Origin of the sequence: Micromonospora sp. NPDC093243 (assembly GCF_044753725.1) — a bacterium.
In the GTDB taxonomy this organism is placed as follows: domain Bacteria; phylum Actinomycetota; class Actinomycetes; order Mycobacteriales; family Micromonosporaceae; genus Micromonospora.
This window is the reverse complement of the sequence record NZ_JBIVNT010000001.1, coordinates 557856-614635: the sequence shown is the minus strand read 5'-3', so window position 1 is coordinate 614635 and position 56780 is coordinate 557856. Positions and strand designations below refer to the sequence as shown.

Here is a 56780-nt window from a genome sequence, read left to right as displayed (position 1 = left end):
CGCGCCAGTGACCTCGGCGAGCTGGCCCGCCTCGGCGCCGAGGCCGGCGACCTGGCCCATCGGTTGCAGCGGGAACGCAGCGCCGCCGCCGACCTGCTCAGCCGCGGCGGACCGCCGCAGCAGGACGCCTTCGCCGACGCCACCGCGGCCACCGACGCGGTGACCGCCGGCTACCGCGCCCAGCGCGCCCGGGTGCCGTCCGGGCCCGCCGCGAGCCGGGCGATCCTGACCCGGATCGACGCGACGCTGGACTCCCTCCCTCCGCTGCGCGCCCAGGTCCGCACGGCGGCGCACGCCTCGGTCTCGGCGATGACCTTCAGCTACCGGATCGCCATCGCCGACCTGCTCAACCTCCGGGAGAGCGTCACCCTCGGCGTGGTCAACGCCCGCATCGCCGACGGCATCCGTGCCTCGGCCGCATTGTCGAAGACCGCCGAGGCGGTGGGCCAGCAGCAGGTGGCCGTGCTGCGGGCGGTCGCCGCCGGCGAGCTGACGCCCGCGCTTCAGCAGGACATCACCGCCGCCCGCACCAGCTTCACCGAGTCCAGCCTGTCGTTCCTGGCGCTCGCCCGGCCCGACTGGGGTGTCTGGTGGGAGCAGGCCGGCAGCGGGGAGGCGGCGCTGCTGCTGCAGCGGATGCAGGACGAGGTCTCCCGCACCCGGGCGGGCAGCCGACTCAGCCTCAACGTCGACGCCTGGATCACCGCCACCCAGCAGTGGTCCGGTCGCCTCTCCGACCTGCGTCAACGGGTCGACGCGGCGGTGCTCGACGACGTCCGGTCCGCGCACGCCGACCAGCGGCGCCGGGCGGCGGCGGAGGCCGCCGCCGTGGTGGTGGCCCTGCTGCTGACCGCCGTGGTGACCTGGGCGGTGGCCCGTCAGATCACCCGCCGGCTGCGCCGACTGCGCGACGCCGCGAACGCGGTCGCCTTCCAGCGGCTGCCGGAGGTGGTGGCCCGGCTGCAACAGCCCGGCAGCAGCGCCGTGGACCCGGACGAGCTGGCCCGGCGACAGTCCACCGAGGAGCTGGAGCCCTCCAGCGACGACGAGATCGGCGAGCTCGGTCAGGCGTTCAGCGCCGTACACCGGGCGGCCGTGCGCACCGCGGCCGAACAGGCGGTCATGCGGGCCAACACCGCGGACATCTTCATCCACCTCAGCCGACGCGAACAGCGCCTGGTCGACGCGGTGCTGGCCCAGGTCGACCGGGTCGAGCGGGACGAGACCGACCCCGAGCGGCTGGACCAGCTCTACACCCTCGACAACCTGGCCACCCGGATGGGCCGGATCAACGCCAGCCTGCTGGTGCTCGGCGGCGTCGGCGTCGGCCGGGTACGCCAGGAGGACGTCCCGCTGCAGAAGGTGCTCCAGGCGGCGCAGTCGCAGATCGAGCACTACGCGCGAATCCGGCTCGGCATGGTCGACGGTGACGTGGCCGTCGCCGCCGAAGCGGTCGACGAGGTGGTGCACCTGCTCGCCGAGCTGATGGACAACGCCACCGTCTACTCGCCGCCCGGCAGTGAGGCCTGGGTGACCGGCCGCAGCCTCGGTGACCGGGTGATCATCCAGATCAGCGACGAGGGCGTGGGGCTCTCTCCGCAGCGGCTGCACCAGCTCAACGAGCTGCTCTCCCGCCCACCCGCCATCGACGTGGCCGCCGTGCGGGCGATGGGGTTGGTCGTGGTGGGGCAGCTCGCGGTCCGGCTGGGGGTGAACGTCCAGCTGCGCCCCGGTCCCCGGCTCGGCACCATCGCCGAAGCTGCGCTGCCGGCGGCGATGATCCGGCCACTGCCTCCGGAGGAGTACGTGCTCAGCGCGGCGCGGCCCTCCCGGCGGGCGGCGCGGGCCGCCGCCCCGCCACCGCCGTACGCGCCGCCAACCGTGCCGCAGCCGCGGGCCGGGCGGCCGGCGTTCGACCGCGCGTTGCCCGGGGCCCCGGTGTTCCGACCGGCCGCCGCACCGCCCGACCGGGGCGACGCGGCGACCGAGGAACTGCTCATCTTCCAGCAGGTGAACCACTGGTTCGGCACCGAGCAGCCGGAGGCTCAGCCGGGCAACGGGTGGGCCAGCCCGGCCGACGACGCGTGGCGTGCCGCCGCGCAGGTCGCCGCGCCGGAGGTCGTCGCCACCACCACCACCGGGCTGCCCAAGCGGCAGCCGCAGCGGCACCTCGTTCCCGGCGCGGTCACCGTGCCGGCCCCGCCGCCGCGCCCCGAGTACCGCGACCCGGCCCAGGTGGCCAGCGCGATGGCCGCGTACGCCCGCGGCGTGGCCGCCCGCCGCCCCACCCTGACCAACCTCGGCAACCAATGACGCCACAGGGAGTGCACGTGACCGACCACCAGGACCTCGGTTGGCTGCTGGACAGCTTCGCCGAACGCGCGAGCGAGGTCAGCCATGCGATCGCCATCTCCAGCGACGGCCTCATGGTGGCCGCCACCCGCGATCTGCCGGCCGACCGCGCCGACCAGCTCGCCGCGACCGGCAGCGGCCTGGTGAGCCTGCTCCGCGGCGCCGCCGCGTTCTTCGACGCCGGCACGGTGATCTCCAACGTCACCCAGCTCGAGGGCGGGTTCATGTTCTCGATGGCCTTCAACGACGGCGCCTCCCTGCTCGTGCTCGCCTCGCCGCAGTGCGACGTCGGTCAGGTGTCCTACGAGATGACCGAGCTGGCGAACCGCATCGGCGACGCGCTCACCCCGGCCGCCCGAGCCGCCCTCGCCCGCAGCCGCTGACACCCCGGCGACACCCCTCGACGCCGGTCTGCCATCCCCTCTGGAGAGAGAAGACATGTCTGTGACCACCCCTCGGCGCAGCCGCGCCCGCACCGCCGGGCTGCTCGCCCTCGTCCTGTTCGCCGCGACCGCCTGCAACCAGGACGGGTCGGGCGCGAGCGAAACCGGGTCGATCAAGATCGGCCTGCTCGCATCGCTCTCCGGCACCTACCAGGCGGTCGGCACCGAGATCCGGGACGGCTTCGAGCTCTACCTGTCCACCCACGACGGCAAGCTCGGCGGGCGCACGGTCGAACTCGTCGTCGCCGACGAGGGCAACGGCGCGCCGACCGCGGTGCCCGCCGCGACCAAGCTGCTCAAGCAGGACCGGGTGGTCGCGCTCACCGGCATCGTCGGCGGCGGCTCGGTCGCCGCGGTCTACCCGCTGCTCAACGAGACCAAGGTGCCGCTCGTCGGGTCGAACGGTCGCCCGGAGCTCAAGGAGGTCTCCCGGATCTGGCACACCTCCTACCTCTCCGACGAGCCGGGCGCGGCCATCGCCCAGCACGTACGGGACAACGTGAAGGGCTCGGTGTACGCGATCGGCCCGGACTACCAGGGCGGCTGGGACGAGCTGCGCGGCTTCACCGAGGCCTTCGCCAAGGCCGGCGGGACGCTGGCCAACGCGGACGGCAAGACCACCTTCACCCCGTTCCCGGCCACCACCAACTTCACCCCGTACTTCGCCCGGATCAAGGCCTCCGGCGCGAAGGCAGTCTTCACCTTCTACGCCGGCAGCGCGGCCGTCGACTTCGTCAAGCAGTACGCCCAGTCGGAGATCAAGGACCTTCCGCTCTACGCCGCCGGCTTCCTGACCGAGGGCGGGGTGCTCGACGCGCAGGGCGAGGCCGCCCGGGACATCTACTCGGTGCTCAACTACTCGCCCGACCTCGACAACGCCGAGAACCGGGCCTTCGTCGCCGCCTGGAAGGCCAAGCACGACGGCTCACCGACGACCTACGCCATGGCCTCGTACGACGCCGCAGCGGTGCTCGACCGGGCGATCGGCGCCGCCGGGGACAACCCCACTCCGGAGAGCATCAACCAGGCCATCGGCCAGCTCGGCCAGATCTCGAGTCCGCGCGGCACCTGGCAGTTCTCCACCAGCACGCACTCCCCGGTGCAGAAGTGGTACCTGCGCCAGGTACGCCAGGACGGCCGGGCGCTCTCCAACACCGTCGTCGGTGATCTCGCGACCGTCGGCCAATGAGCGCGGTCGCGGCCGGCGCGTACCGGATCGACCCGTACCTCATCCCGGCACTGGACGGGGTCGCCTACGGCCTGCTGGTCTTCGTCGCCGCGTCCGGGCTGGTCTTCTGCTTCGGCGTCGCCGGCATCCTCAACCTCGCGCACGGCACGCTCTACGCGATCGGCGGTTACACGGCCGCGGCCGTGCTGGACGGCGGCTGGCCGAGCCTGGCGCTGGCGTTGGGTGTCGGGGTGGCCGCCGCCAGCGCCGCCGGGGTGGCGCTCGCCGGGCTGCTCACCCGGGCCGCCGCGGGCAACCACCTGACCCAGGCGCTGCTCACCTTCGGGGTGGCGCTGGCCGGCGGCAGCCTGCTCGTCTCGGCGTTCGGGCCGGACGACCGGCCGGTCAACGTCCCCGCCGCGCTCGACGGGTCGGTGGCGGTCGCGGGCCACCGCTACGCGGCGTACCGGCTGGTGTTCATCGTCGTCGCCGGGCTGCTCGCCGGCCTGCTCTACCTGACCGTGCGCCGCACCCGGGCCGGCATGCTGGTCCGCGCCGCCGTCGACGACCCGGAGATGGTGGCGTGTCTCGGGGTGAGCCCGACCCGGATCCGGATCGGCGTGCTCGCCGCCGCCGGGGCGCTGGCCGGCGCCGCCGGGGTGCTCGGCGCGCCGATCATCGGCCCCGGGCCGGACACCGCCGACACGGTGCTGCTGCTCTCCCTCGTGGTCGTGGTGCTCGGCGGGCTCGGGTCGCTGACCGGCACCCTGCTCGCCGCGCTCGTGGTCGGGGAGATCCAGACCCTGGGGGTCGCGCTCGCCCCGTCGGCCGCGCCCTTCCTGCTCTTCGCCGCCATGGCCGCGGTGCTCGCGGTACGCGCGCGCGGCCTGGCCGCCGCACGGAGGTCGACGTGAGGGACGAGCTGATCCGTCCGCTGCGCGGCGTCGTGGCGGCCGTCGTGCTGGCCGGGCTCGTCGTGGCGCCCTGGACGGTGGACGACTACACCGCGGCGATCCTCGCCCGCACGCTGGCGCTCGGCCTGGTCGGGGTGAGCGTGGCCCTGCTCACCGGGGTCGCCGGCATGCCCACCCTCGGGCAGACCGCACCGTACGCCGCCGGCGCGTACGCCTGCGCGGTGGTCGGCGGGAGCGTCTCCGATGTCGGGGTCGTGCAGCTCGCCGTCGCCGCGGCGGCCGGCGCGGCACTGGCCGCGTTGACCGTCCCGCTCGTGGTGTCGGCGCGCGGCGTGGTCGTCCTGATGATCACTCTGGCGATCGGCGAACTCGTCGTCACCGTGCTCGGCCGGTGGCGATCGTTCACCGGGGGCACCGACGGGCTCGCCGGCATCGCGCCGGTCCGTCCGTTCTGGGGGCTGCCGGTCCTCGCCGGCGACCGGGCCCGCTACGTGTACACCCTCGTCGTCGTCGCGGTCGTGGTCGGCGCTCTGCTGTTGGTGCTGCGCACCCGGGTCGGCCTGGTGCTGCGGGCCGGCCGGGACGACGAGGCCCGGCTGCGGGCCAGCGGCCACCGGGTCGCCGGGCAGCTCGCCGGTGTGCACATCGCCGCCGGCGCGATCGCCGGTGCCGCCGGCTCGCTGCTCGTGGTCGCCCAGCAGTACATCTCGCCGGCCGACTTCAGCTTCGACACCTCCGCCCTGCTGCTGCTCGGGGTGGTGATCGGCGGCACCGCCTCGGTCGGCGGCGCGCTGGTCGGCGCGACGCTCGTCATCGCGTCCCGGGACTGGCTGTTCGGCATCCTTCCGGGCCAGGCGCCCCTGGTGCTCGGCGCGCTCTTCGTCGCCACCGTCTACCTGCTGCCCGGCGGCGGGCGGCGACGGCCACGGCTGCGCGGCCGGCCGCAACCCGGTCGCCCCGGGCCCGGCCCGGCGCTGCGGACGGGCCCCGACCCCGCCGCACGGACGGAGGTGCGGACATGACCCCGCTGCTCGCCGCCCGGGCGATCACCGTGCGGTACGGCTCGCTGGCCGCGCTCGACGGCGTCGACCTGCGGATCGACCACGGCCAGCGGCACGCGCTCATCGGCCCCAACGGCGCCGGCAAGACGACCCTGCTCAATGTGATCGCCGGAGCGACCCGGCCGGGCGGCGGTCGGGTCTGGCTCGCCGGCCGGGAGGTGACCCGACGCGGACCGGCCGCCCGGGCACGCCGTGGCATCGGCCGGATCCACCAGCGCCCCGCCGTCTGGTCCACGCTCAGTGTGACCGAGAACGTGCAGGTCGCCGCGCTGCCACAGGCGCTGCGTCCCGGCCGGTGGCGGCCCGGCGCGGCCCGGAGCGCCGCCCGCCGTACCGCGGACACGCTGCTCGACCGGGTGGGCCTGACCGACCTGGCCGGCCGGCCCGCCGGCGAGCTCGCGCACGGCCAGCGGCGGCAGCTGGAGATCGCCATGGCGCTGGCCGGCCGGCCCCGCCTGCTGCTGCTCGACGAGCCGGCCGCCGGGCTCTCCGCCACCGAGGTCGGCCGGCTGGTCGACTTCCTCCGCGAGCTGCCCCGCGCGGTCGCCGTCCTGCTGGTCGAGCACCGGCTCGACCTGGTCTACGCGCTCTGCGACACGGTCACCGTGCTGCGCGACGGTCGCACCCTCGCCGCCGGTACGCCGGACGAGATCCGCGGCTCGGAGCTGGTGCGACGGGCCTACGCCGAGGGGGTGACCTGATGCTGCGGGTGGACGGGCTCTGCGCCGGCTACCACGGTGGGACCGTGCTGCACGAGGTGACGCTGCGGGTGGCGCCCGGCAGCATCCTGGCGGTGGTGGGCCGCAACGGTGCCGGCAAGAGCACCCTGGTGCACACGATCGCCGGGCTGGTCCGCCCGTCCCGGGGTCTCATCGAGATCGGTGGGGTGCAGGTTGCCGGCCGCCAGCCGCACCGGATCGCCCGCTCCGGCGTCGGGCTGGTCCCGCAGGGCCGGCGGGTCTTCTCCCGGCTGACCGTCGCCGAACACCTCGTCCTGGCCGCCGCGCCGTGGCGGGCCGCGACCCCGGGCGGCGAGGGTTGGACGGTCGCCCGGATCCTGGAGCTGCTGCCCCGGCTGGCGGTGCGGCTGCGCCACCGCGGCGACCAGCTCTCCGGCGGTGAGCAGCAGATGCTGGCGATCGCCCGGGCGCTGCTGGGCCAACCGCGGGTGCTGCTGCTCGACGAGCCGTGCGAGGGGCTCGCGCCGGATCTCGCCGCCCGGGTCCGGGAACTCGTCGGCAGCCTGGCCGGCACCGGGCTGACCGTGCTCCTGGTCGAGCAGCAGCTCCAGCACGCCATCGAGGTCGCCGACCGCGTCGCGGTGCTGGAGTACGGCCGGCTCGTCTACGACCGCCCGGCCGCCGAGGCGCGCGCCGATCCGGGCACCCTGGCGGCGATGCTCAGCATCGCCGCCGTCGCCGCGCCCCCGGAGCCCCGAGCGGTGCCCGGGCTCTGGGCCGACACCCCGCAGGTCCCACGACCACGTTCGGAAGGGTGAACACGATGCCGACGGAGACCATCGACAGCGACTACGCGTTCGACAACGCCGCCGCGGAGGCGGTGCCCCAGCTGCGCGCGCTGGAGGCGTTCCTGGATCCGATCACCATGCGCCGGCTCGCGCCGCCGGTGCTCACCCCGTCCGCCCGCTGCTGGGAGGTCGGCGCCGGCGGGGGTTCGGTGGCCCGCGGCATGTCCTGGGCGGTCGGCGCCGACGGCCGGGTGCTGGCCACCGACATCGACACCTCGCGCCTGTTCGCCTCGGCCAACCTCGACGTCCGTCGACACGACGTGCGCACCGAGCCGCCGCCGGGGGACGGCTTCGATCTGATCCACGCCCGGCTTGTGCTGCTGCACCTGCCCGAACGCCGGCACATCCTGCGGGCGCTGGCCGGCGCGCTGGCGCCCTGCGGATGGCTGGTGGTCGAGGAGTTCGACTGCACGGCGCCGCTGCGGGTGCTGACCGCCCCGAACGACGACGCGGCAAAGCTCTTCGGCCAGGTCACCGACGCGATGCTGGGCATCCTGCAGGGACACGGCGCCGACCTGGCCTGGGCCCAGGACGTGCACGCCGAGATGACGCTGGCCGGGCTGACCGACGTCGACACCGTCACCCACGCGGAGAGCTGGGCCGGCGGATCGAGCGGGGCGTCGCTGTACGAGACGAACTCGCGGCAACTGGAGTCGGAGCTGCTGGCCGCGGGATTCTCCGCGGGCCAACTGGACGCGTTCCGCAAGCTGCTGCGTGATCCGGCGTTCGCGGTGATGTCCTACCAGTTCGTCTCGACCCGTGGCCAGCACCTGCCCGGCTAGCCGCGCCGCCCGGGTGTCCGGGCCGGCCGGGGCGGCGATTACCGCGTTCCGGCCGGCCCCGACGTGCCAGACTCGCAGGTGGTGACGGGTCTGCGGAAGGGGCACCAGCGTGCAGTACCAGGAGTTCGTCGCCGCGGTACGCGAGCGCGGTGAGTACGGCAGCGCGGCCGAAGCCGAGCAGGTCATCCGTACAGTGCTCGGCGTGCTCGCCGCGCGGCTGACCCCCGACGAGGCGCACGACCTCGCCTCGCAGCTGCCGCAGGGCGTGGCCGAGATCCTCGAAGACCAGAGTCAGCCGACCCTGCGACTGTCGGTGCAGGAGTTCCTCCAGCGCATCGCCGCCGGTGTCGGAGCGACCACCCGCACGGCGGAGTGGGACGCCGGCGCGGTGCTCTCCACGGTGGCGGACGCGATCACCTACGGCGAACTCAACGACGTGATCACCCAGCTGCCGTCCGGCTATGCCTCGCTCTTCGGCACCAAGTCCTGAGCTGACTCGTGCGGTGCGCGCCGCGCCGCCGACTCCGGCCGGCGACGCAGGCGCACCGCCTAGATCTGCTCGGCGGCCACCGGATCGGTCCGTCGTCCGCCGTTGCCGAACATGTCGACCTGCCGCCCGGCGGTTCCGCTCTCGTCGCTGTGCCGGCCGCCCGAGGCGAACATGTCAACCCGCCGCTCAGCGGTGCCGATCTCCTCGCCGCGTCGGGCGCCGGTCTCCGCCTCGGCCGCCGGCTGACCGCCGGTCTCCGCCTCGTCGGGCTGCGGTTCGCCGATGTCCGCTCGCCGCGCCTCGGCCGTCGCGTCGTCGGCGTGCCGCGCCTCGGCCCGTGCGTCGTCGGCCCGCCGGTCGCCGATCTCCGTGACGTCGGCCGGCCGTTCGTCGGCCGCCGCGACATCCGCCTGCGCCTCGCCGCCTTCCGCGGCGTCGGCCTGCGACGCGCCGGCCGCCACGGCATCGGCCTGCGCCTCGCCGGCCTCCGCGTCGCCGGTCGGCCGCTCCGCAGCCGGTCGGGCGGCCACCATCGGGTACTCGGCGGTGGCCCCGCCGCCCGCGGCGGCGGCCATCACCGCGGCCGCCGCGAGGTCGGCGACCCGCTTGGCCTCCCGCTGCACCCGGGCGCGGACGTCCTTGGCGTGCCGCTCTGCCGAGTCGCCCGCCCGACGCGCCGCGTTGAGGCGCTCGACCTCGGCGTTGAGTTCCCGGCGGACCTCGTCGAGGCGCTGCTGCACCTGGTCCAGCTCACGATCCGCCTCGGCCTGCTCGTGACGCGACTCGGCGAGCTGCTGCCGGGCGGTCGCCAGCTCGGCCTGCAGCTGGGTCACCGCCTGCTGCCGGGCCGCGATCTCATGCTGCAGGACGGTGAGCTGTTCCTGTTGGGCCGTGTTCTGCTCATCCGCGCGCTGGCGCACCTCGGTGGCGTACTGCTGCGCCTCGGCGATGAGCGAGCCGATCGTCTGCTCCGCCGCGGTGCGCTGGCCGGCGATCTCCCGCTCGGCGGCCGTCCGCTGCTCGGCAAGGTCCTGCTCGGCGGCGGTCCGCCGTTCGGTGATGTCCCGCTCGATGTTGGCCTGCCACTGGGCCAGCTCCTGCTGGCTCTTGCTCCGGGCCGCCTGCAGCTCCTGCTGGATCTGGGTGCGCGCGGCCCGGGTCAGCGCCTCGGACGCCGCCCGCGCCTGCTCGATCTGCTGGGCGCTCTGTTCGCTGATCCGCTTGGCCTCCTGGCGGGCGCGGTCGTGGGCGGCCTCGCCGTCAGCCCGCAGCTTCTCCGCCGCCTCGCGGATCTCGGCGAGTTCGGCCTCGGCCGCGGCGCGGCGCTCCTCCTGCGCCTGCTGCTGCTCGGCGCGCCGCGAGGACAGCTCGTCCTCCAGATCGCGCAGCGCCCGAGCGGTCCGCTCCCGGGTCTCGAGCACCGTCTGCTCCGCCTCCGCGTGCAGATCGCCGGCGAGCTGCGCGGCGGTCTCGGTGATCACCGCGGCCTGCTTCTCGGCCAACGCGAGGATCTCGTCGACCATCGGGCCGAGGTCGCGGAACGTCGCCCGGTCCGGCCGGCTGGGGCGCTGACGCAGCTCGGTCAGCTCCCCGTGCAGCTGCTGGAGCTGCCCGGTCAGCTCCCGGGCGTGGCCGGTGATCCGGTCCCGCTCGGCCGTCAACGCCGTGAGCTGGCCGCCGAGCTGTTCGATGTACCGGTCGACCTGCCGTTTGTCGTAGCCCCGCAGGGTCAGTTCGAAGCTGGGTCGCGAGCTGCCGTCCTCGCGTACCGTGAACGGCTCTTCGCCGTTGGACATGCGCCATCCTCCGTACGATCCCGAGCGCCCTGCCCCCCGCGGGCCGTGGTGTCGCGCAACGCTACCGCCGCCCCGACCGAGCCCGTCGTCCCGGCCCGGTGCCAGTCCGCCGCGCCGTGCCCGGAGACGGCTCGCCGACCGCCCCGGTGGGGGCATGATGGGTGCCGGCGCCGTTCACCAGTCGGCTCTCGCATGGGGAGCGTGCCGGCGCCGACCGGCCGACAGGAGAATCATGTCCTCGATCGCGGACCAGACGATAGCCGCCCTGCGATCCGGGCACGAGGCGCTCGCCGCCCTCGTCCGGAAGCTCGGCCCGGACGACCTGCTCCGGCCCTCCGGCGCCAGCGATTGGCAGGTGTCGCAGGTGCTCAGCCACCTCGGCAGCGGTGCGGAGATCAACCTGGCGGCGCTGCGGGCCGCGCAGGCCGGTGAGCCGGCGCCGGGTGGCGACTTCAACCCGGGCGTGTGGGCGCGGTGGGACGCGATGCCGCCCGAGGAGCACGCCGCCGGTTTCCTCGAGTCCAACCAGCGGCTCGTCGAGGCGTACGAGGCGCTGGACCAGAGCGCGCGGGCCGACCTGCGCATCGACCTCGGCTTTCTGCCCGAGCCGGTGGACGTCGCCACCGCGGCCCGGATGCGGCTCAGCGAGTTCGCCCTGCACCGCTGGGACGTCGAGGTCGGCTTCGACCCGGCTGCCACGGTCGCGGCCGACGCCGTGCCGTTGCTGCTCGACCAGGTCGGCGCGATGCTCGCCTGGACCGGCCGGCCGGACGTGCTCGCCGGCCGGCAGGCCGTGCTGGCGGTGCGACTGCAGGACCCGCAGCGGTCGTACGGCCTGCGGCTGGGCGAGCGACTGGAGCTGACCGAGGTGCCGCAGCAGCCGGACGGCGAGCTGACGGCGCCGGCCGAGGCGTGGTTGCGACTCACGGTCGGGCGGCTCGGGCCGCAGTACACGCCGGACAGTGTGCGGGTGACCGGCGCGGTCAGCCTGGACGAGCTGCGTGGGGTCTTCCCCGGCTTCTGAGCCACCGTGGGCGGCCCCGCGCGCGCTCAGGCGGGCGCGGGGCCGGTGGAGTCGCGGACGACGAGGGTGTGGCCGGTGGAGCGGCGTCGCGGTCGGGTGGACCGGGGCTTCAGCGCGAGCGCGAGCGCCATCCGCCCCATGTCGGTCATCGGCAGCCGGATGGTGGTGAGGCTGGGCGCCAGGTCGGCGGCGACCGACACGTCGTCGAAGCCGACCACCGACATCCGCTCCGGCACGGAGATGCGGTGCGCGCGCAGGACCGCCAGCACACCCATCGCCATCGCGTCGTTGAGGGCGATGATGGCGGTCGTCTCCGGGTGGTCGCAGAGGATCTGCTCGGCGGCGACCCGGCCGCCCTCGCGTGTGAAGTCGGTGTGCACGACCGGGAGGTCGGCGAGGTCCAGACCGTGGCGCTGCAACGCCGAGGCGACCCCGGCCAGGCGGTCGGTGACCGTGGTGAGCCCGGCGGTGCCGGCCGCGACGGCGATGCGCCGGTGCCCCAGCCCGAGCAGGTGCTCCCCGAGCGCCCGCCCACCGGCCTCGTTCTCCGGCAGCACGGCGTCGGCGCCGAGGGAGTGCCGTCCGATGACGGCGACCCGCCCGCCGAGGTTCTGGTAGGCCGACAGCTCCGCTTTGGTCTCGGCCTCGACCCGGGGGTCGGTGTAGCCGGAGCCGGCGACGAGGATGATGCCGACCCGCTGCGCGATGAGGTGGCGGATCTGGCGCAGCTCGAAGCCGGGGTCGCGCCCGGAGTGGCAGATCTGCACGAGCAGCCCCTGGTCGGCGGCGACCTGGATGACCCCGCCGGCGATCTCGGAGAAGTAGGGGTCGTCCACCTGGTGCACCACCAGCCCCACTGTGGAGCTCGCCCCGCCGGCCAGGGTGCGGGCGTAGGGGTTGGCCACGTAGCCCAGCTCCTGGGAGACCCGGCGGACCCGGTCGGCCACCTCCTCGCTGACGCCGTCGCGGCCGGCCAGGGCGCGCGAGGCGGTCGCCAGCGACACTCCGGCCCGTTCGGCGACGTCGACGAGGCGCAACCTCGAGCCAGGCTTGGGCATCGGTAACTCTCCTGAAACATGGATGCTGGCGACTATTGCCAGTGACGTAGCACACAGCCTAGAGTACGAAAGCGCTTTCGTAAGCGCTTCCAGCCCGGTGCAAAGGAGCGTCCGAGGATGTCCACCCGGTTGACAAAGATGAGATGGGCAACGGCATTCGGCGCGACGATGGCCCTCGCGCTCTCCGGTTGCAGCGGGGGAGACGACGGGGGCTCGTCCTCCGGCGACGACCCGATCGTGGTCGGCATCTCGCTGCCGTTGACCGGCGACTTCTCCGAGCCCGGTAAGGGTGTGCAGCGTGGCTACCAGGCCTGGGAGAAGATCGTCAACGACAACGGCGGCCTGTTGGGCCGCAAGGTCCAGCTGAAGATCCTCGACGACCAGTCCAACGCCGACCGCGTCGTCTCCGACTACGAGCAGCTGATCGGCCAGGACCAGGTCGATGTCGTCGTCGGTCCCTTCTCGACCCGCCTCGTCGTGCCGGCCGCCCGGGTCGCGCAGGAGTACGGCATGTTGTTCGTCGAGCCGGCGGGCGCGGCGAAGGAGGTCTTCGAGCAGGGCTTCAAGAACCTGTTCTACGCCGCCCCCGCGGTGGCGAACGACCACTACAACCACCTCGCGGAGTACATCCTGGCGCTGCCGGCGGGCCAGCGGCCCACCACGGCCGCCTACGCCGCGATGGACGACCCGTTCGCCCAGGGCACCGCGTACGGCCTGAAGGAGAAGCTGGAACAGGCCGGCGTGCGCACCGTGGTCAACGAGGTCTACCCGCCGAACACCACCGACTTCAGCGGCATCGCCGCGAAGATCGCCTCGTCCCGGGCGGACATCGTGGTCGGCGGCTCCCAGTACCAGGACGGCGTCAACCTGATCGTCGCCCTCCAGCAGCTGGCCTACCAGCCCAAGCTGGCCGCCTTCTCCACGGCGCCGACCAGCCCCGAGTTCGCCGCCGCCATCGGCAACAAGACCGAGGGCATCCTCTCGCCCACCGGCTACACCCAGAAGGCGCCCTATCCGAGCAACGTCGAGTTCGTGCAGAAGTACACCGCCCAGTTCGGCTCCCCGCCGGAGGAGGACGAGGCGAACGCCTACACCACCGGCCAGGTCGTCGCGGCGGCGATCACCGCGGTGGGCTGCGCGGAGCAGGGCGAGTGCCAGCAGAAGCTGATCGACTGGATCCGTGGCAACAAGGTGGAGACCGTGGTCGGCCCGCTCACCTGGGACGCCACCGGCAAGCCGCAGGGCGCGCACATGATCCAGCAGTGGGTCAAGGGGGAGATCCAGATCGTGCTGCCCGCCGACGCCAAGGAGGCGGACATCGTCTACCCCAAGCCGGCCTGGTAGGCACCGATGTCCTCTGGCGCGCTGATCTTCCAGAGCGTCGTCCTGGGCGTGCTCCTGGGCGGGCTCTACGCCCTGCTGGCCTCGGGTCTGACCCTCTACTTCGGCATCATGCGGGTGGTGATGATCGCCCACTCGGCGTTCCTCATCCTCGCCGCGTACCTCGCCTGGTGGTCGCACACCCGGCTCGGCGTCGACCCGTTGCTGTCGCTGGTCGTCACCGTCCCGCTCTTCTTCGGCTTCGGAGTGCTGCTGCAACGGCTGCTGCTGTCCCGGCTGCGCCCGGCGACGCTGACCATGATGTCGGTGCTGCTGACCTTCGCCATCGCGGTGACGATCGAGGGACTGCTCGGCTACGCCTTCACCGGCACCCAGCGGCGCATCCAGCTCGGCTACGGCTCGGCGAACATCGAGCTGTTCGGCGCGCGGATCGCGGTGGTCAAGCTGATCGCGTTCGGCCTCGCCGCCGTCGCCCTGCTGACGCTCTACCTGCTGCTGAAGCGGACCACCTTCGGCTGGGCGCTGCGGGCGACGATCCAGCACCGCGACGCGGCCCGGCTGGTCGGCATCGACACCGACCGGGTCGCCGGCTTCGGTTTCGGCATCGGCCTGGCCAGCGCGGCCGTCGGCGGCACCGCGCTGGCGCTGGACACCACCATCTACCCCTCGCTGCACTGGCACTGGATCGGGCCGCTGATGGCGATCATCGTCGTCGGTGGTTTGGGCAGCGTGCCGGGCGCGGCCGCCGCCGCCATGGTGCTCGGGCTGATGCAGAGCCTGTTGCAGATCCCGCTGAACACCACCTGGGCGCAGACCATCTTCTATCTCGCGCTCTTCGCCACGCTGGCGTTCCGCCCGCAGGGATTCTTCGGAGGTCGGCTTGCCCAGCGCTTCTGACCCCAGCACGGCGACACCGCCGCCGGCCGCCGTACCGCCGCCGGCCGGATCGCCGCCGCCGGCGTCGCCGGCCGGTGGACCGCTCGGCGTACGACGGTCGGTGCTCACCACCGGTCGGGTCGTCCGCGGCGTCCTGCTCGTGGCGCTCGTCGCGGTGGCCCTCTCCTTCCCGTCGCTCGCCCCGAACCCCTACATCCTCTCGGCGGGCATCGTCGTGGTGAACTACGCGGTCCTGTCGACCTCGTGGAACTTCGTCGGCGGGTTCACCGGCTACATCTCACTCGGGCACGGCGCGCTGGCCGGGCTCGGCGCGTACGGCACCGGGTTGCTCGTCACGAAGGCCGGCCTGCCGAGCTTCCTGGCCCTCGCGGTCGCGGCCCTCGCGGTCGCCGCGCTGGCCGTGCCGATCGGGTACGCGGCGCTGCGGGTCCGCGGCGCCTCCTTCGTGATCGTCTCCATCGCCCTGGTGCTGGTCCTGCTACTGATCTTCCAGAGCTGGGCGTCGTTCACCGGCGGATCCCGGGGGCTGGTCGTGCCGCGGCCCTTCCCGGATCTGCTGCGCCCCGAGCACCATCGGGTCTTCTACTTCCTCTTCGTCGGGCTGCTGGCGCTCGCGCTGCTGGCGTGGTGGCTGATCGACCGCTCACGCTTCGGCCTCGGGCTGAAGGCGATCCGGGAGGACGAGGACAAGGCCGAGGCGCTGGGTACCCCGACGTTCACCTACAAGCTGGTGGTCTTCGTGGTGTCCGCCGGGTTCACCGGCTGCGCCGGCGGCCTCTACGCGCTCTGGTTCGGCGACCTCGACCCGGTCTTCCAGTTCTCCATCCTGACCGGCTCCTACATGGTGCTCATGGCGCTGCTCGGCGGGGTGCGCAACCTCTTCGGGCCGCTGCTCGGCGCTCTGGTCGTCGGCGTCGCGCTGGAGTACTTCAAGGTCGAGTACGGCAACACCCCGCTGCACCTGGTGGCGACCGGCCTGCTGCTCGCCCTGGTGGTGCTCTTCATGCCCGACGGCGTGCTGCCCGCGGTCGCGGCCCTGCGGGACCGGTTCCGCCCGGCCCAGCACTCGATCCGCGAGGTGACCGCCGCCGAGCTGCGCGAGCAGCGGGAGCGCGACGATCCCGGGGCCGGGTCACCCGAGCTGGCCGGGGCGGGCAACGGCGGCTCGGGCAACCGGTCGACGAAGGAGCGGTCATGAGCGACGGGCAGACACTGCGTACGGAGGGCCTGACCAAGGCGTTCGGGGGCGTGGTCGCGCTCGACGGCGCCAGCGTGGCCTTCCACTCCGGCAAGGTGAACGCGCTCATCGGCCCCAACGGCTCGGGCAAGACCACGTTCTTCAACTGCGTCACCGGCATGATCCGGCCGGACGGCGGCCGGACGACCTACCGGGGGCGCGACATCACCCGCGCGACGCCGCACGCCATCGCGCACGCCGGTGTCGGCCGTACCTTCCAGCTCTGCCGGGTCTTCCCGCGGATGTCCGCGCTGGACAACGTGCTCGCCGCGGTGCGCCCGGCGGGCCTGCTCGGCCAGTTGCGTGGCGCGCACGGCCGGGCCGAGGTCGACCGGGCCCGCGGCTGGCTGACCCGGCTGGGCATCGAGCACCTCGCCGACGTCGAGGCGCGGAACATGTCCTGGGGGCAGCAGAAGCTGCTGGAGCTGGCCGGCGTGCTGATGAGCGATCCGGAGACGGTGCTGTTGGACGAGCCGGCCGGCGGGGTCAACCCGGCGCTGCTCGACCGGATCGGTGGCCTGGTCCGCGAACTCAACGCCGAGGGCCGGACCTTCGTGATCGTCGAGCACAACATGGACCTGGTGATGAGCATCAGCGACCACATCGTGGTCTTCGACCGGGGTCGGCCGATAGCCGAGGGGCCACCGTCAGTCATCCGCTCCGACGAACGCGTGCTGGGGGCCTACCTTGGCGTCTGAGATCGAACTCATCGACATCCAGGCCGGCTACGGGCGCGCCGCACCGGTGCTGCGCGGCCTCTCCGTCGCGGTGCCGGCCGGCACCATCGTCTGTCTGGTCGGCCCGAACGGCGCCGGCAAGTCCACCGTGCTCAAGGTCGCCAGCGGGTTGCTTCCGCCGCGCGAGGGGCGGATCCTGGTCGGCGGCCGGGAGGTGACCGGCCAGGGCCCGCAGCGGATGCTCGCCGCCGGGGTCGCCCACGTCCTGCAGGGGCACAGCGTGTTCCGCGAGATGACGGTGGCGGAGAACGTGCTGCTCGGCGGCTACACGCTCAAGGACAAGGCGTTCATCGCCGAGCGCGTCGAGTTCGTCAAGGAGCTCTTCCCGGTGGTGGCCGAGCGGTGGGGCAGCCTCGCCGGGCTGCTCTCCGGCGGGCAGCAGAAGCAGGTGGAGTTCGCGCGCTCGCTGATGGTGGATCCCAAGGTGGTCCTGCTGGACGAGCCGTCCATGGGCCTCGACCCCAAGGCGACCGCCACGGTCTTCGAGCAGGTGGTCCGGATGCGCGACGCCGGCACCGCCGTACTGCTCGTCGAGCAGAACGCGCGACGGGCGCTGGAGACCGCCGACCTCGGCTGCGTGCTCGACCTCGGCCGGGTGCACATCTCCGGCCCGGCGTCCGAGCTGTTGGCCGACCCGCAGCTCGGCGAGCTCTATCTCGGCGGACGACCCGCCGAGCCGCCGGTCGCGCCCAAGCGCTGAACCTGAAAACGGCACCACCGCAGCACCGACATAGGGAGGTCCGACCGCTCCGGAAAACGCTTGCCCGGACGGTGGACCGACGAAGTTCGTGGCACAGAGAGGTGTACGCGATGTCGAGAGCAGGACGCGCGGTCGCCGCGACCGCCGCACTCGTGGCGGCCGGTGTGCTGGCGGGAGCCGCGGCGCCACCCGCGCTGGCCGGCGCCCCCGGCCCGCGCGACGTCCACCCGTCCCTACGAGAGAACCTGGTCGCCTTCTACGACTTCGACCACCCGGTCCCCGGCGACCCGGCGCTCGAGCGCGACCAGGGCCGGTCCGGCACCGAGATCGAACTGGTCAACGGCGGCGCGCAGATGCGGGTCGCGGACCGCGCCTACCGGGGCGCCGGCCGGGCGCTGCAGACCCGGCAGGTCGAGCCGAGCGTCGCCGGCAACGACGACTGGAAGGCCGGCATCTACTCCGCCGGCGGCGTGCGGACCATGCGACCGTTCAACGCCGTCGCCGGCACCACCGTGATGGGCTGGTTCAAGGTGGGAATGACCAGCCCTCGCCCCAACTCCAACACCGCCGACCCCGCCGACCTGTTCAACGCGATCGGGCTCGCCGGCGTGCTGACCGGCGACTCCGACGGGCACGGCGTCCGGGCGCTGCTCGAACTCATCGACGTCAACGGTGAGCTCCGGCTCGTCGCGCTCGGCCGGCGCCTCGACGGCGGCAACTCGCAGACGTTCGCGGCGGACGGGGACTGGCGCACGCTGCTGCCGGCGGGCGAGTGGGTGCACCTCGCCGCAACCTTCGACTTCGCCACCGGCTCGATGGCGCTCTACCGCAACGGCCGGCCGCTCGCCGGCTTCTACACCCGTACCGATGACCCGTGGCTGGTGAGCGGCCCGGGCCCGCACGTCACCACCGCCTCCGATCCGCGTGGCATCAAGATCGGCGGCAGCTATCCGCAGGACACCCGCGAGCAGAACCCGTGCGACTGCCGGATGGACTCGCTGATGTTCCTCGACCAGGTGGTCTCGGCGCGTGACGTCGAGAAGCAGTACCGGCACATGACCCGGGGGCACTGACCCGCCCCGCCACCCGTCCCGCAATCCCGTCCCGAGAATGGAGTGACCCTTGCGCATCTCCACTCGTCGCGCGCGCAGACCGGTGACCACCGCCGTGCTCGCGGCCGCCGCGCTAACCCTGTCGCTGCTGGCCGCGACGCCCGCCCAGGCAGCCGACCCGATCTACGATCCGATCCCCGAGGCGCAGATCCAGAGCCGCCTCGGGCTCGTCCTCGAGGAGTACACCTCCTTCCCGAAGTCCGAGCCGACGCCCGCGCCGACCGACCCGCGGCTGATGCGGCAGGCCCGGATCAACACCATCATGGAGATCCCCGACGGCTCCGGCCGCCGGGCCGTGCCCGATCTGAACGGCCAGCTCTACGTCGTGAAGAACGGGGTGCCGCACGTCTACCTCGACGTGGCGGCGACCTTCGCGCCGAAGTTCTTCTCCGGTCGCGGGCTCGGCCAGGGCTTCGGCTACGTGGCCTTCCACCCGGACTTCAAGCGCAGCGGCAAGTTCTACACGGTGCACACCGAGCAGGCGGCGCTGGCGACCGAGGTGCCGGACTGGTCGCAGAGCGGCACCATCTTCCACGGCATCATCACCGAGTGGACGGCGAGCGACCCCGCGGCGGACACCTTCGCCGGCACCCGACGGGAGGTGCTGCGCATCGGCTTCGGCGGCCAGGTGCACGGCATCCAGGAGATCAACTTCAACCCGACCGCCAAGAAGCGCGACCTCGACTACGGCATGCTCTACATCGCCGCCGGCGACGGCGGGCTCGGCGTGCGCAACACCGACCCGCAGAACCTCGCCCTGCCGCACGGCAAGCTGCTGCGGATCGACCCGCTCGGCACCAACGCGGCGAGCGGCCGCTACGGCGTGCCACCGTCGAACCCGTTCGTCGGCCGGCCCGGCGCGCTCGGCGAGATCTACGCCTTCGGCTTCCGGGATCCGCACCGGTTCAGCTGGGACCGGCAGACCGGCGCGCTCTACCTCGGCCACATCGGCGAGCACGCCATCGAGGCGATCTACGAGGTGCGGGCGGGCGACAACTTCGGCTGGAGCGAGCGCGAGGGCGCCTTCGTCTTCGACAAGACCTCGACGCGTCCCTGCGACAAGCTCTTCCCGCTGCCCGAGGACGACGAGCAGTACGGCTACACCTACCCGGTGGCGGCGTACGACCACGATCCGGCGCCGGGTTGGAACTGCACCTCGGACGTCGGGGTCGCGGTGGCCGGCGGGTTCGTCTACCGCGGCCGGGACGTGCCGGCGCTGCGCGGCAAGTACGTCTTCGGTGACCTGGTCGACGGCCGGGTGCTCTACACCGAGGCCAAGCAGATGCGCCGCGGGGAGGGGCTGGCGCCGATCCACCGGCTGGCCCTCTTCGACGCCGCCGGCAATTCGGTGCGGATGCAGGACCTCTCCGGCCCGGGTGCGCCCGCGCCCAGTGACCCCAACCGGGTCGACCTGCGGTTCGGCACCGACGCGCAGGGTGAGCTCTACCTGCTGGCCAAGGCGAACGGAAAGATCTGGAAGGCGACCGGTACCCGGGAGTTCGCGAGCGGCCAGGTGGGCAACACCAAGGTTCGGGACACCATGCGCCCCAGCAACTGGGCGCCGGTGACCCCGTCGAAGTGGCAGTTCACCGGCAAGCAGGTGATCCTGGCCGAGGCCGGCGTGGCCCGGCCCGGTCCGCGTCGCCCGTTCGAGTACGCGGTGCTCACCGCCGGCCCGGAGTTCGCCGCGGTGGACGTCACCGCCGAGGTGCGGCTGGACACCCCGGTCGAGGTGACGAACCGAGACGTGATCATCGTGTTCGGCTACAAGTCCGACACGGAGTTCTACTACGCGCACGTCTCGACGGACAACACGATCCTGCCGCACAACGGCATCTTCAAGGTCAACAATGCCGACCGGGAGCGGATCGACTATCAGTGGAACGGTCGCTCCCGTGGCGCCGCGCCGGCCATCGTGGACGCGGACTGGCACACCGTGCGGGTCAAGCACCTGCCGGCGACGGGAGAGATCGCGGTCTACATCGACGGGGCGAAGGACCCGCTGATGACCGCGAAGGACACCACGTTCGGCTCGGGTCGGGTGGGCTTCGGCTCGTTCGACAACATCGGGCGGATGCGTGACCTCACCGTACGCGGCACCCCGGCGGCCTGACCGGCCGCCGGTCCGGCCGGACGGGCAGGGGAGCGGCGGCAACGTGGCCGCCGCTCCCCGCTCCCTCGGCTCGCGGGTCGGCGCCGCCGGGTCAGGCCGGTATCCGGGGAGTGCTGGCCCGCAGCACCACCTCGCCGCCGATCCGGCGCAGGCGGGGCCGCTCGACGTCGTCCTCCAGCGCCAGCCGGACAGCCAACGCCCCGATCTCCTCCAGGGGGATCCGCACGGTGGTCAGCCCCGGATTGACGTCACGCAGGGTGGCGATGTCGTCGAAGCCGGCGATCGCCATCGCGGCAGGAAGCTCAAGCCCTCGATCACGCATCGCGGCCATCGCGCCCACCGCCATCACGTCGTTGACGGCGAACACGCAGCTGACATCGGGCGAAAGGTCGAGCAGTTGCTGCATGGCCTGGTAGCCACCGTCCCGGGTGAACGGCCCGGGCACCACGTGCTCCGGGGAGAGCCGGCCGCCCCGACGGGCCAGCGCCTCCCGGAAACCGGTCACCCGCTCGGTGGCGGTGACCAGGTCGGCCGGACCGGAGAGCACCGCGAACCGGCGGTGCCCGAGATCGTGCAGCGCCTGCCCGAGGTCGCGGGCGCCGGCGTGGTTGTCGATCGAGATGGTGTCCACCGGGAGGCGCGGCTGGCTGACCGCCACCGCCCGCCCCCCTTCGGCCTCGAACGCGGCGAGTTCGTCGGCGAGCCGATCGGTGGCGGCCCGGTCGTCGGTGCGGCTGCCCACCACGATGACGACGCTGGCCCAGTGTCGGCGGAACGCGCCCACGTAGTCGGACTCCGCCCGGGGCCGGCGCTCGGTGCTGGCCATGGTGACCAGCAGCCCGTGCGCCTCGGCCTCCCGCATCACCCCCGCGGCGACGGCGGAGAAGTAGGGGTCGGCGATGTCGTGCAGCGACAGGCCGACGATGTTGGTCCGGCCGCGGGCCATCGCCTGGGCGTGGGCGTTGGGGGAGTAGCGCAGCTCGGCCGCGGCCTGCAGCACCCGCTCGCGCAGCTTTTCGCCGACCACCCGGTTCGCGCTGCCGTTGAGGGCGCGGGAGGCGGTGGCCAGCGACACGCCGGCGCGGCGCGCCACGTCGTGCAGCGTGACGGAACCGGTCACGAAACCGTTCCTTCCCGAACTCGGCCGCGGGCGGAAATCGCTTACCGCCAGCGTAGGAAGCGGTCGTTCACCTCGTCAAACCCGTCGTCCGGCCGGTGGCCCGGATCCGCGGGGTCGAGTGCCCGTCGCCGCCGTCGACCCAACGGTGCGGCGAGGGCTTGCACGGGTGCCGGGCTCTGCCATACCGTTTCGGTAAGCGCTTTCCAAGGAGGTTCGTCGATGGCCGGTCGCAAGCTCGGAGTGGTGATGAACGGGGTGACCGGCCGGATGGGCTACCGGCAGCACCTGCTGCGGTCCGTCCTCGCCATCCGGGAGCAGGGCGGGGTGCTGCTCTCCGACGGCACCCGGGTGCAGCTCGAACCGCTGCTGGTCGGCCGCAACGAGACCAAGCTGCGCGAGATCGCCGAGCGGCACGCGCTGCCCCGCTGGACGACCGACCTGGACTCCGCGCTGGCCGACGCCGACTATCCGGTCTACTTCGACTCCCAGCTGACCCAGCTCCGGGAGAAGTCGCTGATCAAGGCGATGGACGCCGGCCGGCACATCTACACCGAGAAGCCCATCGCCGAGTCGCTCACCGGGGCGCTCGAGCTGGCCCGGCACGCCCGGCGGGCCGGGGTGAAGAACGGCGTGGTGCACGACAAGCTCTACCTGCCCGGGCTGATGAAGCTCAAGCGGCTCGTCGACGGCGGCTTCTTCGGCCGGATCCTGTCGGTGCGCGGCGAGTTCGGCTACTGGGTCTTCGAGGGCGACTGGCAGCCGGCGCAGCGCCCCAGCTGGAACTACCGGGCGCAGGACGGCGGCGGCATCGCGCTGGACATGTTCCCGCACTGGAGCTACGTGCTGGAGAACCTGTTCGGCGCGGTACGGGCGGTCACCGCCCGCGTCGTGACGCACATCCCGCAGCGCTGGGACGAGCAGGGTCAGCGCTACGACGCGACCGCCGACGACGCCGCGTACGCCATCTTCGAGCTCGACGGCGGCGTCGTCGCCCAGGTCAACTCGTCCTGGGCGGTCCGGGTCAACCGGGACGAGCTGGTGGAGTTCCAGGTCGACGGCACCGACGGCAGCGCGGTCGCCGGGCTGCACCGCTGCCGGGTCCAGCCACGGGCGGTGACCCCGAAGCCGGTGTGGAACCCGGACCTGGTGGAAACCCAGGTGTTCCGCGACCAGTGGCAGGAGGTGCCGGACAACGCCGTGCTCGACAACGGCTTCAAGGCCCAGTGGGAGCAGTTCGTCCGGCACGTGGTCGAGGACGCGCCGAACCCCTACGACCTGCTCTCCGGCGCCCGCGGAGTGCAGCTCGCCGACGCCGGGCTGCGCTCCTCCCGGGAGGGCCGCCGCATCGAGCTGCCGGAGCTGACCGCATGAGCGAGCGCAGCGGGCGAGTCGTCGGGCACCGGGCGCCCGGGCCGCACGCCGGCACCGACCGACGCGGGGTGCCGGCGTGAGCGCGACCGTGCGGCTGCCCCGCGCCGACGGGTCGTGGGAGCAGCGGCGCCTCGCCGAGCCGGCCCGCTGGCAGCGGCCGGCCGGGCCGCTCACCGCCCGGATCGCGTTCGCCGCCGCGCACGTCGTGGCCGACCCGCTGGGCGACAACGTGCCCGGCGCGCCGGCGGTGGTGGACTGGGAGTCCACCCTGGCGTTCCGCCGGCACCTCTGGTCGTACGGGCTCGGGGTGGCCGAGGCGATGGACACCGCCCAGCGCGGCATGGGGTTGGACTGGGCCGCCACCCGTCAGCTCATCGACCGCAGCGCCGCCGCCGCCCGCGAGGTGGGCGGCCGGATCGCCGCCGGCGCCGGCACCGACCACGCGCCGGCCGACCTCACCTCCCTGGACGACGTCACCGCCGCCTACGAGGAGCAGATTGAGATCGTCGAGGCCAGTGGCGCGCAGGTCATCCTGATGGCCAGCCGGCAACTGGCCCGGCTGGCCCGTGGCCCGGAGGACTACGCCAAGGTGTACGAGCGACTCCTCGGCCAGGTCTCCCGCCCGGTGATCCTGCACTGGCTGGGGCCGATGTTCGACCCGGCGCTGCACGGCTACTGGGGCTCGGCGGAGGTCCCGGCGGCCACCGCCGCGTTCCTCGACCTGATCGGGCGGCACGGGGGCAAGGTCGACGGGGTGAAGGTGTCGCTGCTCGACGCGGAGCACGAGCGGATGCTGCGGTCCGCCCTGCCGGCCGGGGTGCGCCTCTACACCGGCGACGACTTCAACTACCCGGAGCTGATCCGGGGCGACGGGACGCACCACAGCGACGCCCTGCTCGGCGTCTTCGCCGCGATCGCGCCGGCCGCGTCGGCCGCCCTGCAGGCCCTCGACCGGGGCGACCTGGCGAGCTACGACGCGACCTTCGCACCGACGCTGCCGCTGGCCCGGCACGTGTTCGCCGCCCCGACCTGGTACTACAAGACCGGCGTCGCCTTCCTGGCCTGGCTCTGCGGCCACCAGCCCGGCTTCACCATGGTCGGTGGGCTGCAGAGCGCCCGGGGCGTCGTCCACCTCGCCGAGCTGGCCCGGCTCGCCGACGACGCCCGGCTGCTGCCCGACCCCGACCTGGCCGCCGCCCGGCTGCGGGCCTTCCTCGACGTCGCCGGGGTGCCTCGATGACCGCCACGGGTGGTCCGGCACCGGCCACCGCGGACAGCACCGTCGACGGTCCCGCGCCGGCAGCCACGGACACCACCGTCGACGTGCCCTCCGGTCGGGCGGCCGTCGAGCCGACCCCGGTGCCGGGCGACCCGCGGCTGGCCCGGCTCTCGCTCAATCAGAAGACCACCGACCGGTGGTCGGTCGCCGAGGCGGTCGCCGGCTGCGTACGGGCCGGCCTGCCCGCGATCGGGTTGTGGCGCGAACCCGTCCAGGCGATCGGCGTTCCCGCCGCGGCCCGCCTGGTCGCCGACGCCGGCCTACGGGTCTCCTCGCTGTGCCGGGGCGGGTTCCTCACCGCCGCCGACCCGGCGGCCCGACGCCGCGCGCTCGACGACAACCGGCGCGCCATCGACGAGGCCGCCGAGCTGGGCGCGGAGTGTCTGGTCATGGTGGTCGGTGGCCTGCCGGACTCGTCCCGCGACCTGGCCGGCGCCCGGGAGCGGGCCGCCGACGGGATCGCCGAGCTGGCCCCGTACGCGGCGCGGCGCGGGGTGCGGCTCGGGCTGGAGCCCATGCACCCGATCTTCTGCGCCGACCGCGGGGTGCTCTCCACCCTCGGCCAGGCGCTCGACCTCGCCGAGCGGTTCCCCGCCGACCAGGTCGGCGTCGTGGTCGACACCTTCCACGTCTGGTGGGACCCGGACGTGCTGGGCCAGATCCGGCGGGCCCGGGGCCGGATCGTCAGCTTCCAGGTCTGCGACTGGATCACCCCGCTGCCGCCGGACGCCCTGCTCTCCCGGGGCATGATGGGCGACGGGCACATCGACTTCCCGCTGCTGCGCCGGGCCGTCGAGCAGGCCGGCTACCAGGGGGACGTCGAGGTGGAGATCTTCAACGCCGAGGTGTGGGCGGCCGACCCCGAGGCCGTCGTCGCCACCCTGGCCCGCCGCTACGTCGCGCACGTGCTGGCCGACTGACCAGCGCCGGGGCTCAGAGCACCTGGTCGAGGAAGCGGCGCAGCCGCGGGTGCTCGGCCCCCTCGAAGATCGCGGCCGGCGGCCCGGCCTCCAGCACCACCCCACGGTCCATGAAGGCCACCGTGTCGGCGACCTCGCGGGCGAAGCCCATCTCGTGGGTGACCACCACCATGGTCATGCCGCCGGCGGCCAGGTCCGCCATCACCCCGAGCACCCCCTTCACCAGCTCGGGGTCGAGCGCGCTGGTCGCCTCGTCGAAGAGCATCACCTGCGGCTGCAACGCCAGCGCCCGGGCGATCGCCACCCGCTGCTGCTGGCCGCCGGAGAGGTGCGCCGGCCGGGCGTCCGCCTTGCCGGCCAGCCCGACGAGGTCCAGCTGGGCCCGGGCCACCGCCACCGCCTCCTCTTCGCCCAGCCGCTTGATCCGCCGCAGCGCCAGGGTGACGTTGCGCAGCACGCTCATGTGCGGGAAGAGGTTGAACTGTTGGAAGACCATGCCGACCCGCTGCCGCAGCGCGTCCGGGTCGTCGGACAGCACACTGCGTCCGTCCAGCAGCACGTCGCCACGGTCCGGCTCGATCAGCCGGTTGATGGTCCGCAGCAGGGTGGACTTGCCCGACCCGGACGGGCCGATCACGCAGGCGGTCGTGCCGCGCGGCACGTCCAGGTCGACGCCGCGGAGCACCTGGTTCGCCCCGAAGGCGAGATGCACGTCGCGGACACCCAGGCTGACCGAGGTGCTGGTGGTCGTGGTGTCGGTGCTCATCGCTGGCTCCCTCCCGCCGCGCCGGGCAGTGTCAGGTCCACGTCGGAGGTGTCGTCGCTCGGCGGGGCGCCCGGGCGGCCGTGTCGCAGCCGCCGGTCGATCGCGTTGACCACGTGCGTCAGCGGCACGGTCAGCGCCAGGTAGAAGAGCCCCGCCAGCAGCAGCGCGGACTCGTTGCCGGTGGTGGCGGCGTAGTCCTGGCCGATCCGGAACAGCTCCCGCTCGCTGGCCACCAGGCCGAGGAAGTAGACCAGGCTGGAGTCCTTGATCAGCGCGATGAGCTGGTTGACCCAGGCCGGCAGGACCCGTCGTACGCCCTGGGGGATGATCACCATCCGCATCGACTCGCCCCAGGAGAAGCCGAGCGCCCGCGCGCCCTCCAACTGGGCCGCCTCCACCGACTGGATGCCCGATCGGAAGATCTCCCCGATGTAGGCGGCCGCGATCAGGGAGAGCGCCAGGATGCCCAGCGGGTAGGGGTTCGGGCCCCAGACCTGCATGCCGAGCGGCGCCAGCCCGACGCCGATCAGCAGGATCGTCGCGGCGGCCGGCAGGCCCCGGAACACGTCGGTGTAGACCCGCGCCGGCCAGCGCAGCCAGCGGGTGCGGGAGATGCCGGCGATGGCCAGCAGCATGCCCAGCACCGAGCCGAGCAGGGCGGCGGAGACCGCCAGGATCAGCGTGTTGGGCAACCCGACGGTCAGCATCTCGGGCAGCGCCTCGCGCATCGATTCCCAGTCGAAGAAGGTCTCCCACAGGGTGCGCAACGGATCCATAGTCGCCTCTCCTACCGCCCCGCTCGTCGTCTCGTACCGTCAGGACGCGGCCGACGCCGACGCCGACGGCGCCGCCGGAACCGCGACGGTGCCGCTGCCCGGCTTGAAGTCCGCCGGCACCGGCCGGCCCGGGTAGTACTGGGCCTGCAGCCGGCTCCACGTGCCGTCGGCGATCACCTCGTCGAGGGCCTTGTTCAGCGCCTCGCGCAGCTTGTCGTTCCCCTTCGCCACGGCGTACGCGGTCGGCGCCGGGCTGAGCTGCTTCGCGGCCACGGAGATCTTGCCCCCGCTGTCCGCGGCGGACTTCTCACCGATCTCAGCCGGGGCGATCCAGGCGTCGGCGGTGCCGGCCTTGAGCTGGTTGATCGCGCCGTTGTAGTCCGGCACCCGCACCGGGTTGAGCTGCTTGCCGGTGGCGTAGTCGTCCTGCACGGTGCCCTGTACCACCACGACCCGCTTGCCGCTGAGTTGGTCGAAGCTGGTGATCGGGGAACCGGCCGGAACGTCGAGTCCGAAGTAGCCGAAGTCGTAGCCGTTACCGAAGTCGACGGTCTTCTTGCGCGCCTCCGTGATCGTGATCGAGGAGCTGCCGACGTCGAACTTGTGGTTGTTGACCTGGGCGAGCAGCGCGGAGAAGTCGGTACCGACGAACTCCACCTTCAGGTTGATCTTCGCGGCGACCGCGCTGAGCAGGTCGTTGTCGAAACCGGTGAACTTGCCGTCCTTCAGGTACACGTTCGGCGGCGCGTCGGTGAGCGTGCCGGCCCGCAACACGCCGGGTTGGAGCAGCTCGTACGGGTTGTCCGCCGCGCTGGACGAGGCGTCGTCGCCGCAGGCGGTGAGGGCGGCGGCGCCGAGGAGTGCGGCCACGCCGAGGGCGGCCACCCGGGTCAGGGCAGGAAGAGATCGCACAGGTGTCTCCGAATGGTGTCAGCGGCGGGGCACGGGCGTGCGCCGCCGACGGTGCGCCCGATGGGCGTACCGCGGGATCGATCAGGGGAGCGGGGGCGGGCGCGTCAGCGCGAGAGGCGACACGCGGCGCTGCAGACCCACATCATGTCGACGTGGCGGCGCCGGGTCAGGGCCACCGGCGTGGGCGACGAGACCGACGCGGCGACCGGAGGAGTGCTGGTGCGGATCATTCTGGTTCTCCTGGGTCGGGTTGACCTGGGAACCAGGCCACGCTTGCACCGGAGGTTGCTCCGATGCCTGGTCTTCACCCGGGGCACCCCACCGCGGAGGAGGGTTGCCGGCCAGCGAGCCGGGGCTTGACGCTGGCGCTCATGACCTGCGCCGAGGCTAGCAGGGCGGTACGGGGCATCGTCCACCCGTTATGACCACGCTCACCCGGGCCACGCCGGGCACGGAGCAGGCACGCGCCCGAAGCCGGGCGAATCGCCCACCGGGCGTGGGCGGCGGTGACACCATCACCGGATGGTGGACGCACCGCCGAGCCTGCGGCGCGGAGGCAGAGGTCGGGTGCTGAGCGGGACCGCCGAGCGGTGAGCCGAAGTCGGCCGCCGTACCCGGTGCGCAGGCCCGCTGACCGTCAGCGCGAGGGGGCACGCGGAAGCGCCGGCGCCGGTCGGCGCCGGCGCATCGGCCGCCGGGGGTCCGTCCCGGCCCCCCGGGTGCGGGAGCCGGGACGGGTCATCGGTCAGAACGTGGAGACGTTGAGCAGCTTCTCCTGGACGCCGTCCGGGTCGCCGGCCGGCCAGTTGTACGCGGTGGTGCCGGCCCCCTGCAACGCCGACTTCACCGCGCCCGGCGAGGCGCTGGGGTGGGTGGCCTTGTAGAGGGCCGCGCCACCGGCGACGTGCGGGCTGGCCATCGAGGTACCGGAGATGGTGTTGTAGCCGGCGCCCTTCCACGTGGAGTAGATGCAGACACCGGGCGCCATCAGGTCGACGTCCGCGCCGAAGTTGGAGAAGTCGGCGATGGTGTCGTCCACGTCGCTGCGGCAGGTGGCCGCCGCGCCGCCGCCGGGCACGCCGTTGAAGTCGGCCAGGGCGCTGACCGTGATCACCTCGTCGTACGCCGCGGGCACGTGATTGGCCGCGTTGTCGGTCTCGTTGCCGGCCGCCACCACGTAGGTCACACCGGCCGCAACGGAGCGGCAGATCGCCTCGTGCATCGCGTCCCGGTTGGTGCCGCAGGCGCTGTCCGTGCCCGAGCCGCCGAGGCTCATGTTGGCGACCTCGATCTCGCTGGCATGCGCGGTCACGTAGTCGATGCCGCAGATGATCGCGGAGAACGACCCGCTACCCGCGTTGTTCAGTACCCGGACCGGCCAGATCCTCGCGCCCGGGGCCACGCCGACCACACCGGCGCTGTTGTCGAGCGCGCCGATCGTGCCGGCGACGTGCGTGCCGTGGCCGTTGCCGTCGTCGGCGCTGTTGCCGGTGGAGCAGTTCTTGGCGCCGGCCGTGTAGACGTTCAGGTCCGGGTGGTCCAGGTCCACGCCACTGTCGATGACGGCGACGTCCACGTTGACCCGCTCGTCCACGCCATTGATCTTCGCGGTGGGGCTGAGTTCGGCGTCGGCCCGGTTGATGCCGGTGGGCGTGGTCTGGGCGTCAGTGCTGACCACCCCGTCGGGCTGGACGAAGAGCACCCGGGAGTCGCGGGCGATCCGGGCCGCGGCGGTGGGGCTCATCCGGGCCGAGTAGCCACGCAGGGCGTGCTCGTAGACGTACCCGACGCTCGCGCCGCGGGCCCGCGCGTGCTCGGCGGCGACCGACGGCGAGTCGGCGCCGGCGCGGAGGACGACGATGTAGTCGCTGGCCGCCTCGGCGGGGGCGGCGGTGGCGCCGCTCGCCGCAGCGGCGGCGACGACGATGCCGGTGAGCATCGCGACGCCCAGGGATCTGCGCATGGGGTTCCTCTCCACAGCGGTTGGTGGGCGGTTGGCCCAGGGCGAGGTTGGCCGATGGGAGCGGGCTCGGACCAGATGCAACAGCCATCCGTTATGATAAATACATCAATAGGATGGAAAAGCCGCACAACGGCGGACCCGACGTCGCGGACGGCGGGCGTGGAACTCCTGCCCGGTTATCGGCGATCGGGGCGATGGCGTTTCATCGCCGGCCGCTTGGTGGCGCACCCGGGGTTGGTTACCGTCGAGCCAGCCACAGCGAGAGAGGTCCGCGAGCGTATGGAGACACCGGATCGCGACGTCGTCCGGCGCGCCGCGGCCGGTGATCCCGACGCCGTCGCCCGGGTGCTCGCGCTCATCAGGCCGATCGTGGTCCGCTACAGCCTGGCCCGGCTCGGGCAGGTCGGCGCCGGCGGGGCCACCGCCGAGGACGTCGCGCAGGAGGTCTGTCTCGCCGTGCTGCGCGCGTTGCCCCGTTTCCAGGACCAGGGCAGGCCGTTCCTCGCGTTCGTCTACGGCATCGCCGCCCGCAAGGTCGCCGACGTTCTGCGCGCGGCGAGCCGGGATCGCGCGGAGACCGTCGCCGAGGTGCCGGACGCGCCCGACCCCACTCCCGGCCCGGAGCACCGGGCGCTCACCGCCGACCTCGGCGGCTGGCTGGCCGGGCTGCTGGCCCAGCTTCCGGCGACCCACCGGGAGATCCTGGTCCTGCGCCTCGCGGTCGGCATGACGGCGGACGAAGTCGGTACGGTGCTGGGCATGACCGGAGGTGCCGTCCGGCTCGCCCAGCACCGCGCCCTCACTCGACTGCGCGCCCTCGCCGGCGACACTTTCGCCCGGGTGATCCTGTGACGACCGAACTGCCACCGCCCCAGCCGCAGGACCCGGTGCTGCGCGACGACCAGCTTCTCGATGCGATCAGCCGTGGCGAGCCGGTCCCGTCCGAGCATCCGGTCGACGACCCGATCGCCGCGTTACTGCACCGCTGGCACTCCGAGGTGGAGGCCCAGGCGCGGCAACTCGACGCGGTCGGGGACCGGGTCCCCGGCCCGGCGCCGACTGCCGGGCCACCGCCTGCCCAGGTGCCGGCGGAAGGCGCCGGTGCCCGCCGGCCGGTGCCCACCCGGCCGGGTCGGGCGGGTCGGCCCCCTGCCGCCCGGCCCGTCGGCGCGCCCGGTCGACGGCGGCGCGTCACGGCGGCCGGCGTGGCCCTGGCCCTGGTCGGCGTCGCCGGCGGGCTGTGGCTCGGTGCTGTCCGCGCCGAGCCCGGCGGGCTGCTCTGGCCGGTCACCAGGCTGGTCTACGCCGACCGTGCCGAGTCCCTGGCCACCGAGCGGGAGATCGGCCGGGCGATCGAGCAGGCGCGGCGGGACCTCACCGACGGCCGGCATGCCGAGGCCCGCGAACACCTGGAACGGGCCGCGGCGCTGCTGGGCACGATCGGCGACGGCGACGCCGCGGCCCGGCTGCGAAGTGAACTCGACGACCTGCGGCGTCACCTGCCGCCCGTGGTGCCGGCCGATCCGACGCAGCCCGGTCCGCGGGCCGTGACCGACGTGCCCGCATCGTCCGTCCCTCAGCCGCCCACGTCGACCGGCCAGGACACCGGCGCAGCCGATCCCGCTCCGGCCAGCACTCCGGCGCAACCGGAATCCGAGGACCGGCCCGCCAACCCGAGCGGCCGGACGCCGGCCCCGGCGGACCGCATCCCGCCCCACCCGACGCCGGCGAACCGGCCCGCTGACCCGAGCGGCCGGACGCGGGCCCCCGCGCCGCCCGCCCCCGCGCCGCCCGCCCCCGCGCCGCCCGCCCCCGGGCAGGACCGGCCCCGGGAGCCGGCGGCGGAAACCGGTCCGCACCCGCCTCGGAACCCGCGGCCGCCCGGCACGATCCCGCCGCCCCGCAGCGCCGGCGCGCCGCCCGCCGGCGCACCGCGGTCGGACCCGCCCCGCTCAGGACCCGACGGCCACGAACTCGGCGGCCACGAACTCGGCGGTCGGGACGAGCGGACCGGCCGCCCCCGGGCCTCCTGACTCCGGCGGCGGACAGGCGCGGAGCGGGCGGCCCGACGGCATCCGCTGGCGTACCCCGACGGTGGCGGGGTACCCGTCCCGGGACGACGCCGCCCGAGGAGGTACGCCGTGCCGGACAAGCACGAGCAGGCCGAAGAGATGCGTGACGACGTGCCGTCGACCGTCGCCCGCTCCGACGACAAGGCGGTACGGACCTACAAGAAGACGCTCGAGTCGGCCGAGGAGACCTACGGCGACGGCGAGCGGGCCCACCGGACCGCGTACGCCTCGCTGAAGCACACCCACGAGAAGGTCGGCGACCACTGGGAGCCGAAGGAGCGTCCCGGGCCGTCCGATCCGCAGGCCGCGTTGGGCGGCCCCGCCTCCCGGTCCCGCCCCCGGGAGACGGCGCAGGGGGTGGACGCCAACGCGAGCAAGGAGCACCTCGACGAGGTGGCGCGGCGGGTCGGTGTCGCGCGACCGGAGGAGTTGGCGAAGGGCGACCTGGTACAGGCGATCGAGAAGGCGAACGCGCGCGCGACCGCACGGGCCCGGCGACGACGCTGACCCCGGGCGGGACCGCCGGTCCTGGCCGGGCGGCCCACCGCGCTGCGCCGACCCGGCCTCGGCCGGCCGGCGCCGCCGATAGAGTGACGGTGGGGCACCGGACGGCACGGGGGCGGGGCGGTGCGATCGCCATGGTCGCAACCCTGCGGAGAGGTGGGCGCGCCATGACGGCGAACCGGGACATCGTCACCCGAGCCTTCGCGGACTGGTCCGCCGGCACCGGCGCGATCAGCGACATCTTCGCCCCGGATATGCGGTGGGAAGTGGTCGGCAACTCGGTGGTGGCGGGCACCTACCAGAGCGCCGACGACTTCGTCACCCAGGCGATGGGGCCGTTCAACGCGCGGTTCGACGCGAACGGCCCGTACCGGCCGGTGGCCCTCCGGGCGATCTACGAGGACGCCGACGCGAACACCGTCATCGCCGTGTTCGACGGCGCGGGCGTGACCGTCACGGGCTCGACGTACGAGAACACCTACGCCTGGTTCCTGACCTTCCGCGACGGCAAGGTGGTCGACGCGACGGCCTTCTTCGACAGCCTGGCCTTCAACGAGCTCTGGAAGATCCCGCCGGCCGGCTGACACGGGCGGGGCTCAGCCGGCCTCCCGGACGGAGGATCGGGTGCCGTCGGCGTCCAGGTCCCAACGGCGGCCGAAGGCCGGGCTTCCGGCCAACCGGATCCAGCCGAGCGATTCCGGTATGTGCGGGTCGAGGATCAGCCGGCCGTCGACGGCGTCGAGCCCCAGCAACGTGCGCAGGAAGAGCAGCGGCGCCCCGCTGGCCCAGGCCTGCGGGTTACAGGCGGTGGGGTAGGGAACCGGTTGCCGGCCGAACGCCCGGTCGTAGCCGGAGAGGGCCTCGGGCAACCGGTGCTCGGTGTAGGCGGACGCCTCCAACATGGCGGTGACGATCCGGACCGCGTCGTCGTGGTGGCCGTAGCGGGCGAGGCCGGCAGCGATGAGGGAGTTGTCGTGCGGCCAGACCGTGCCGAGGTGGTATCCGATCGGGTTGTAGCCGTGGTCGCTGGTGGAGAGGGTGCGCACCCCCCAACCGGAGAACATCTCGTCGGACATCAGCTGGGCGGCCAGCACGTCGGCCCGCTCCTGCGGGACGATGCCGCTCCACAGCAGGTGGCCCATGTTCGAGGTCATCGAGTCGATCGGGCGCCCGTCGCCGTCCAGGCCGATCGCGTAGTAGCCGCCGCGCTCCGCGATCCAGAAGTCCCGGTTGAACCGCTCCCGCAGCGCCGCCGCCTCCGTCCGCAGCCGCGCGGCCATCGCCGGGTCCTGCCAGGGGCCGTCGGCGAGCTCCGCCATCCGCAGTTTGGCGTCGTAGGTGTAGCCCTGCGTCTCGCAGGTCGCGATGGGCAGCGCCGGGATGGTGCCGTCGGCGAACTGGACGCCGTCGCGGGAGTCCCGCCAGCACTGGTTGCCCAACCCCTGCGAGGAGCGCGTCGCGTAGCCGACGTAACCGTTGCCGTGCAGGTCGCCGAACTCGTCGATCCAGCGCAGTGCCGCCTCGGCGTTCGGTCGCAGCTTGCAGATCAGCTCGTCGTCGCGGGTCCAGCGCCAGTACTCGGAGAGCAGCACCAGCCAGAGCCCGGTGGTGTCGGCGCCGCCGTAGTAGGGCTGGTAGGGCTTCATGCCGAGTTGGGTCAGCTCGCCGGTGCGGTACTCGTGGAAGATCTTTCCCGGTTCCCGGTCGGTGAAGTCGTCGGTGTCGCCGGCCTGGTGCGCGGCGAGCACCACCAGGGCGCCCCGCGCGACCTGCGGGCCGAACGCCACGGTCTGGTACGAGGTGATCAGGGTGTCCCGGCCGAAGACGGTCATGAACCAGGGCAGCCCCGCCGCCAGCAGGACCACCGGCTCGCCCCGGATCCGCTTCTCGATCCGCATCGACACCAGGTCGGCGGCGGACTTCTGGTACACCGCGACCAGCCGGTCCGACTGACCCTCCAACATCGGCACCGTCGCCAGCCAGCGGCTGGACGGGTCCGCGGCGTCCCGCTCGAAGACGTCGCCGAAGCTGCGTGGCACCGGTTCGAAGTCCTCGTCTCCGCAGCGCAGGGGTACCCGCAGCTCGCAACGCCAGGCCTGGCCGCGCGAGAGCTGCAGGTGCCAGATGAGCGCGTCGCCGTCGACCTGGTCCGCGGCCGGGTCGGCGGCCACCCGCACCGCGGCGGCGTAGTCGCCGTTGCGGTAGGCGAAGCGGAGCGTCGACCCGTCCGCCTCGTGGTTCCGGGTGATCTCCGGGGTCCGGTCGCGCCCGGACTCCTTGATCTCGAACAGGTCGGCGAAGTCGGTGCCGACGTCGAGGCGCAGCCGGAGTTCGACCGGGTCGGCGCCGAAGTAGCGCAGCTCGATCCGCTCGTACATGCCATCGCCGACGAAACGTTGCCGACGGATTCCCACCCGGTTCGCCGGCACGCCGAGCAGCTCGGAGTTGGCGAGGAAGAAGGCGGCCGAGAACGGGTCGACCGTCCCGGACCCGAGCACGAGCAGCGGGGCGTCGTTGATGCTGAGTTCCCACCGGTCGAGGAAGCGGGTGTCGTCGTGCAGCAGCCCGCCGATCGAACCCTTCGGTACGTCGCCCCGGGCGTTGGAGAACATGAAGGTCCGGCCCTCGAGCACGCCGACGGTGTTCGGCCCCAGCTCCGGCGGCAGGTCCCGGCAGACACCGCTGTGGGTCAGCAGCTCGCCGTCCGCCTCCGGCCACGGCTGAGCCGGGGTGCGTCGTCGTTCCGTAGCCGTCACGTACACCTCCAGTCGACGAACCGGACATGCCGTCACCGTCGATCAGCCTATGCGGCCCGGGGACGACGTCGCGGTGGCATTGAGCAACATGGGTGGGATCGGCGCCTGGCTCCCATCCATAGATCAAGGCCGATTGTTTTGGTACCGTCGGCGGGTACCGACTCGGGGAGGTCACATGCGTCGTCGGGAAGCCCGGTTCGTCGCCGTTCTCGCGGTCGCCGCGCTGGCGGCCCCGCTCTCCACCGGCGTCGCGCACGCCGATCCGGTGGTGCCCCGGCACGCCGTGGTCGTCTGCCAGAGCGCGAGCTTCTATGCCAACTACGACTCCGCCGGCGGCCCGCACGGGCTGAAGCGGGTGCTGGAATACGGCAACAAGATCGGCCATACTCCCGGCGCCCACCCCGTCTACAACGGCTGGGCGGCCGCCTTCGACTTCGGGCCCAACGACTGGGGCTACCTGCGCATCGAGTGCATCGGGGGGTACGACTCGTGGTGAGACTGCTCCGCCGCGCCGGCGTCGTCTGCGCCGCCGCGGTCCTCGCGACCGCCGTCGCGCCAGCCGGACCGGCGCAGGCGGCCAACGGCACGATCGGTGAGCGGGAGACCGTCTGCGCGGCTGACCTGTTCGTCCGCACCGAGCCGAACGGCGCCTGGATGGGCACGCTGTACCGTGGCCAGACCTTCCTCGTCGAGGGCCCCCGCAGCGGCGGCTACGTGTACGGCTTCGCCTACGGACACATCAACCGTCGCGGCTGGGTCCAGGACGGCTGGTTCTGCTGAGGACGCCGTACCCCGCGCGCCGCGCCGGGCTCGTCCCGGCCTCGCCACCGCTCCCGTCGCGCGGCTGAGCCCGTTCCGCCTCCGCGACCCGCGGACAGCCGCGACAGTGGAGTTGGCTGCGGGCAGGTCGCCAGGGCGACGGCGGGGGGTGCGACGTGGAAGGGGACGTGGCAGCGCTCGTGCTGCTCGTGGTGCTGGGCGCCACCGTGCTCGTCGGCACCACGATCGGGGGGCGTTACCGCGTCGCGCCACCGGTCCTGCTCATCGGCATGGGGGCGCTGCTGGCCCTCATCCCACCGCTGTCGCACGTGGTGCTCAGCCCCGAGGTCGTGTTGGTGCTCTTCCTGCCGGCGATCCTCTACCGGGAGGCCCTGACCACCAGCCTGCGGGAGATCCGGAACAACCTCGTGGTGATCGGGCTGCTCGCCGTGGTGCTGGTGGGGCTCACGATGTTCACGGTGTCGCTGGCCGCGCAGGCGCTCGGCGTCAACCCGGCGGCGGCCTGGGTGCTCGGTGCGGTGCTGGCGCCGACCGACGCCGCCGCGGTCTCCGGTCTCGCGAAGCGGATGCCTCGCCGGTTGCTGACCACCCTGCACGCGGAGAGCCTGATCAACGACGGCACGGCGCTGGTGCTCTTCGCCGTCACGGTCGGCCTGCTCGCCGGCGGGGCCGTGCCGGGGCCGCTCGATCTCCTCGGGGAGATCAGCCTCTCCTTCGTCGGCGGCATCGCCGCCGGGCTGGCGGTCAGCCTCATCGTGGTGCTGGTGCGCCGGCACATCGACGACCCGCTGCGGGAGGGCGCGTTGAGCGTCCTCACCCCGTTCGCCGCCTTCCTGCTCGCCGAGGCCGTCCACGCCAGCGGGGTGCTGGCGGTGGTGGTGGCCGGCCTGGTGCTCGCCTACGCGGGCCCGCGGGTGATCCGGGCCCGGTCCCGGGTGCTGGCCCTCGGGTTCTGGGACCTCTCCACTTTCATGATCAACGGTGGGCTGTTCGTGCTGCTCGGGATGCAGATCCCCCGCGCGGTCCGCAGCGTCACCAGCGTCTCGACCCAGCGCGCGCTGGTCATCGCGCTGGTGGTCACGCTCGTGGTGGTGGCGACCCGGCTGGCCTGGGTGTGGTTCACCCCGTACCTGTTCCGGCTCTTCTACCGCGGTGAGTCGCAGCGCGAGAACCGGGTGTCCTGGCGGGTGCGGACCGTGGCCGGCTGGTCCGGCTTCCGCGGCGCCGTCTCGCTCGCCGCGGCGCTGGCGGTGCCGCTGGCCATGACGAACGGCCGACCGGTCGAGGAGCGAGATCTGATCATCTTCTGCACCGCGGTGGCGATCCTGTCGATCATGCTGGTCCAGGGCACCACCCTGCCGCTGCTGGTGCGCTGGGCCGGCCTGACCGGCGACCAGCAGCGCGTCGACGAGGTGCGGCTGGCCCGGATAAGGGCGGGGAAGGTGAGCCTCGCGGCGCTGCCTGAGGTGGCCAACGAGATCGGCGCCGGCGAGGACGTGGTCAGCCGGGTACGGACCGACTACGAGGCGCTGCTCGACGACATCCGCGCCGCGGAGCAGGAGGAGGGGGCGCCGCGGGCCCGCGAGGTGGAGCGGCAGCTGCGGCTCGGTCTGCTCGAACGCAAACGTCGGGAGATCACCCGGATGCGCGACGCGAACGAGATCGACGACGTGGTGCTGCGCGATCTGCAGGCGGTCCTGGACATCGAGGAGATCCGGCTGCTGGGCCCGGAAGCGCCGGACTAGTGCGCGACGATCATGCAGTTGTGGTGGGGGACGCAGGGTGCGAACCACTGCGCACCGGGCACCACAACTGCATGATCGACCGTGCCGGGGGTCTGGGCTACCAGGTGGTTGGTGGGGGTGGGGGGACGACCGGGGGGCGGTCGTCACAGGTGATGGTGTTTGGCAGTTGCCAGTCGGCTAGCCAACCCCCGTCGTTGCCGCCGAGGTCGTCCAGGCTGAACTCGGAGCCGGCCGGGGTGAAGTGGAACGACCCGCAGTTGTTGACCCCCACCGCGCCCACGTGCCGGGCGTCCACGTTCTCGAAGGACGCCGAGCCGGCCGAGCGGGCGCTCACCACCGACGTGCCGGTGCCGTCGACCCGGATGTCGCGGAAGTGCACGTTGCTGATCGAGTAGAGGTCCTTCACCGACCATTCGCTGACCAGCATGATCGCGTTGTAGGTGCTGTCCAGGTAGGTGTCCCCGACCACCTCGATCCGCGCGTCGATGCTGCGGTCGAGCGCGTAGAGCCAGATGGCGCCGAGGCCGATGTTCCAGTTCAGTTCGTACGTGCCGGCGCGGGCCGTGGTGTTGCCGGTGATCCACAGGTGCCCGGTGAACGGCTCGGCCCCGAACCGGGAACCGACCTGGATGGCGCTGCCCTCGCGGACCGGGTCGGCGATCAGGTTGTTCGAGACGGTGTTGTCCGTGCCGCCGTAGATCGCGATGCCGTTGGCCAGCACCGGCGACTGCACGGTGTTGCGGTCGAAGGTGTTGCGCGCGTTCGCCGTCGCCTCCGACCACATGGCCAGCCCGTCGTCGCCGGTGTTGCGGACGAAGTTCTGTGCCACCCGCGAGTCGGTGACGCCGGTGTGGAAGTTCAACGCGTCCGCGATCTGGTCGACGATGATGTTGTTGGTGACGCGTACGTTGCGCATCGGCCCGTCGAACCAGATGCCGACCTTGGTGTGCCGGATGTGCAGCCCGTCGATGGTGGAGTCGCTCATCGCGCCGCCGACGCCGTTGACCTGGTCGGTGTCGATCCGCTCCCGGACGTCGCCCTCGATGGCGAAGCCGGAGAGGTGCACGTTGCGGCTGCCGCCGTTGGCGGCGTCCTTGCCGTAGAAGCCGACGCCGGTGTGCACCGAGCCGTCCGGCGCCGGGGCGGGCAGCGTCACCTCCCGGCCCTTGATGACGGTGTACCAGTTGCCGGCGCCCTCGATCCGCACGTCGTCGACGATGATGTGCCGGTTGACCTGAAAGGTGCCGGGCGGCAGGTAGACGCTCAGCCCGGTGCGCTTGGCGAAGGCGATGGCCCGTTCGATCGCCGGGGCCGAGTCCCGGCGTCCGGTGGGGTCGGCGCCGAAGGCCAGCACGTTCGCGGCGAGCAACCGGACGCGCGGCGGGGCGACCAGTTCGGAGTCGAGCAGGTCGATCACCGTCCACGCGGCGTTGCTGCCCGCCGGCGCGGTGAGCCGGATCCGGTCGCCCGCGCGGTAGGTGCGGTCGAGCAGCAGTCGCTGCTCGTCGTAGAAGTGGCTGGGCCGGAACGGCGTGGGGATGCTCGGGTACGGGGTGGTGGCGGCGGGCACGCAGGAACACTCGGTGATCCACCAGTCCGGGTGCAGCAGCCCGGCATTCGGGTCGTTGCTGAACGGGTACTGGTTGTAGAGCCACGCGTACTGCGAGGTCAGGGTCATCGTCCGGGTCCGCTTGCCGTTGACCGCGACGTCGAGCGGAGCGGTGATGCCGCCGCCCGAGGGCGCGTCCGGGATGCTGTAGCGCACGGTGATCGCGTTGGCCGCCGCCGGCAGGGTGAACTCGACGTACCGGCCGGGGACCAGCTTGACCGCCCGCCGGCCGGAGGCCTCCGACGGCAGCGTGTAGGCGCTCCGGTCCGGGCCGATGACCTCGCCGTTGGTCGCCGCGTTCTCCGCCTCCTGTTCGAGGAAGGCGACCGGGGCCCCACGGCCGGCGACCAGCTTCGGATCGAGGGCGGCGCGGGTCACCACCGGTGCGGCGCCGGCGTGGCCGGGCTGCTTGCCCGTGGCGGCACTGGCCGGCACGCCGGCCAGGATGCCGATCGCGGTGGCCAGCGCCGTGGCGGCGGCGACCGCCGCGGTGGGCCGGCGTCGGGTGCGCGGCAGCGCCGCGCGGATGCTCCGGGTCATCAAGGACTCATCTCTGTTCGGGGTGAGGTGGTGCGGCGGCCGCCACCGACATTCGGGCGCAGGCGGCCGCGGTTCAGGCGGAATAGACCTCGAGTTGGGAGAGCTGGCCGGCGGGCCAGCCGGTGTTGGCGGTGATCCGGACCCGTACATGGCGGGTGGCGACTGCTCCGAAGGTCAGCGTGACCTGGTTGCCGGTGGCCGGGTCGAAGACCCGCCCCGCCGAGGCGACCAGGGTGCTCCAGGTGGCGCCGTCCGTGCTGCCCTGCACCGATAGCGTCTGGGTCCGGGTCTGCCAGGCCGGTGACGGCGGCAGCCGGAGCACGACGCGCCCGATCGTGGTGGTTGAGCCGAGGTCGACCTGCACCCACTGCGGGAAGGCGTTGTTGGCGCTCTCCCAGTAGGTGTCGGGATTGCCGTCGACCACGTTGCCGCTGCCGTAGCTCTGGGTGTGGCCGCTCTCCGCGGTCGGCCGGCCCCGGGCGAGGTCGCCCTGGGGCGCCGGGTCGGTGGTCACGGTGACCGCGTTCGACGGCTGCGACTGCGCGCCGGTGGTGTCCAGCGCGACCACGGTGAAGGTGTACGCGCTGGCCGGGCTCAGCCCGCCCACGGTGGCCGAGGTGCCGGTGACCGAGGCGACCGGCTGGCCACCTCGGCGGACCTGGTAACCCGCGATCCCGTCCGCGTCGGTGGCGGCGGTCCAGGCCAGCGAGACGCTGGTGGCGCTCTTCGCGGTGACCGAGAGGTTGCCCGGTGCGGTCGGCGGGGTGGGGGTGGCCGTGCCCGCGTACACCTCGACCTGGCCGAGCTGCGCCGCGGGCCAGGCGGTGTTGCCGGTGATGGTCACCCGGACGTGGCGGGCCGTGGTGGTCGGCACGGTGACGGTGGCCGTGTTGCCGGAGGCGGGGTCGAACCGGATCCCGGCAGCCGGGGCGAGGGTGGTGAAGGTGCTGCCGTCGGTGCTGCCCTGCACCGAGAGGGTCTGGGTGCGCGCCTCCCAACCGGGCGGTACGGCGAGGACCAACCGGTTGACCGGGTGGCCGGCGCCCAGGTCCACCTGCCACCACTGCGGGAAGGCGTTGTTGCTGCCCTCCCAGTAGCTGCCCCGGTCGCCGTCGACGGCGTTGCCGGCGGTGAACGATCCGTTCTGGCTGCTTGCGCTGGTGGGCCGGCCGGCGGCCAGGTTGCCGCTCGGCGGCGGTCCGCCGCCGAGCACCGGCGGCGTCGGCCGCACCGGTGTGAGCGCGAGCTGCCCCTTGAGCATCCGGCCGCCGTCGGCGGTGATCCGCAGGTAGTAGTCGGCGGAGCAGGGGGTGCCGTCCTCGTCGAGCGCCCGGATGCCCGCGCCGGCCGGCGTGGTCGCCTGCGTCTCGCTGGTCTTGGCGATCTGGTTGCCCTCGTTGTACTCGTCGAACATCGAGACGTAGAGGCCCTGCGAGCCGAGGCGGATCATGTTGTAGAGGTGTCGCCAGTAGAAGTCGCCGTGCCGGCGGTGTCCGGCCGACAGGTCGCCCGGCATGACGCAGGGCTGGTAGTCGATCCCGTGCGCCGCGCAGTCGGCCAGGTCGGGAGTGTTGACGTTGGTGTAGTAGTCGTCCAGGCCCTCGAGGGTGGTGGCCCGGTAGATCATCCACGGCGAGATCATGTGGAAGGCGTGGTAGACCTCGGAGAATCCGGGCCGGGAGTCCTCGACGCCGCGTCGCCAGTGCGTCGGCACGCCGCCGATGACGTAGCAGCCCTGTGCCTTGAACCAGTTGACCACGTCGAGGCAGGGGGCCGGGGTGAACGGGCGGCCGGGGTCGTTGAAGCCGAAGCCCCAGATGCAGACCACCGGCTTACCGTTCTGCCGGGCGTACGCGGCCGACGCGGTGTGCGCCGACATCTTGGTCGTCCAGTCCTGTTTGATCTGCGACTGCATCGCCGTCCAGTCGGTGACGTCGTACATGATGTAGAACTTGCGACCGAACCGCTCCGCCGCGCTGCGTACCTTGGCCGCCATCGCGTCGCGGGTCGGGCCCTCGTCGCCGAACGGGTTGAACCGCTGCAACGCCGCGGTGTCGCAGCCGTGCTCCTGCATCCAGCGGAAGTGGGTGTCGACGGTCTGCTGGTCGTAGGAGGAGAAGAGCCGGGCCGGCTGGCCGTTGCCGAGGTTGGGGTACGCGGTGGTGTAGCCGTGGTCGTACTCCCGCATGTCCGGCCAGGAGATGATCGTGGTGTTGCTCGGTGAGGGTGGCTGGAACCGGTCCCGGCTCCAGTGCCACCAGCCGCCGATCGGCGCGCCGTCGCCCGGGCAACTGAACCACCCCTGATAGCCGACGGTGATCTTGCCGACCACGTCGCCGGGCGGGCTGGCCGCGGCGGCGGCGGGGGTGAGAGCTGGAACCAGATCGGGAAGGGTGGCGAGCGCGGACCCCGCCGCCACGGACCCGATCAGTGTGCGGCGGGTGAGCGCCATGGCAACCGCTCCTTCGGGGGTAGGAGGGAATTGACGGCCATCATGCCAGCCGTCGACACAGGACCGCAATACTTCGACTGCTCCATGAAAGACACCGGCCACAATCCTGTAAGAACTGGATGGTACGGCTGGCGGCCCCCGCCTCCCCGTAACGTCGGCAGGGACGGTGAAGCCGGGCCGGGTGGGGCGCGATGGCGATGACAGCGGACGGTGGCGCCGAGCCGGCGGCCACCGCCACCTCACCGGGCCGCCCGGCCTTCCTCGAACTCTTCTTCGACCTGGTCTATGTCTTCGCGCTCATCTCGCTCGTGAAGACCCTGGCCGAGAACCTGACCTGGACCGGGTTCGCCGAGGTACTGGTGCTGCTGCTCGCCTTCACCCTGGTCTGGGCGATCACGACGTGGGCCGCCGACAGCCTCGACCTCTCCCGGCCGCTGGTCCAGGCGCAGTTCATCGCGGTGGCGGCGGCCAGCCTGTTACTGGCGGCCGCAGCGCCGGAGGCGTACGACGGGCGAGGCCTGCTCTTCGCGCTCACCTACCTGGCCATCCACCTCGGCTCGTCCGGTTACTACCTGCTGTTCGACCGGAAGGCGCCCGAACCACGGCGCAGCGGAAGGATCCTCTTCTGGTACGCGATCGCCGCCGTCGGCTGGGTCGGCGGGGGACTGACCGACGGCCCCACCCGTCTGGCGCTCTGGGCGGCGGCCGTGACGACGGAGTACACCGCCGCCTCACTCGGCTGGCCGGTGCCCCGGCTCGGCCGATCCCAGCCGCAGGAGTGGCGGCTGATCGGCGAGCGGGTCGCCGAGCGGTACCGGCAGTTCGTCATCATCGCGCTTGGTGCGGCACTCTTCGTCACCGCGACGATGTACAGCCTGCACGACCACACGGCGGGCCGTGCCATGGCCCTGGTGGTGATGTTCACGGGTGTGGTGCTGATGTGGCGGATCTACATCTACCGCGCGGGGGAGTTGCTGACCGAGGCGATCGCCCGGGCGACGAACCCGTCGCTGCTCACCCAGAGCGCCGCGGTCACCCACCTGATCATGGTGGCCGGCATCGCCGGGGTGGCGGTCACCGCCCATCTGGTCGTCGCCCGTCCGTTCGGGCCGACACCGGCCAACTGGGCGACGGTCATCCTGGGCGGACCGGCGCTCTTCCTGGTCGGCCGGGGGGTGCTCGACTACACCGTGTTCGCCCGCATCTCCCGGTCCCGGCTGGTCGGGCTGGCGTTGCTGGGCGCCGTCGCCCCGGTCGCGACCCGGCTGCCGCCGCTCGGCGTCGCCCTGCTCTCGGTGGCCGTCCTGCTGCTCATCGCCGCCGCGAACCTGGTGAGCACCCGCCGGCACGCGCGCTCGCCCAGACCCCCCGCGCACGGCTGACGCTCACCACGCCGGCGCGGCCGCTCGCGCTGCCAGCGTCCCGCCCCGCGCTGCCGATGCTCAACGCGCCGGCGCGGTTGCGCCGAACAGCCGCAGTCGGGGAGCCCACGTCTCCCCGACCAGGATGAGAAGCAGGACCAGGTTCGCGACGACCTGCACGGCCAACGGCGGAAGCTGCGCCGCCGCGGGTGCCAGCCCACCCAGCACCACCACGCCGAGCGCCCGCGACCAGAGGAGTCGGCCGGTGACGACGGCGTCGAACAGTGCGCTGCCGAGCAGGAACAGCGCCGGCCCGCCGAGAATGAGCGCCACCCAGCTGGCCGACGTCGGCCCGAACGGTCGCTCGGTGACCAGCGAGATGCTTGTCGACACCACCAGCACCCCGGCCACCATGACCAGGTGGCTGTAGGAGGTGGAGGTGCCGGGGCGGACCCGCTCGACCACCGTGACGTTCGGCGGTGCGAGAAGCTGCCGTACGCGGTGGAAGTAGAGTAGGAACAGCAGTACCGCGCTGCCGAACCCGAGAGCGCTCGCCATCGTCTGGCCGGCCTGGAACTCGCTGAGGGACAGCCCTCGGCCGGTGGTCAGGACCAGCTCGCCCAGCGCGATGATGAAGATCGCCCGGTGCCGCTCGGAGAGGTGCGTCCCGGTGAAGATCTGGCTGGCCAACTCGGTACGTCCCATCCTCGGCGTCGGCCAGCCGAACCGAGCCGAGCCGAGGTCGATCGCCACCGCGAGCGCCCAGAGGAGCAGCCGGCTGGTGCCCTCCACGAACACCCCGGCCACCCACGGCGTGGCGGTGACTCCGAACCAGAAGAAGACCCGGATGCTCCTGGCCTGGATCGGCGGGTTCACCCGGGTGCCGGGGATGAGCACGGCGTCGCGCACCAGGTGGATGCCGAAGTACGCCGCGACGAAGAGCCACCCGTAGCGGCCGAACGCCTCCGGCACCGCGATGGCCATGAGCAGGGTGCCGAGCATGACCGCCAGGACCGTGGCCTGGATGATCGGCAGCCGCGGATCGAACAGGTCGGTGAGCCACGCGGTCAGCACCCAGACCCACCAGGCCGCCATCAGCAGGACGGCGGTCTGCGCCGCGCCCCGGAGGCTGAGGTCCTGGGCGAAGCCGGCGGCGAGCCGGGAGAGCATGAAGATGTAGACCAGGTCGAAGAAGAGTTCCAGGAAGGTCGGATACTCCGGCTCGCCGCGCCGGCGCAGGATGCGGGGGAGTGGACTGGACGTCACCGCGGCTGCCTCCTCTGGCGGTGCGCCGGAGAAGCCGCGACCGGTCTCGGGCCACCTGCCACGCTAGCGAGCGGCTCGACCGGTCGAGCCGGAACGGGCGGGTCGTCGCCGGAACGGGCGGTGCGCCGGCCGCCGGTCGGGTGCGACGGTCCGGCCCCCGGATCGACCGGTCGAGCCGCCGGTCGGCGCGCCGGGGGCCGCGGCAGGCTCGCCGAAAGGACATCGACTGCGTTTTCCCACGGTTAGGCCCGATGTGGCCGGGTAGATCCCGGTCTGCCACGCGGGTGGCGGGCCGCTCCCGGCCGGATCGCGGGGCGGGGGCTACCGGGACGCCTCGGGGGGCGATGTCGGATGGACCAGCGCGGTTGAGCGGGCCAGGAAGGCCCGCCGGTGTGGTGGAGCTGCGGGTGCACGGGATCACCGGCGCGAGCGCCGAGCGGGCGTTGGACCTGCCACCGACGGAGCAGGTCGCGGGCGACCGGATCGGCGGCTTCTACCGGCCCCGGAGCCCGGGCGCCCGGGGTGCGGGCGAGGTGACGCGGGAGGCGTACCGCTGGGGTGATCTGCCGTCCGGGACCGTGCTGCGCACCCTGGCGCTGGTGTTCCTGCTGCCCTTCATGCTGGTCAACGTGGCGATCTGGATGCGTCCGGCGAGCCCCGGCTCGGAGGCGGTCGTCAGGTCCCTGTGCCGGCTGCTGGCCCTCACGCTCACCGCGCTGTACACGCTCGCCATCGCCGGCGTCGCCCTGGACCTGCTCGCCTGGAAGTGCCTGGCCACACCACAGTGTCTGGCCGGGCGCAGCTGGTTGTCCTGGTTGGGCGGGCAACCGGCCGGACCGCGGCTGGCGGAGTTCACGCTGGTCCCGGTCGCCGCCATCGGTCTGATCTGGTGGCTCAGCACCCGCCCGGGTCGGGCGTTCGAGGCGTTCCGTGCCCCGGAGGAGGAGGTTTCCGGGCACCGGCTCGGCGCGGTCGGCCGGTGGGACGCCGAGCCGCTGGTGGGCCGGCTGCGCTCCATCCACGTCGCGGCGGCGTTCGCGACCCTGAGCGTCACCCTGCTCGCCGCCCGGGCCGCAGCCGGCGCCTCGGCTGCCACGGTCGCGCTGGCGGTGCTCACCGTGGCGGTCCTGGTCGCCTGCGTGATCCTGCTCTGCACGCCACCGCTGATCGACCGGGCCGCCGCGGACCGGCGACTCGACCGGATCACCCGCACGCTGCGGACGATCGCCATCGTCCTGACCGGCGTGGTCGTGGCCCACGTGCTGACCAGCCCGGCGCCGTGGCGCGAGGCGGCGAACCTGCCCGGCTACGAGCCGATCCTCATCTGGCTGTTCGCCACCCAGACGGCGCTGCTCGCCGCCCTGGGCGCGATGCTGCTCTGGCAACGGGACCGAGAGCCGGGTGCCAAACCGCTGGCAGGGCTGGGAGCGCTGGTGATGGCCGCCGCGGCGATCAGCCTGGCGGTGGCGTTCTCGGCCGAACTGGTCTACCGGGTGGCCGACTTCCTGGACCGCGACGCGCCGACCGGAGAGGGCATCGCCACCGGCCCGCCGCAGGCCTACACCTGGGCGATCTACGGGTTCTTCCGAGCGTTGCTGCTGACCCTGATCGTCGTGGGCCTGGTGATCCTGATCTCCCGAGGCGGACGGCACCGCGCCGCGGCGGCGGTCGTCGCGCAGGACTACCCGGACCCGCCGGCGGAGGCCGGACCCCGACTACGGCAGGTACGCCGGGCCATCGCCCGGGCCCGGTTCACCGAGACCCTGATCCCGCTCGCCGCGGTCTACGGCTGTCTCACCGGCCTGGGTACGGCCACCACCACCATCGCTCTGCTGCAGTGGTATCCGGGTGACCTCATCGAGCGGTTCGCCGGGGTGCCGGCGGGCCTGTTCACCTTCGGCATCGCGGCCGGCAGCTGGGCGATCGCGGCGGTCATCCTAGGCCTGATCATCGGCGCGATCTTCGCCTACCGGACCATCGAGTTCCGGCGCAACGTGGGCATCCTGTGGGACCTGGGCACCTTCTGGCCCCGAGCCGCCCATCCGTTCTCGCCACCCTGCTATGCCGAACGGGCCGTGCCGGAGCTGACCCGACGGATCACCTACCTGGTCGAGAGCGGCAACGCGGTGCTGCTCACCGGGCACAGCCACGGTTCGGTCCTGCTCGCCGCGACGGTGCTCCAGTTACCGGCACGGGTTGGCGGCCGGGTCGCCCTGCTCACCTACGGGTCACCGCTGCGCCGGCTCTATGCCCGGCTCTTTCCCGCCTACATCGACAGCGCGGTGCTGCACGAGATCGGCGGCCGGATCGGGTGGCGGTGGGCGAACCTGTGGCGGGACACCGACCCCGTCGGCGGCTGGATCTTCTCCGCCCACCGGCCGAGCGCGCCGCCCACCGTCGGCGGCCCGGCGGGCACGGTGGACCGCCGGCTGAGAGACCCCCGAGACGTGGTGGCCCCACCGGGCGACAGCGTCCCACCCCCGATCCAGGGACACGGGCCGTGCGAGGCCGACGAGCCGTTCATCGAGGCGGTACGCGAGCTGGTGAAGCGTCTCCGGGAGCCGGCGGACCCGAGCGCCGGGTCGACGTAGCGGACGCCGGGGCGGCGCCGCCTGCTCCGGATCGGGCCCAGGACGAGGCGCCGCGCCCGAGTGGCGGGGACGGGCCACCGGCCCGGGCCGCGCGACAATGCCCGGATGGACGCCGAGGAAATCACGGCCGAGGCGATCCGGCCGCTGCGCCGGCCGGTGCTGGTCCAACGCTGGCGGGATCTCACCTTCCTGCACTGGGCGGTGGACCCGGAGGTGGTGGCGCCGCTGCTGCCGCCGGGGACCCGGCCGGACGTCCTGGCCGGACAGACGTACGTGGGGCTGATCGCGTTCCGGATGGTGGGGCTCGGGCTGTTCGCCGGGCCGGGGCTGCCCTACCTCGGCACGTTCTGTGAGACCAACGTGCGGGTGTACAGCGTCGACACCGCCGGGCGTCGGGCCGTGGTGTTCCGGTCACTGGACGCCGCCCGGCTGGTGCCCGTCCTGGTCGCGCGGGTCAGCCTGCGGCTGCCGTACCTGTGGTCGCGGATGCGGTTGCGCCGCGACGGTGACCTGCTGACCTACACCTGCCGCCGGCGCTGGCCCGGGCCGCGCGGCGCCAGCAGCGAGCTGAGCGTCCGGGTCGGCGCCGCGCTCGCCGAGCCGAGCCCGCTGGAGCACTTCCTCACCGCGCGCTGGGGGCTGCACACCCGCGCCCACGGGCGGACCCTGCACCTGCCCAACGTCCACCCTCGCTGGCCGCTGCACCGCGCGGAGCTGGTGCACCTGGACGACCAACTGGTCCGCGCGGCCGGGCTGCCCGCACCGGCGTCGGCGCCGGTGAGCGTGCTCTACTCGCCCGGCGTCCCGGTGCGCTTCGGCGCGCCCGCCGTCCTGCGCTGACCTGCGGCGGATCCAGCTCGGCGGCACGGGCGCGAAGGACCGTTCCGGGCAGCCCGCCGGCGCCTCCCGGGACTGGTGATTTCACCGATGCGGCGGCCGGCAGCGCCGCCGAAGACTTGCACACGTCGATATATCCCACCGCTAGGGAGTGCCCGACGTGTCATCACCAACCACCACCCGTCCCCGTCCGTCCGCCGTCCGGGTCGCCCGGCTCGCGCTGGCCGCCGCCCTGGCCGCCGGTGCCGCGCTGGCCGCGCCGGCCGGTACGGCCCAGGCCGCCGAGAACCCGTACGAGCGGGGTCCGGCACCGACCGTCTCGCTGCTCGAGGCCAGCCGCGGCCCGTTCGCCACCGCCTCGCAGAACGTCTCGTCGTTGAGCGTCACCGGCTTCGGCGGCGGTGTCGTCTACTACCCGACCAGCACCAGCGAGGGCACCTTCGGCGCCATCGCCATCTCGCCCGGCTACACCGCCGCCTGGTCCAGCATCAGCTGGCTCGGTCCCCGGATCGCCTCGCACGGCTTCGTGGTGATCGGCATCGAGACGAACTCCCGGCTCGACCAGCCGGACAGCCGGGGCCGGCAGCTACTGGCCGCGCTCGACTATCTGGTTGAGCGCAGCTCGGTGCGGAGCCGGATCGACGGCAGTCGGCTCGCCGTGGCCGGTCACTCGATGGGCGGCGGGGGCAGCCTGGAGGCGGCCTCGGACCGGCCGTCGTTGCAGGCCGCCGTGCCGCTCGCGCCGTGGAACCTGGACAAGACCTGGTCGGAGCTCCAGGTGCCGACGCTGATCATCGGTGGCGAGTCCGACAGCGTCGCCCCGGTCTCGTCGCACTCGGTGCCGTTCTACAACAGCATTCCGTCGTCGGCGGAGAAGGCGTACCTGGAGCTCAACGGGGCGAGCCACTTCTTTCCGCAGACGGTGAACACGCCCACCGCGCGGCAGATGGTGGCCTGGCTCAAGCGGTTCGTCGACAACGACACCCGCTACGAGCAGTTCCTCTGCCCGGGGCCGAGCGGCACGCAGATCGAGGAATACCGCAACACCTGCCCGAGCGCCTGACGGTGAGCAGCGGGGCGGCCGCCGCGGCGGCCGCCCCGTCGCGCCGGGATCGAAACATCGAAGGTATTGACGCGGTAACGCGGAAATGTACACTGCGAGTGTAAATAACACCCGCCATTGAGCGAGGGATGGCTGATGGAGGACGGGCTCGCGCTGCACCACATCGGGGTGCGTTTCTCAGGCCTCACCGCCCTCGACGACGTCTCGTTGCGGGTGCCTCCCGGCCGGGTGGTCGGGGTGATCGGCCCCAACGGCGCCGGCAAGACCACCCTGTTCAACGTCATCTGTGGCTTCATCCGGCCGGAGGCGGGCTCGCTCACTCTGGACGGTCGGCCCCTGCGACCGCGACCGCATCAGCTCACCCGGCTCGGCATCGCCCGGACCCTGCAGGGCACCGGGCTCTTCGCCGGCCTGACGGTGCTGGAGAACGTGATGGCCGGGGCCTCGCACACCGCGCGGGCGGGCTTCCTGCCGGCCCTGCTCGGGCTGCCCGGCAGCGATCGCGACGAGGCGCGGCTGCGTCGGCACGCGCTCGACGTCCTCGCCGGGCTCGGCATCGCCGCGCACGCCGGCACGATGCCGGGCACGCTGCCCTTCGCCGTACGCCAGCGGGTGGCGCTGGCCCGCGCGCTCGCCGCCAAGCCCCGGCTGCTGCTGCTCGACGAGCCCGCCGGCGGGTTGGGTGCCGACGACATCGCCGAGCTGGCCGAGCTGATCCGGCAGCTGCCCCGCCGCGACCCCGATCCGTGCGCGGTGCTCCTGGTCGAGCACCACATGGACCTGGTGATGTCCGTCTGCGACGAGCTCGTGGTGCTGGACTTCGGGCGGGTGATCGCCGCCGGCACCCCCGACGAGGTCCGCGACGACCCGGCCGTCACCGACGCCTACCTCGGCGCCACCGTCGAGGAGGCAACATCATGAGCGAGCGGAGCGAGCGAATCATCAGGCGCAGTGCGGTCGAGCCTCGTGCCGTCGGCGACCGAAGGGAGTCGACGGCATGAGGGAGCGGAGCGAGCGAATCATCAGGCGCAGTGCGGTCGAGCCTCGTGCCGTCGGCGACCGAAGGGAGTCGACGGCATGAGCGGGGAAGACCTCCTGGTGGTGCGCGGGTTGGTCGCGGGCTACGGCGCCGCGCCGGTGCTGCACGCCGTCGACCTCACCGTCCCGGCCGGCACCATCGCGGCTGTGGTCGGCGCCAACGGCGCCGGCAAGACCACCCTGCTGCGCGCCGTCTCCGGCATGCTGCGCCCGTCGGCCGGGCAGGTCCTGCTCGACGGCGACGACCTGCGCGGCACGCCGGTGGAGCAGTTGGTGCGCCGCGGGATGGCGCACGTGCCCGAGGGACGTGGGGTGATCGGCGAGCTCACGGTGGACGAGAACCTGCGCCTCGGCGGGCTGTGGCGGCGCGACCGGGCCGACGCGGACCGGGCCCTCGACGAGGTCTACCAGCTGTTCGAGCCGCTGGCCCGGCGCCGGCGGCATCTCGGGCACCAGCTCTCCGGCGGCGAGCGGCAGATGCTCGCGCTCGGCCGGGCGCTGGTCGGTCGGCCCCGCCTGCTCCTGCTCGACGAGCCGTCGCTCGGCCTGGCGCCGCGCGTGGTCGCCCGGGCGATGGCTCTGCTGCGGCAGCTGCGGGACACCACCGGCCTGACCGTGCTGCTGGTCGAGCAGAACGTGCGCAGCGCGCTCTCGATCGCCGACCAGGGGGTGGTGATGTCCCTCGGCCGGGTGGTCACCACCGCCCCCGCCGAGCGGCTGCGCGACGACGTCGAGCTGCGCCACGCCTACCTCGGTTTCTGACCACCCCGGAGGGAGAACTGTTGGACCGCTTCGTGTTCCTCACCCTGGACGGCCTGTCCCGGGGGGCGGTCTACGCCGCGTTCGCGCTGGCCCTGGTGCTGATCTGGCGGGCGGCGCGGGTCGTCAACTTCGCCCAGGGCGCGATGGCCGTCGCCGCCGCGTACGTCGCGTACGGCGTGGCTGCCGCGACCGGCTCCTACTGGCTGGGCTTCCTGGCCGCGCTCGCCGCCGGTCTACTGCTCGGCGCGGTGGTGGACCGGGCGTTGATGCGCCACATCGACCACGCCTCGCCGCTCAACCCGGTGATCGTCGCGCTCGGGCTGGTGCTGCTGATCCAGGCCGTCCTCGGGATGGTCTACGGCAGCGAGTTCCGGCCCGCCGAGACGCCCTTCTCGCGCGGTGCGTTCAGCGTGGGCGGGCTGGCCGTGCTGTCGCCGTACGACCTGTTCGTCTTCGCCACCGTCGGGGTGGTGGTCGGCGCGCTCGCCTGGATCTTCGCCCGGACCGCGGTCGGCCTGCGGATGCGGGCAGCGGCCTTCGCCCCCGAGGTGTCCCGGCTGCTCGGGGTCAACGTGGGCGGGATGCTCACCCTCGGCTGGGCGCTCGCCTCGGCGGTCGGCGCGCTGGCGGCGATGCTGGTCATCCCGACCGAGCTCGGCCTGCATCCGCACGCGATGGACCTGGTCTTCGTCTCGGCGTTCACCGCGGCCGTCGTCGGAGGGCTGGACAGTCCACCCGGGGCGGTGGTCGGTGGGCTGGTGGTCGGCCTGCTGCTGTCGTACGTCAGCGGCTACGCCGGCAGCGACCTCACCCCGCTGGCGGTGCTGGTCCTGCTGCTGGCGGTGCTGCTGGTCCGGCCCGGTGGGCTCTTCGCCCCGGTCGCGGCGAGGCGGGTGTGAGCGCCACCCGGGCGGCCACCCCGCCCCGTCAGCACAGCGCCGACGAGGCGCGGCAGGCCGGTCCGCCGCATCGCGGCGGCACTCTGCTGCGACACCTCGCCGTCGTCGCGGTCGCCGGGCTGCTGGTCTTCGGGTTGAGCTACGCGGTCGAGCCGTTCCGCAACTTCCAGCTCGCCACCGTGGCGGCCTACCTCTGCGCCACCGCCGGGCTGACCGTGCTGACCGGGCTCAACGGTCAGCTGTCGCTCGGGCACGGGGCGTTGATGGCGACCGGCGCCTACACCGTCGCCTTCGGCCAGAACGCGTTCGCCGACCGGGGGTTCACCGGCCACTGGCTGCTGCCGATCTCGCTGGCCGCGGCGGTGCTCACCACGGTGGTGGTCGGCGCCGTGGTCGGCGTGGCCGCGGCCCGGCTGCGCGGGCCGTACCTGGCCGGGGTCACCCTGGCCGTGGCGGTGGTGGTGCCCGCCCTGACGGTCACCTTCGACGGCGTCTTCAACGGCGAACAGGGATTGTCGGTGCCGGTCGAGCCGCCACCGTTGGCGCTCGGCGCCTACTTCCCCTACGAGCGGTGGCAGCTCTGGATCGCCGCCGGGGCCACCCTGCTCGCCCTGCTGCTGCTGGCCAACCTCGTCCGAAGCCGCTACGGGCGCACGTTCCGGGCGGTCCGCGACGACGAGGTGGCCGCCCGTCTGGCCGGCATCCACGTCGCGCGTACCCAGGTCCTCGCGTTCGTGGTCAGCGCCGCGACCGCTGGGCTCGGCGGCGCGTTGCTCGCGGTGCTGGCGCAGAGCGTGTCTCCCGGCGCGTTCTCGCTGACCCTGTCGCTCTTCCTGCTGATGGCCGTGGTGATCGGCGGTCTGGGGCGGCTCGCCGGGGCGGTCTGGGGCGCCGTGCTGCTGGTCGCCCTGCCCGACCTGAGTCACTCGGTGACCGAGTTGCTCACCCTCTCGCCCGCGGCGGCGCAGCGGCTGGAGGGGAACCTGCCACTGGCGATCTTCGGCGTCACCCTGATCGTGGTCATGATCGCGGCGCCCGGCGGCGTGCAGGGTCTGCTCTCCCGGCTCGGTCGCGCCCTGCTAGCCCGCCGGCCGGGCCGGCGGTCCTGATCTTTCGGTCCGGCCTCGGCCGGGCGCCCCACCTCACCACCACATCCAGATGACGAAAGGCCGGTGTTCCCATGCACCGCACGGCACGAGGCGGTCTCGCCATCGCCAGCACCATCGCCCTGCTCGTCAGCGCCGCCGCGTGCAGCGGTGACGGCGGGTCCAGCCCCGGACGCGGGTCCGTCCCCGGCGTCACCGACACCGAGATCGTGGTCGGCACCCACATGCCGCTCACCGGGCCGGCCTCGGCCGGCTATTCGAAGATCGCCCCGGCGACGAAGGCCTACTTCGACTACGTCAACGCCAACGGCGGTGTGCACGGCCGGAAGATCACCTACAAGATCATGGACGACGGGTACAACCCGGCGAACACCCAGCAGGTGGTCCGCCAGCTGGTCCTGCAGGACAAGGTGTTCGCGATCCTCAACGGGCTCGGCACGCCGACGCACACAGGCGTGCTCGACTTCCTCAAGAGCAACCGGGTGCCCGACCTCTTCGTCGCCTCCGGCAGCCGCAGCTGGGACCAGCCCGACAAGTATCCCGGCACGTTCGGCTTCAACCCGGACTACACGGTGGAGGGCAAGATCCTGGCCAACCACGTGAAGACCGCCCTGCCCGGCAAGAAGGTCTGCTTCCTCGGCCAGGACGACGACTTCGGCCGGGACAGCCTCGCCGGCGTGGAGAAGGTGCTCGGCCCGGTGGCGGTCAAGCAGACCTACGTCACCAGCAACACCAACGTCGCCCCGCAGATCGGCGCGTTCAAGGCGGCGGCGTGCGAGGTGGTCATCCTCGCCACGGTCCCCGGGTTCACCGCGCTCTCCATCGGCACCGCCGCGCGGCTCGGCTTCAAGCCGCAGTGGATGGTCTCCAACGTGGGCGCCGACCACCCCACCCTCGCCAAGCAGCTCGGTGAGGCCGCGCCGCTGCTGGAGGGCATGATCGGCACCAACTACCTGCCGATGCAGAACGACACCGCCAACCCGTGGATCCAGCTCTTCACGAAGGTCAACAAGGAGCACAACGGGGACGCGCCGTTCGACGGCAACACCGTCTACGGCATGTCGGTCGGCTACCTCTTCGTCCAGGTGCTGCTCGCCGCGGGCAAGGACCTCACCCGGGAGTCGGTGACCGAGGCGGTGAGCAAGGGCGGCTACCAGGGGCCCGGGCTGGCGCCGCTGCGCTTCTCGGCGACCGACCACTCCGGCTACGGCGGGCAGCAGTTGAGCCGGGTCAGCGGGGGAACGCAGAGCTACTTCGGCCCGGTCTACGAGACCGACGAGGCCGACGGGCCGGTGAACGAGTACACCGCGACGCCGGTGCAACCGCCGGCGAACGGGGTGCCGACCGGGTCCTGATCCACACCGATCGCCGGCCGGGTCCGGCCGTGGCACCGCCGCCACGGTCAGGCCCGGCCGGCCGTCGTGCCCGCGGGCCGGCGGCGGCGAGGTCGGCTATCTGCATCGTCGATGCTGCTTTCTGAAGGGGGCGGCGATGCGGTGTTCGTGATCGCGCCGGTCGGTCGTTGACCCCGGTCGATCGGCCTCCTACTATCTGCACTGTGAATGCAGATTCAGCTCGGCTGTCCGGCCGGGTCGCCCTCGTCACCGGCGCCAGCCGTGGGATCGGGCTCGCCATCGCCCGGCGGCTGGTGGCCGAGGGCGCGCGGGTCGGCCTCACCGCCCGGCGACCGGAGACGCTCACCGAGGCGGTCGCCGCGCTCGGCGGCCCGGCGCACGCCGTGGCGGTGCCGGGCCGCGCCGACGACGCCGAGCACCGGGCCGAGGCGGTGCGCCGGGTGGCCGAGGCCTTCGGGCCGATCGACATCCTGGTCAACAACGCCGGCATCAACCCGGCGTACGGGCCGCTCGCGACGCTCGACCTGGCCGCGGCCCGCAAGATCCTCGACGTCAACCTGGTCGGCGCGCTCGGTTGGGTGCAGGAGGTCTGCGCCGCGGGCCTGACCGAGCGGGGCGGTTGCGTGGTCAACGTCTCGTCGGTCGCCGGGCTCGCCCCGTCGACCGGCATCGCCTTCTACGGGGTGAGCAAGGCCGCCCTCAACCATCTCACCGCCTGCCTGGCTGTCGAACTCGGTCCGACGGTCCGGGTCAACGCGGTCGCGCCCGGGGTGGTGAAGACCCGCTTCGCGGCGGCCCTCTACGAGGGTCGGGAGGAGGAGGTCGCGGCGGCGTACCCGCTCGGGCGCCTCGGGGTGCCGCCGGACGTGGCCGCCGCGGTCGCCTTCCTGGCCTCGCCCGACGCGGCCTGGATCACCGGGCAGACCATCGTCTGCGACGGCGGCGCGACGCTCACCGGCCGGGCTGCCGGATGACCCCGCGCCGGCAGACGGTCGGGCCCTCGCCCGGTGCTCCGGTGGCGCTGATCGCCGCGCGTCTAGACTCGCCGGTGCTGCCGGGTGGGCCGCGGCGGTGGTGAGGGGGCAGAGGCGAATGGGCAGGGCCGAGGCGCCGGTACGGGTCGACGGACGGACCGCCCGCGCCGAACGCACCCGGGCGGCGATCGTCGAGGCGCACCTCGCCCTGATCTCCGAGGGGGACCTCCGGCCGACGGGCGAGCGGATCGCCGAGCGGGCCGGCATCTCGCTGCGCACGCTCTGGACGAACTTCAAGGACATGGAGACGCTCTTCGAGGCCAGCGGGGCCGAGGTGCTCCGCCAGCAGGACGCTGCCTACCGGCCGATCTCGCCGGCGCTGCCGCTGGCCAGGCGGGTCGACGCGTACTGCCGGCAGCGGGCCCGGCTGCTCCAGCTGATCGCGCCGTCGGCACGGGCCGCGCAGATGCGTGAGCCGGTCTCCGACCAGCTGCACCGCAACCGGCTCAAGCACATCGGGCGGGTGCGCGACGAGGTCGAGCGGCTCTTCGCCGCCGAGCTGCCGCCGTCCGGGCCGGGCCGCAAGCAGTCGGTCGACGCGATCGTGGCGGCGAGCATGTGGCCGGCCTGGTCGATGCTGCGCGACGGCCTCGGGCTGGGGGTGGACCAGGCCCGCGCGGTGATGGCCCGCACGGTCGGCGCGCTGCTGGCCGCCGCCGGCGACTGACCCCACGGACGCCTCTTTCCAACCGGTTACCTATAGGTAACACTGAATGCATGGTTACTGCATCAAGAGTGCAAATAACCGTGCTACGGGGCCGCGACGAGGAGTGCCGGGCGATCCGCCGGCTGCTCGACGGCGTGGCCGACGGCGGCGGCGCCCTGGTGCTCCACGGCGAGCCGGGCTCCGGCCGGAGCGCGCTGGTCGGCTACGCCCACCGGCACGCCGAGGGCTGCGCCGTGCTCGCCGCAGCGGGGCTCGCGGAGGAGGCGGCCGTGCCGTACGCCGGGCTGCAACGCCTCCTCGACCCGGTGCTCGACCGGGTCGGGGCGCTGCCCCGCCCGCAGGCGCGCCTGCTGCGCCGGACGCTGGCCGGCGGCGGCTGCCCGACCGAGCGCCGGCTGGCCCTCTGCCTGGCGGTGCTGCGGCTGCTCGCCACCGTCGCCCGGGACCGTCCGGTGCTGTGCACGATGGACGACGTCGATCGGG

At 73.1% G+C, this 56780-nt stretch carries 50 protein-coding genes and 1 riboswitch (2 of these 51 cut by a window edge); of the genes, 39 read left to right on the top strand and 11 right to left on the bottom strand.

Annotated elements, in window-relative coordinates; translation table 11 throughout:
- From ACIP9D_RS02840 to ACIP9D_RS02800, 9 genes are all read left to right on the top strand, one after another.
- Window positions 1–2313, top strand: partial view of a nitrate- and nitrite sensing domain-containing protein gene (locus ACIP9D_RS02840; protein ID WP_350870306.1) — the 3' portion only. 84 nt of this gene lie to the left of the window's left edge; the window shows 2313 of its 2397 coding nt (coding positions 85–2397); the start codon falls outside the window, past its left edge; it ends in the stop codon at window positions 2311–2313.
- 17 nt (window positions 2314–2330) lie between these two features.
- Window positions 2331–2735, top strand: a complete 405-nt coding sequence (locus ACIP9D_RS02835) for a roadblock/LC7 domain-containing protein (protein ID WP_350870304.1) — start codon at window positions 2331–2333, stop codon at window positions 2733–2735.
- A 55-nt stretch (window positions 2736–2790) separates the two neighbouring features.
- Entirely contained in the window at window positions 2791–3984 is a 1194-nt protein-coding gene (locus ACIP9D_RS02830; protein WP_350870303.1) for an ABC transporter substrate-binding protein, read from the top strand.
- The gene (locus tag ACIP9D_RS02825; protein ID WP_350870301.1) at window positions 3981–4877 is read left to right on the top strand and encodes a branched-chain amino acid ABC transporter permease; all 897 of its coding nucleotides are present in this window, start codon (window positions 3981–3983) and stop codon (window positions 4875–4877) included. Before ACIP9D_RS02830 ends, ACIP9D_RS02825 begins: the two co-directional genes overlap by 4 nt.
- Window positions 4874–5899, top strand: a complete 1026-nt coding sequence (locus ACIP9D_RS02820) for a branched-chain amino acid ABC transporter permease (RefSeq protein WP_350870299.1) — start codon at window positions 4874–4876, stop codon at window positions 5897–5899. Before ACIP9D_RS02825 ends, ACIP9D_RS02820 begins: the two co-directional genes overlap by 4 nt.
- Window positions 5896–6639 carry an ATP-binding cassette domain-containing protein gene (locus ACIP9D_RS02815; protein WP_350870298.1) on the top strand — a complete coding sequence of 248 codons (744 nt, stop codon included), beginning with the start codon at window positions 5896–5898 and terminating at the stop codon, window positions 6637–6639. Before ACIP9D_RS02820 ends, ACIP9D_RS02815 begins: the two co-directional genes overlap by 4 nt.
- The gene (locus ACIP9D_RS02810) at window positions 6639–7436 is read left to right on the top strand and encodes an ABC transporter ATP-binding protein (RefSeq protein WP_350870296.1); all 798 of its coding nucleotides are present in this window, start codon (window positions 6639–6641) and stop codon (window positions 7434–7436) included. The genes ACIP9D_RS02815 and ACIP9D_RS02810 overlap by 1 nt, the downstream gene beginning before the upstream one ends.
- 5 nt (window positions 7437–7441) lie before the next feature.
- Window positions 7442–8248 (top strand): methyltransferase domain-containing protein, encoded by an 807-nt coding sequence (locus ACIP9D_RS02805; RefSeq protein ID WP_350870294.1) that lies wholly within the window; start codon window positions 7442–7444, stop codon window positions 8246–8248.
- A gap of 109 nt (window positions 8249–8357) precedes the next feature.
- Window positions 8358–8738 (top strand): DUF2267 domain-containing protein, encoded by a 381-nt coding sequence (locus ACIP9D_RS02800; RefSeq protein WP_350870292.1) that lies wholly within the window; start codon window positions 8358–8360, stop codon window positions 8736–8738.
- A 59-nt stretch (window positions 8739–8797) separates the two neighbouring features.
- Here ACIP9D_RS02800 and ACIP9D_RS02795 read toward each other — a convergent pair whose 3' ends face one another.
- Window positions 8798–10534, bottom strand: coding sequence for a hypothetical protein (locus tag ACIP9D_RS02795; RefSeq protein WP_350870290.1), 1737 nt, complete (start codon window positions 10532–10534; stop codon window positions 8798–8800).
- 232 nt (window positions 10535–10766) lie between these two features.
- Between ACIP9D_RS02795 and ACIP9D_RS02790 the strand changes: the two genes are divergently transcribed.
- A complete protein-coding gene (locus ACIP9D_RS02790; RefSeq protein WP_350870288.1) occupies window positions 10767–11558 on the top strand; it encodes a maleylpyruvate isomerase family mycothiol-dependent enzyme in 792 nt (263 codons plus the stop codon).
- A gap of 26 nt (window positions 11559–11584) precedes the next feature.
- On the opposite strand, the gene ACIP9D_RS02785 is transcribed toward ACIP9D_RS02790, so the two are convergent.
- Window positions 11585–12616, bottom strand: coding sequence for a LacI family DNA-binding transcriptional regulator (locus tag ACIP9D_RS02785; RefSeq protein ID WP_350870285.1), 1032 nt, complete (start codon window positions 12614–12616; stop codon window positions 11585–11587).
- Window positions 12617–12733: 117 nt separating this feature from the next.
- On the opposite strand from ACIP9D_RS02785, the gene ACIP9D_RS02780 reads away from it, so the two are divergent.
- From ACIP9D_RS02780 to ACIP9D_RS02750, 7 genes are all read left to right on the top strand, one after another.
- Window positions 12734–13960 carry an amino acid ABC transporter substrate-binding protein gene (locus tag ACIP9D_RS02780; protein WP_350870284.1) on the top strand — a complete coding sequence of 409 codons (1227 nt, stop codon included), beginning with the start codon at window positions 12734–12736 and terminating at the stop codon, window positions 13958–13960.
- A 6-nt stretch (window positions 13961–13966) separates the two neighbouring features.
- Window positions 13967–14854 (top strand): branched-chain amino acid ABC transporter permease, encoded by an 888-nt coding sequence (locus tag ACIP9D_RS02775; protein ID WP_350870282.1) that lies wholly within the window; start codon window positions 13967–13969, stop codon window positions 14852–14854.
- Window positions 14838–16052: a branched-chain amino acid ABC transporter permease gene (locus tag ACIP9D_RS02770; RefSeq protein WP_350870280.1), complete on the top strand. Its 1215-nt coding sequence runs from the start codon at window positions 14838–14840 to the stop codon at window positions 16050–16052. Before ACIP9D_RS02775 ends, ACIP9D_RS02770 begins: the two co-directional genes overlap by 17 nt.
- The gene (locus ACIP9D_RS02765) at window positions 16049–16789 is read left to right on the top strand and encodes an ABC transporter ATP-binding protein (protein WP_350870278.1); all 741 of its coding nucleotides are present in this window, start codon (window positions 16049–16051) and stop codon (window positions 16787–16789) included. Before ACIP9D_RS02770 ends, ACIP9D_RS02765 begins: the two co-directional genes overlap by 4 nt.
- Window positions 16779–17528, top strand: a complete 750-nt coding sequence (locus ACIP9D_RS02760; protein WP_350870276.1) for an ABC transporter ATP-binding protein — start codon at window positions 16779–16781, stop codon at window positions 17526–17528. Before ACIP9D_RS02765 ends, ACIP9D_RS02760 begins: the two co-directional genes overlap by 11 nt.
- Window positions 17529–17638: 110 nt before the next feature.
- Complete coding sequence (locus tag ACIP9D_RS02755; RefSeq protein ID WP_350870274.1) at window positions 17639–18601, top strand: LamG-like jellyroll fold domain-containing protein; 963 nt, start codon at window positions 17639–17641, stop codon at window positions 18599–18601.
- A gap of 49 nt (window positions 18602–18650) precedes the next feature.
- Entirely contained in the window at window positions 18651–20753 is a 2103-nt protein-coding gene (locus tag ACIP9D_RS02750; protein WP_350870272.1) for a PQQ-dependent sugar dehydrogenase, read from the top strand.
- 91 nt (window positions 20754–20844) lie between these two features.
- Here ACIP9D_RS02750 and ACIP9D_RS02745 read toward each other — a convergent pair whose 3' ends face one another.
- The gene (locus ACIP9D_RS02745) at window positions 20845–21873 is read right to left on the bottom strand and encodes a LacI family DNA-binding transcriptional regulator (RefSeq protein WP_350870270.1); all 1029 of its coding nucleotides are present in this window, start codon (window positions 21871–21873) and stop codon (window positions 20845–20847) included.
- A gap of 219 nt (window positions 21874–22092) precedes the next feature.
- Here ACIP9D_RS02745 and ACIP9D_RS02740 point away from each other — a divergent pair, with 219 nt between their 5' ends.
- From ACIP9D_RS02740 to ACIP9D_RS02730, 3 genes are all read left to right on the top strand, one after another.
- On the top strand, window positions 22093–23244 hold the full coding sequence (locus ACIP9D_RS02740; protein WP_350870268.1) for a Gfo/Idh/MocA family oxidoreductase: 1152 nt from the start codon (window positions 22093–22095) through the stop codon (window positions 23242–23244).
- A 76-nt stretch (window positions 23245–23320) separates the two neighbouring features.
- Window positions 23321–24484: a dihydrodipicolinate synthase family protein gene (locus tag ACIP9D_RS02735; protein WP_350870266.1), complete on the top strand. Its 1164-nt coding sequence runs from the start codon at window positions 23321–23323 to the stop codon at window positions 24482–24484.
- A gap of 119 nt (window positions 24485–24603) precedes the next feature.
- Window positions 24604–25443: a sugar phosphate isomerase/epimerase family protein gene (locus tag ACIP9D_RS02730; protein WP_350871120.1), complete on the top strand. Its 840-nt coding sequence runs from the start codon at window positions 24604–24606 to the stop codon at window positions 25441–25443.
- A 13-nt stretch (window positions 25444–25456) separates the two neighbouring features.
- Here ACIP9D_RS02730 and ACIP9D_RS02725 read toward each other — a convergent pair whose 3' ends face one another.
- The 4 genes from ACIP9D_RS02725 to ACIP9D_RS02710 all read right to left on the bottom strand — a co-directional run bounded on the left by ACIP9D_RS02725 (window position 25457) and on the right by ACIP9D_RS02710 (window position 29860).
- Window positions 25457–26209, bottom strand: coding sequence for an amino acid ABC transporter ATP-binding protein (locus tag ACIP9D_RS02725; RefSeq protein WP_350870265.1), 753 nt, complete (start codon window positions 26207–26209; stop codon window positions 25457–25459).
- Entirely contained in the window at window positions 26206–26985 is a 780-nt protein-coding gene (locus ACIP9D_RS02720; protein WP_350870263.1) for an amino acid ABC transporter permease, read from the bottom strand. The genes ACIP9D_RS02725 and ACIP9D_RS02720 overlap by 4 nt, the downstream gene beginning before the upstream one ends.
- Window positions 26986–27024: 39 nt before the next feature.
- Window positions 27025–27897, bottom strand: coding sequence for an ABC transporter substrate-binding protein (locus ACIP9D_RS02715; protein ID WP_350870262.1), 873 nt, complete (start codon window positions 27895–27897; stop codon window positions 27025–27027).
- A gap of 264 nt (window positions 27898–28161) precedes the next feature.
- A riboswitch (SAM riboswitch) is annotated at window positions 28162–28274 on the bottom strand.
- A 368-nt stretch (window positions 28275–28642) separates the two neighbouring features.
- The gene (locus ACIP9D_RS02710) at window positions 28643–29860 is read right to left on the bottom strand and encodes a S8 family peptidase (protein ID WP_350870260.1); all 1218 of its coding nucleotides are present in this window, start codon (window positions 29858–29860) and stop codon (window positions 28643–28645) included.
- A gap of 279 nt (window positions 29861–30139) precedes the next feature.
- Here ACIP9D_RS02710 and shbA point away from each other — a divergent pair, with 279 nt between their 5' ends.
- The 4 genes from shbA (at window position 30140) to ACIP9D_RS02690 (ending at window position 33020) form a co-directional block, all read left to right on the top strand.
- Window positions 30140–30712, top strand: coding sequence for an RNA polymerase sigma factor ShbA (gene shbA, locus ACIP9D_RS02705; RefSeq protein ID WP_350870258.1), 573 nt, complete (start codon window positions 30140–30142; stop codon window positions 30710–30712).
- Complete coding sequence (locus tag ACIP9D_RS02700) at window positions 30709–31893, top strand: anti-sigma-D factor RsdA (RefSeq protein WP_350870256.1); 1185 nt, start codon at window positions 30709–30711, stop codon at window positions 31891–31893. Before shbA ends, ACIP9D_RS02700 begins: the two co-directional genes overlap by 4 nt.
- A 138-nt stretch (window positions 31894–32031) precedes the next feature.
- Entirely contained in the window at window positions 32032–32439 is a 408-nt protein-coding gene (locus ACIP9D_RS02695; RefSeq protein WP_350871118.1) for a ChaB family protein, read from the top strand.
- A gap of 164 nt (window positions 32440–32603) precedes the next feature.
- On the top strand, window positions 32604–33020 hold the full coding sequence (locus ACIP9D_RS02690; protein ID WP_350870254.1) for a nuclear transport factor 2 family protein: 417 nt from the start codon (window positions 32604–32606) through the stop codon (window positions 33018–33020).
- 12 nt (window positions 33021–33032) lie between these two features.
- Here ACIP9D_RS02690 and ACIP9D_RS02685 read toward each other — a convergent pair whose 3' ends face one another.
- Entirely contained in the window at window positions 33033–35192 is a 2160-nt protein-coding gene (locus ACIP9D_RS02685) for a glycogen debranching N-terminal domain-containing protein (RefSeq protein ID WP_350870252.1), read from the bottom strand.
- Between the two features lie 175 nt (window positions 35193–35367).
- Between ACIP9D_RS02685 and ACIP9D_RS02680 the strand changes: the two genes are divergently transcribed.
- The 3 genes from ACIP9D_RS02680 to ACIP9D_RS02670 all read left to right on the top strand — a co-directional run bounded on the left by ACIP9D_RS02680 (window position 35368) and on the right by ACIP9D_RS02670 (window position 37717).
- Complete coding sequence (locus tag ACIP9D_RS02680; RefSeq protein WP_350870250.1) at window positions 35368–35688, top strand: hypothetical protein; 321 nt, start codon at window positions 35368–35370, stop codon at window positions 35686–35688.
- Window positions 35682–35972 carry a hypothetical protein gene (locus ACIP9D_RS02675; protein WP_350870248.1) on the top strand — a complete coding sequence of 97 codons (291 nt, stop codon included), beginning with the start codon at window positions 35682–35684 and terminating at the stop codon, window positions 35970–35972. Before ACIP9D_RS02680 ends, ACIP9D_RS02675 begins: the two co-directional genes overlap by 7 nt.
- A gap of 167 nt (window positions 35973–36139) precedes the next feature.
- Window positions 36140–37717 (top strand): Na+/H+ antiporter, encoded by a 1578-nt coding sequence (locus tag ACIP9D_RS02670; protein ID WP_350870246.1) that lies wholly within the window; start codon window positions 36140–36142, stop codon window positions 37715–37717.
- Between the two features lie 97 nt (window positions 37718–37814).
- Here the strand turns inward: ACIP9D_RS02670 and ACIP9D_RS02665 are convergent, their stop codons facing one another.
- The gene (locus ACIP9D_RS02665) at window positions 37815–39866 is read right to left on the bottom strand and encodes a glycosyl hydrolase family 28-related protein (protein WP_350870244.1); all 2052 of its coding nucleotides are present in this window, start codon (window positions 39864–39866) and stop codon (window positions 37815–37817) included.
- Window positions 39867–39939: 73 nt separating this feature from the next.
- Window positions 39940–42318 (bottom strand): discoidin domain-containing protein, encoded by a 2379-nt coding sequence (locus tag ACIP9D_RS02660; RefSeq protein ID WP_350870242.1) that lies wholly within the window; start codon window positions 42316–42318, stop codon window positions 39940–39942.
- 191 nt (window positions 42319–42509) lie between these two features.
- On the opposite strand from ACIP9D_RS02660, the gene ACIP9D_RS02655 reads away from it, so the two are divergent.
- Complete coding sequence (locus tag ACIP9D_RS02655; protein WP_350870240.1) at window positions 42510–43700, top strand: low temperature requirement protein A; 1191 nt, start codon at window positions 42510–42512, stop codon at window positions 43698–43700.
- A 60-nt stretch (window positions 43701–43760) separates the two neighbouring features.
- On the opposite strand, the gene ACIP9D_RS02650 is transcribed toward ACIP9D_RS02655, so the two are convergent.
- The gene (locus ACIP9D_RS02650) at window positions 43761–44945 is read right to left on the bottom strand and encodes a low temperature requirement protein A (protein ID WP_350870239.1); all 1185 of its coding nucleotides are present in this window, start codon (window positions 44943–44945) and stop codon (window positions 43761–43763) included.
- Between the two features lie 392 nt (window positions 44946–45337).
- On the opposite strand from ACIP9D_RS02650, the gene ACIP9D_RS02645 reads away from it, so the two are divergent.
- The 11 genes from ACIP9D_RS02645 to ACIP9D_RS02595 all read left to right on the top strand — a co-directional run.
- On the top strand, window positions 45338–47536 hold the full coding sequence (locus ACIP9D_RS02645) for a hypothetical protein (protein WP_350870236.1): 2199 nt from the start codon (window positions 45338–45340) through the stop codon (window positions 47534–47536).
- Between the two features lie 105 nt (window positions 47537–47641).
- Entirely contained in the window at window positions 47642–48376 is a 735-nt protein-coding gene (locus ACIP9D_RS02640; RefSeq protein WP_350870235.1) for a DUF2071 domain-containing protein, read from the top strand.
- A gap of 157 nt (window positions 48377–48533) precedes the next feature.
- Complete coding sequence (locus ACIP9D_RS02635) at window positions 48534–49436, top strand: alpha/beta hydrolase (protein ID WP_350870233.1); 903 nt, start codon at window positions 48534–48536, stop codon at window positions 49434–49436.
- Between the two features lie 135 nt (window positions 49437–49571).
- Window positions 49572–50357: an ABC transporter ATP-binding protein gene (locus ACIP9D_RS02630; protein ID WP_350870232.1), complete on the top strand. Its 786-nt coding sequence runs from the start codon at window positions 49572–49574 to the stop codon at window positions 50355–50357.
- 156 nt (window positions 50358–50513) lie between these two features.
- The gene (locus ACIP9D_RS02625; RefSeq protein WP_350870230.1) at window positions 50514–51236 is read left to right on the top strand and encodes an ABC transporter ATP-binding protein; all 723 of its coding nucleotides are present in this window, start codon (window positions 50514–50516) and stop codon (window positions 51234–51236) included.
- Between the two features lie 20 nt (window positions 51237–51256).
- Complete coding sequence (locus ACIP9D_RS02620) at window positions 51257–52135, top strand: branched-chain amino acid ABC transporter permease (protein WP_350870228.1); 879 nt, start codon at window positions 51257–51259, stop codon at window positions 52133–52135.
- A complete protein-coding gene (locus ACIP9D_RS02615; protein WP_400449196.1) occupies window positions 52132–53244 on the top strand; it encodes a branched-chain amino acid ABC transporter permease in 1113 nt (370 codons plus the stop codon). Before ACIP9D_RS02620 ends, ACIP9D_RS02615 begins: the two co-directional genes overlap by 4 nt.
- 71 nt (window positions 53245–53315) lie before the next feature.
- On the top strand, window positions 53316–54596 hold the full coding sequence (locus ACIP9D_RS02610) for an ABC transporter substrate-binding protein (RefSeq protein WP_350870226.1): 1281 nt from the start codon (window positions 53316–53318) through the stop codon (window positions 54594–54596).
- Window positions 54597–54799: 203 nt separating this feature from the next.
- Complete coding sequence (locus ACIP9D_RS02605; protein WP_350870225.1) at window positions 54800–55570, top strand: SDR family oxidoreductase; 771 nt, start codon at window positions 54800–54802, stop codon at window positions 55568–55570.
- Window positions 55571–55688: 118 nt separating this feature from the next.
- A complete protein-coding gene (locus ACIP9D_RS02600; protein ID WP_350870223.1) occupies window positions 55689–56297 on the top strand; it encodes a TetR/AcrR family transcriptional regulator in 609 nt (202 codons plus the stop codon).
- Window positions 56298–56347: 50 nt separating this feature from the next.
- Window positions 56348–56780, top strand: partial view of an AAA family ATPase gene (locus ACIP9D_RS02595; protein ID WP_350870221.1) — the 5' end (the start) only. 2321 nt of this gene lie beyond the right edge of the window; the window shows 433 of its 2754 coding nt (coding positions 1–433); the start codon lies at window positions 56348–56350; the stop codon falls past the right edge of the window.

Excerpts from the sequence above, each read along its gene's own strand:
- ACIP9D_RS02680 (WP_350870250.1), top strand. The coding sequence starts at position 35,368 with ATGCGTCGTCGGGAAGCCCGGTTCGTCGCCGTTCTCGCGGTCGCCGCG.
- ACIP9D_RS02725 (WP_350870265.1), bottom strand. The coding sequence starts at position 26,209 with ATGAGCACCGACACCACGACCACCAGCACCTCGGTCAGCCTGGGTGTC.
- ACIP9D_RS02790 (WP_350870288.1), top strand. The coding sequence starts at position 10,767 with ATGTCCTCGATCGCGGACCAGACGATAGCCGCCCTGCGATCCGGGCAC.
- ACIP9D_RS02810 (WP_350870296.1), top strand. The coding sequence starts at position 6,639 with ATGCTGCGGGTGGACGGGCTCTGCGCCGGCTACCACGGTGGGACCGTG.
- ACIP9D_RS02740 (WP_350870268.1), top strand. The coding sequence starts at position 22,093 with ATGGCCGGTCGCAAGCTCGGAGTGGTGATGAACGGGGTGACCGGCCGG.
- ACIP9D_RS02795 (WP_350870290.1), bottom strand. The coding sequence starts at position 10,534 with ATGTCCAACGGCGAAGAGCCGTTCACGGTACGCGAGGACGGCAGCTCG.
- ACIP9D_RS02775 (WP_350870282.1), top strand. The coding sequence starts at position 13,967 with ATGTCCTCTGGCGCGCTGATCTTCCAGAGCGTCGTCCTGGGCGTGCTC.
- shbA (WP_350870258.1), top strand. The coding sequence starts at position 30,140 with ATGGAGACACCGGATCGCGACGTCGTCCGGCGCGCCGCGGCCGGTGAT.
- ACIP9D_RS02785 (WP_350870285.1), bottom strand. The coding sequence starts at position 12,616 with ATGCCCAAGCCTGGCTCGAGGTTGCGCCTCGTCGACGTCGCCGAACGG.
- ACIP9D_RS02655 (WP_350870240.1), top strand. The coding sequence starts at position 42,510 with ATGGCGATGACAGCGGACGGTGGCGCCGAGCCGGCGGCCACCGCCACC.
- ACIP9D_RS02660 (WP_350870242.1), bottom strand. The coding sequence starts at position 42,318 with ATGGCGCTCACCCGCCGCACACTGATCGGGTCCGTGGCGGCGGGGTCC.
- ACIP9D_RS02695 (WP_350871118.1), top strand. The coding sequence starts at position 32,032 with ATGCGTGACGACGTGCCGTCGACCGTCGCCCGCTCCGACGACAAGGCG.
- ACIP9D_RS02805 (WP_350870294.1), top strand. The coding sequence starts at position 7,442 with ATGCCGACGGAGACCATCGACAGCGACTACGCGTTCGACAACGCCGCC.
- ACIP9D_RS02780 (WP_350870284.1), top strand. The coding sequence starts at position 12,734 with ATGTCCACCCGGTTGACAAAGATGAGATGGGCAACGGCATTCGGCGCG.
- ACIP9D_RS02665 (WP_350870244.1), bottom strand. The coding sequence starts at position 39,866 with ATGACCCGGAGCATCCGCGCGGCGCTGCCGCGCACCCGACGCCGGCCC.
- ACIP9D_RS02815 (WP_350870298.1), top strand. The coding sequence starts at position 5,896 with ATGACCCCGCTGCTCGCCGCCCGGGCGATCACCGTGCGGTACGGCTCG.
- ACIP9D_RS02640 (WP_350870235.1), top strand. The coding sequence starts at position 47,642 with ATGGACGCCGAGGAAATCACGGCCGAGGCGATCCGGCCGCTGCGCCGG.
- ACIP9D_RS02825 (WP_350870301.1), top strand. The coding sequence starts at position 3,981 with ATGAGCGCGGTCGCGGCCGGCGCGTACCGGATCGACCCGTACCTCATC.
- ACIP9D_RS02600 (WP_350870223.1), top strand. The coding sequence starts at position 55,689 with ATGGGCAGGGCCGAGGCGCCGGTACGGGTCGACGGACGGACCGCCCGC.
- ACIP9D_RS02610 (WP_350870226.1), top strand. The coding sequence starts at position 53,316 with ATGCACCGCACGGCACGAGGCGGTCTCGCCATCGCCAGCACCATCGCC.
- ACIP9D_RS02710 (WP_350870260.1), bottom strand. The coding sequence starts at position 29,860 with ATGCGCAGATCCCTGGGCGTCGCGATGCTCACCGGCATCGTCGTCGCC.
- ACIP9D_RS02765 (WP_350870278.1), top strand. The coding sequence starts at position 16,049 with ATGAGCGACGGGCAGACACTGCGTACGGAGGGCCTGACCAAGGCGTTC.
- ACIP9D_RS02755 (WP_350870274.1), top strand. The coding sequence starts at position 17,639 with ATGTCGAGAGCAGGACGCGCGGTCGCCGCGACCGCCGCACTCGTGGCG.
- ACIP9D_RS02630 (WP_350870232.1), top strand. The coding sequence starts at position 49,572 with ATGGAGGACGGGCTCGCGCTGCACCACATCGGGGTGCGTTTCTCAGGC.
- ACIP9D_RS02830 (WP_350870303.1), top strand. The coding sequence starts at position 2,791 with ATGTCTGTGACCACCCCTCGGCGCAGCCGCGCCCGCACCGCCGGGCTG.
- ACIP9D_RS02690 (WP_350870254.1), top strand. The coding sequence starts at position 32,604 with ATGACGGCGAACCGGGACATCGTCACCCGAGCCTTCGCGGACTGGTCC.
- ACIP9D_RS02625 (WP_350870230.1), top strand. The coding sequence starts at position 50,514 with ATGAGCGGGGAAGACCTCCTGGTGGTGCGCGGGTTGGTCGCGGGCTAC.
- ACIP9D_RS02720 (WP_350870263.1), bottom strand. The coding sequence starts at position 26,985 with ATGGATCCGTTGCGCACCCTGTGGGAGACCTTCTTCGACTGGGAATCG.